The following is a 57,671-nucleotide window of genomic DNA, read 5'->3' on the forward strand; positions in this document are numbered from 1 at the left end:
GTCGGCCATCTTGCGTTCGCCGATGCCCGGCACGGAATCGTCGCCGTGCGCCAGACCCAGCAGCACGGGCGAATCGCCGCGCAGCCGGCCTTGCGCATCGAAGACGAAGACGCGTGCCTTCTTCTTGTCGATCACGGCGAAAGCCTGGCCCTGGTTGTCGGCCGCGGCAACGGCCGCCTTCGCGAACCGCAGCGCATCGGGTTCGGTGGCCGCGGCTGCGGTGCAGGCCGCGGCAAGGGTGCAGGCAGCGAGCACGGCGAGCCCGCGGCCCGCGATGCCCGTCGTGGGTGAAGGCAAGCTCATGCGCTCAGTTGCGGTCGGCGCGTGCCTGGCGCATCGGCTGCTCGGTGCCCGTCGTGGAGCCGCTGTTCATGTTGCCTTGCGATCCTTGCGACATGGTCGAGCCCGAAGAGGTCGTGCCCGAGGACATGGAACCCGACGAACTGTTGTTCTGCGGCGTGGTGCCGGTGGTGCCCATCGGGCCGCCCGAGGGGTTCTGCTGGCCCGCGGCGGTGGCGGGATTCGCGGGCGCGGTGGTGGGCGGATTGCCCTGTGCGAAAGCGACGCCGGCGGCGCCGAGTGCGATGGCTGCAATGAAGCTGGAAGTACGGGTCATGCTGGTCTCCTTGGGTTGAGCCGGGCGGACGCCCGACGCTCATCAAGCTAGGAGGTCGCGGACTGCAAAAGGTCGGTAGACGGCGCGGCCGGCTGTAGGAGACAGCAACTGCGGCTGTCCTCAATCCAGCGTTTGCAGATAGGCCGCGATGTCCCGCGCGTCCTGCTCGGTCACGCCCATCTCGGGCATCGCGGTGAGCGGATCGACCTCGCGCGTGTGGCGCAGCCAGCGCACCATGTTGTCGGGCGTGTTGGCGAGCTTGCCGCCGATCATCGCGCGCCTGGCCATGCCGGCCAGCGGCGGGCCGACGTTCGGAAACGAACCCGTGGTGCCGGGAATGGTGTGGCACGCGTTGCAGGCGTACTGCGCGAGGGCGCGCTGGCCGCGCCGCACGCTGTCCTGCACCTCGCCGGCCGCGCGCGGCCCGGGTCCGCACGAAGGCCCGGTCCACCCGATCGGTACGCCCTGCCCCGACGGCATCATCGGCGCGCTCGCCTGCGCGTACTGCTGCGGCGTCATGTCGGGCAGCCGTTCGAGAAACGCGACCAGCGCCCACAGGTCTTCGTCGGACAGGCGGTACTCCCACGCCGGCATGCCGCTCATCTTGATGCCGTTCTTCGTGACCCAGTAGAGCTCGCGCGCGTTCCAGCGCTGGCGCGCATCGACCAGCGGGCCGGGCAGCGGCTGCATGCTCTTGCCGATGTCGCCCTGCGCCACGCCCGGTGCGCCGTGGCACTGCACGCACTTGTCGCGAAAGCACGCGGCGCCGCGCAGCACCAGCGCTTCGTCGCCGAGCGGCGGCGGCTCGATGCCGCGCGCCCGCAGGCGCACCGATTGCCGCATCGCCGTCTCCAGCAGCGAGTACACCGGCTGCGTGTGCTGCGCGGTCGCGGAGACGTTGTAGAGGCCGCCCCACACCATCCATGCCCCACCGGCCGCCGCGGCCAGGCCGAGCGCGGCGACGGTGAGAAGGATGGTCTTGGGCGTCCCCATTTGGCGGCATTGTCCGACGCGCGGCAGGGCTGGCCGTGTCGGCGAAAGCCCCGTCCGCGCTCGCAGAATGCGCGCATGGCCGTTCCTTCCGCCACGCTCGCCACCCTCTTGCTTGCCGCGTTGGCGGGCGGCTGCGAACTCGGCGAGCGCGACCTGCCCTACGGCAATGCGCCCTCGGCCCAACGCATCGCCGGCCAGCGCCTGCTCGCGCAGTACCAGTGCGGCAGTTGCCACGCGATTCCCGATGTGCCGATCGCACAGGGCGCGGCCGGCCCGCCGCTCACCGCCTTCGGGCGGCGCAGCTACATCGCCGGCCGGGTGCCGAACCGCCCGGACACCCTGGCGAACTGGATCGTGGCGCCCGCCGCGCTGGTGCCCGGCACCGTGATGCCGGCCATGGGCGTGTCCCCCACCGATGCGCGCGACATGGCCGCCTACCTGCTCGCGCTCGAATGAGCAACGCGCCTTCGCAATCCGCACTGCAGGCCGCGGGGCCGGTCGCCGACACGCTGCTCGGCGTCACCGGCCTCCTGGTCGCGGGCGCGGCGGTGATCTTTCTCGGCGTGATGGCGCTGCTCGCGTTCGCGGCGCGCAGGCACGCCGGCACGTTGAACGCGCGCCTCTGGGTGATCGGCGGCGGCGTCGTCTTTCCGGTGGTGGTGCTGGCCGCGCTGTTCGCGTACAGCGAGTGGCACCGGCCGACATGGCGCGCCGTGCCGCCGAAAGACGCGCTCATCGTCGGCATCACCGCGCACATGTGGTGGTGGGAGGTGCGCTACCGCGATCCGGCCACGGGCGCGGAGATCGCGACCGCCAACGAGATCCGCATTCCCGTCGGGCGGCCCGTGTATTTCGGCCTGGGCAGCGCGGACGTGATCCACAGCTTCTGGGTGCCCGCGCTGGGCGGCAAGATGGACATGCTGCCCGGCCGCGTGCAGCACCTGCTGCTGCAGGCCGACCGGCCCGGCACGTACCGCGGGCAGTGCGCCGAATACTGCGGCGAGCAGCATGCGCGCATGGCGCTGCACGTGGTGGCCGAGGCGCCGTCCGCGTTCGATGCGTGGCTCGCGGCACAGGCCAAGCCTGCCGGGCCACCTTCGTCACCCGGCATCGAACGCGGCCGCGCGGCCTTCCTTGCGAACCGCTGCAACGCCTGCCACACGGTGCGCGGCGTGAGCGAAGAGAGCCGCCTCGGCCCCGACCTCACGCACGTCGGCAGCCGGCTTTATCTCGGCGCGGGCACGGTGCCCAACGACGCGGAGAACCTCGCCGCGTGGGTCGCCCACACGCAGCAGCTCAAGCCCGGCGCGCGCATGCCCTCGTCGGGCGAACGCATCGACGCGGCGACGCTGCAATCCATCGCCGAATGGCTCGGCCAACTGAAATGACCCAACCCACCGACCGCCCCGAAGGCGAACGCGAAGCGCTCGAGCGCGCGTGGCGCGCGCCGCGCGGCTGGCGCCTCTTCTCCGCGGTCAACAACACGCACATCGGCGTCTTCTACATCGCGACGGCGATGGTCTTCTTCGTGCTCGCGGGCATCCTCGCGCTGGTGATGCGTGCGCAGCTGGCCGTGCCGGGCAACGACCTCATCGGCGCGCAGACGTACAACCAGCTCTTCACGATGCACGGCACCGTGATGATGTTTCTCTTCGCGGTGCCGATCGTGGAAGCCATCGCGGTCTACCTGCTGCCGGGCATGCTGGGCGCGCGCGACCTGCCGTTTCCGCGGCTCTCGGCCTATGCGTTCTGGGCCTACGCGATCGGCGGCCTGGCGTTCTTCTGCACGATCTTCTTCGGCGAATCGCCCGACGGCGGCTGGTTCATGTACCCGCCGCTCACGAGCAAGGAATTCTCGCCCGGCCGCGGCGCGGACTGGTGGCTGCTGGGCATCGGCTTCATCGAGATCTCGGCCATCGCGGGCGCCATCGAGCTGATCATCGGCATCCTCTTCACGCGCGCGCCGGGCATGACGCTCATGCGCATGCCGGTGTTCGCATGGGCCATGCTGGTGAGCGCGCTGATGATCGTGTTCGCGTTCCCGGCGGTGATCGCGGCGACCACGCTGCTGGAACTGGAGCGCGCCTTCGACTGGCCCTTCTTCATTCCCGCGCGCGGCGGCGACCCGGTGCTGTGGCAGCACCTGTTCTGGTTCTTCGGGCATCCGGAGGTCTACATCATCTTCCTGCCCGCGGCCGGCATGGTGTCGGTGATGGTGGCCACGCTCGCGCGCACGCCACTGGTGGGCCACCGCGCGGTGGTGATGGCGCTCATCGGCGTGGGCGTGGTGAGCTTCCTGCTGTGGGCGCACCACATGTTCACCACGGGCCTGGGCAACGTCTCGATGGTGGTGGTGTCGGCGGCCAGCTTCATGGTGGCGATTCCGAGCGGCATGCAGGTGTTCGCGTGGATCGCCACTTTCTGGCGCGGCCGCGTCACGCTCGATGCGCCCACGCTCTTTCTGCTGGGCTTTCATTTCATCTTCGTGCTGGGCGGGCTCACGGGCGTGATGGTGGCGGTGCTGCCCTTCGACTGGCAGGCGCACGACAGCTATTTCATCGTGGCCCACCTGCACTACGTGTTGATCGGCGGCATGGTGTTTCCGGTGTTCGCGGGCTTCTACTACTGGGCGCCGGTGTTCAACGGGCACCGGCTCTCGGAGCGCTGGGGCCGCTGGGTGTTCGGGCTGATGTTCGGCGGCTTCAACCTCGCGTTCTTTCCGATGCACATCGCGGGCCTCATAGGCATGCCGCGCCGCATCTACACCTACCCGGGCGATCTCGGCTGGAACGGGCTCAACATGGCCTCGACCGTGGGCGCCTTCGTGCTCGCGGCGGGCGTGCTGCTGTTCTTCATCGACGCGGCGCGCACGCTGCGACGCCCCGAGCAGGACCACGGCAACCCCTGGGGCGCGGGCACGCTCGAATGGCTGCCGCCGCGCGACTACGGCGTGCGCAGCATTCCCGAGGTGGATTCGCTCTATCCGCTGTGGCGCGAGCCCGCGCTGCCCGAAGAGGTCGAGGCCGGGCGGCACTGGTTGCCGGGCACCGTCTTCGGCGGACGCGAAACACTCGTCACCAGCATGCGCGATGCGCGCCCCCTGCACCTGCTGCGCCTGCCGACCGATGGCTGGTGGCCGGTCGTCGCGGCCGTGGGCACGGCCGGATTCTTCCTGCTGCTGACCGCATCGCAGGCGGTGCTCGCCTTCGCCTTCGGGCTGCTCGCGATCGTCGCCATCCTGCGCTGGCTCTGGGAATCCGACCAGCCGCCGCCCACCGCCACGGCCGATGTCGGCCACGGCGTGCGGCTGCCCGTGGGCGCCACGGGACGGGCATCGCATTCGTGGTGGGCGGTGATCGTGCTGATCGCGGTGGACATGACGATCTTCGTGTCCTTCCTGTTCGCGCACATCCACCTGTCGATGGCCGCCGAGGTGTGCCCGCCGCCCGGCGCGGCGCTGCCGCCGCTGCGCTGGCCGCTCGCATCGATGCTGTTGCTGCTGCTGGGCTCCGCCGGCATGGCGGTGGCGGTGCGCATGCTGAAACAGGGTGGCCAGGGCACCGTGCGGCTGCTGACGGCGTTCGCCCTGCTTTGCGCGGCGTGCGCGCTCGGGTTCGAGCTCACGGGCCACTGGAAGGCGGGCCTCGATCCGCGCGACCAGGCGTGGAGCGCGACCGTGGGCATGCTGCTCGGCTACCAGGCCTTCCACGTCGCGGTGCTGATGCTCATGGGCGGCTATGTGCTCGCGCGCTCGTGGACCGGCAAGCTGCAGCCCGCGGCGCGCGCGACGCTCGACAACACCGCGCTGATGTGGCACTGCGTCACTGCGCAGGGCCTCATCGGCGCGCTCACGGTGCAGCTGGTGCCGGTGGTGCTTGGTTGATCAATGGCGAAGTGCCGATGACCAGCGCCGCCCACGGCATGTGGCGGAAGGCGTCGGTCAGGCGCACGGCACCGGCTTCGGCAGCGATGGTTTCGCCAGTCAGCAGATTGCCGAGTGTGGTGGCACCGAGCCCTGAAGGCAGGCGCACCGTCGTGCCGTTCCATGTCGCCCCGTCCGGCAGCGCGGGCGCGGCGTCCTCATCGGCACCGCCACCCGAGAGCCCAACGAACAACCGCCCCGCAAGGACCACCAGCACCTGGCCTTCATGCCGGCGCGCGAACGCCACGACATGCTTCGCCAGCGGCCCTTCGACCGTCAACGGCTCGTAGCTGCCCTCGCGGAACAGCAACGGCTGCGCGCGCCGCAGCGACAGCAACCGCCAGATGAACCAGAGCTTCGCGTCCCCATCGTGCGGCGCCCGGGCCATCGCCCCCACGCGCGCGGCAAGACCGTTTTCGTCGGCCATCGCATGCAGCGCATCGAGCCGTTGCTGCCGCAGCGCGTAGTCCACCGGCCGCCGGTTGTCCGGATCGACCAGGCTCAGCTCGATGAGCTCGCTGCCCTGGTACAGGTCGGGCACGCCCGGCGAGCCGTATTTCAGCAGCGTGAGCGTGAGGCTGTTCCATGCGCCGAACCACGCGAGCCGGTCGGCCAGCCGCTGGATGCCCGGCAGGCAGGCGCCCTCCTCCTCCGCATCCGCGGTGGGCGCCAGGAGCTCGCGCACGAAGTTCTCCAGCGCCGCTTCGTAGTCGGCATCGGGCTGGGTCCAGCGCGTGCGCAGCTTGGATTCGCGCGCGGCCTTCTGCATGTACTGCCAGATTCGGTCGGCATAGCCGGGGCGGTCGGCATAACCGGGCGCCGTTTCGGCATCGAGCCCGCCCAGCGGCAAGGTGCCCAGCAGCGTCTGGTACAGCAGGTATTCGTCGGCGCGCGACGGCGCCTCCCCGCCCGCGAGCTTCTTGCGCGCGCCGCGGCACAGGCCATGCCAGCGCGTCAGCGCCAGCATCCACTCGTTGGGCATTTCGGAGAGCACGTCGATGCGGTTGCGCACATCTTCCGAGCGCTTGTTGTCGTGCGTCGAAGTGGCCAGCATCGTGTGCGGCCAGCGCAGCGCGCGGTCGGCGCTCAGCGCGTGGAATTGCTCCACCTCGATGCCGAAGAGATCCGGTTCGCCGCCCACTTCGTTGAGCGCGCTCAGCGGAAAGTAGCGGTAGAACGCCGTGTCTTCCACGCCCTTGGCCGCCACCGGCGCACTGAACTGCTGGAAGCGCAGCGCGAAGCGGCGCACCCGCTCGCCCAGCGCCGGCGGCGCCGACACGACGGCCGCCCCGCGCAGCGCGCTGCGCACGAAATCGAAGATCGACCGGTCGGCATCGCCGCTCTGCCGCGCCGCCTCGTTCACGGCCTCGTCGATGAAGCGCGCGTCCTGCGCCGAAGGCCCTTCGACGATGTAGGTGCGGTAGACCGGCATGCACGCGGCGACCTCGGCCAGCGCGCGCCGCAGCGCATTGAGCGTGTAGTCGCGCGTGCTGCGGTCGGCCCGGGCGATGCGCAGCAGTTCGCTGGAGAGCACGTTCAGTTCCGATGAGAGCGCGTTGCGCATCACCTCACGCCGGCCCGCGCGGCAGATCGAAGCGAAGTCGTCCATCTCGCCCGTGAAGCGCTGCCACGCGTGCACCACGGCGGCCTCGGCGGTGGTGTCGATCAGCACGCCGTTGGCCACGTTCGCGAATCGGTAGCCGGTGGTGCCGTGCACATGCCAGCTGTCGGGCACTTCCTCGTGCGCGCCGGCGATCTTCTCGGCCACCACGTACAGCGGCCGCGCGGGCCGGCCGTCGGCCTCGTGCGTGGGCAGCACGAGGCCCGCGCGGCGCGCGTAGCCTTCCTGGAGCTGGCGGAAGTACGCCGCCGGGTCGTAGAGCCCGTCGGGGTGGTCGATGCGAAGGCCGTCCACCAGGCCCGAAGCCGCAAGGTCGAGCGCGAAAGATTGCGTCGCCTCGAACACCTCGTCGCGCTCCATGCGCACGGCCGCGAGGTCGTTGATGTCGAAGAAGCGGCGGTAGTTGATTTCGTCCGCCGCCACCCGCCAATGCGCGAGCCGGTAGGCCTGCGCCTCGATGAGCCGGTGCAGCGCGTCGCGGGCGTTGGGCTGGGCGAGGTTCAGTTCGGCCACCGAGGCCACGAGCGCCTGCGCGACCGAGGGGTGCTGCCGCGCCAGGCGCGCAAGCCGGGCCTTGAGCAGCTCCTTGTCGCGCACGCGTTCGGCCTGCGCCTCCGGATCGCTCGTGCCGCGCGGCGGCAGGTGCCCGAACGCGGTGGCAAGGCTCGCGAGCCGCGCCGCCGCGGTGCCATCGCCAAGCCGCGAGAGCGCGCGTCCGAGCACCGCCGGATAGCTCTCGGGCGCGAGCGGAAAGCGGTGGTCGTAGTAGCCGATGGCGAAACTGCCGGTGGCGTCTTCGAAGCGCAGCACCAGCTCGCCGTTGTCCAGCGCCTCGCCGTAGTGCACGCCGAGGATCGGCAGCAGCACCTTGCCGGTGAGCTCGACGTTCAGCGGCTGCCAGTCGATGTCGAAGTGCTGCGCGTAGCGCGAGGCGGGGCCGTTCTCCAGCACGTCCATCCACCAGGCGTTGTCGGCGCCGAACACGCCCATGTGGTTGGGCACCATGTCCAGCAGCTGGCCGAGGCCGTGGGCCTTGAGCGCCGCGACGAAGCGCGCAAAGCCCTCCTCGCCGCCGAGCTCGGGGTTGACCTCGGCATGCGCGACCACGTCGTATCCGTGCATGCTGCCCGCGCGGGCGCGCTGGATGGGCGAGCAGTACACGTGGCTCACGCCGAGCTTGGCGAGGTACGGCAGCACGCGGATCGCGTCGTCGAAGCCGAAGTCCTTGTGGAACTGCAGCCGGTAGGTGGCACGCGGCACACGGGTCTGCAGGCCGGCCGGCGCGCTCCCCTCGGCGGTTGCCACCGGGCGCGGCCGCGCCGCGCGCAAGGCCTCGCCGATGCCGCGCATGCGCTCGCTGCCGGCCAATGCCGTTGTCGCCTCGGGCAGCTTGCGGCGCCAGTTGGGGTGCTGTTCGACCGTGCCCGGCATGTTGGCCTGCGCCACCACGCCGGCCACGTCCTCGAGCTGCACCATCATCAGCGCCGAGGGCGCGGTGGCCAGGAAGGCATGCGCCGCTTCGGCGATGCGGGCGGACGGCAGGGCCAAACCTGCGGCCTCCCCCACTTCTTCGCGCGACACCAGCCCGGCCTGCTGCAAGGCCTGCATCAGCGCGATGCGCTCCTGCATCCGGTCCGCGAGCTGCTTGTCGAAGATGGCCGGGTCGGGGAACAGGTCGAGCGCCAATCGCTCGCGCAGGTCGTTGGCGGTCCACCAGCCCGCGAAGGTCGCGAGGTCGTGCGTGCTGATCGCCACCAGCGCGGCCGGCGGATAGGTCTCGGGCGGCTTGAAACCGCCGTCCCGCTGCTTCTCGAAATACAGCAGGCGGTACGACAGCACATCGGCCTTCGCGAGCGCATCGCGCACCGCGTCCTCGACCGTGCCAAGGTCTTCGCCCACCACCATGCAGCGGTGCCGGTGGCTTTCGATCGCCACGATGGCGAGCATCTCGTCCAGCGGGTAGTAGACGTAGGCGCCCTCGGTCGCATCGCGGTCCGGCGGAATCCAGAACAGGCGCATGAGGCCCATCACATGGTCGATGCGCAGCGCCCCCGCGCCGCGCATGCCGGCGCGCAGCGTCTCGGTGAAGAAGCGGTAGCCGTCCGCGCGCAGGCGGTCCGGCCGCAGCGGCGGCAGGCCCCAGCGCTGGCCGGCGGGGTTGAATTCGTCCGGAGGCGCGCCGACGCTGGCGCCCTCCGCAAAGACCTGCTGCGCGCCCCACACGTCGGAGCCCGCGCGTTCGACCGAAACGGCCAGATCCACGTAGAGGCCCACGCCCATGCCGAGTGCATCGCAGCGCGCAGCGGCGCGTGCCAGCTGGCGACTGGCCAGCCATTGCAGGAACTGGTGGTACTGCACGCGCTCGGCGTTGGCGATCGCGAAGGCCGTCACCTCGGCCGAATCGGGGTCGCGGTAGGCATCGGGCCAGGCATGCCAGTCCCATGCGCCGCCCTCGGTGGCGAGAAAGTGGGCCTGCAGCGTTTCGAACAGCGCGTGCTGGCGCAGCGCCTCGCCGCGCTCCGCGACGAAGGCCTGGAACTCGCGGCCGGTGTCGTCGGGCGCCGACTCCGGCGGCAGATGCCGTGCGCGGAAATCATCGAACAGCATCTCCAGCACTTCGAACTTGGCCGCGGCAACGCCGGTGTAGTCCACCAGCGGCGTCGCGCGCAAGGCCGCGAGCCGCGCCTGGAAGTCGGGCGAACGCACCCGCTCGACGGCCGGCGTGCACTCCGCGAAACCTTCCACCGCCTCCACGTCGATGTAGAGCACGTTGAGCTGCTGGCGCGACGACGGGCTGTAAGGGCTCGTGTGCAGCGGCGTGCTCGCGAACAGCGCGTGCAGCGGGTTGAGGCCGATGAGGTCGGCGCCCTGCGCGGCCATCTGCACGGCCAGTTCTTCCAGGTCGCTGAAGTCGCCGATGCCCCAGTTGCGCGGCGAGCGCAGGCTGTACAGCTGCACCGCGGTGCCCCAGACGCGCCCGCCGTCGCGCACCGCGGGCGGGCGGTAGCAACGCCCGGGCGTGGCGAGCACGAGCGTTTCGCCGCGCAGGCCTTCGATGCGCAGCCGGTGGTAGCCCGCCTCGAGCGCTAGCGGTATCCGCAAGGTGCGCTCGCTCAGTGCGGCACCATCGTTTTCTGCGCGGCCGGTTTCGGCCAATGCATCGACGTCGATCTCGCCTTCCCGATCGCACCCCTGCTCATCGCCGAGTTGCCAGCGCACGCGCCGCATCGACAGGGGCAGGCGCAAGGGCACCGACCATGCGGCGCTCCCGGCCTGCACCACCAGCACCGGCGGCAGCGCCTCGGCGCGTTGCGCGCGGCGTGCCACGTCGAGCGCTGGGCCCGCGTCCGCCACGCTGTCCAGGCGCACGCCGAACTCGGCCAGCAGCGCGATCAGGCTCTGCGCGGCGGCCTCCTGCCGCACGCCGAAAGCGTCGAAGTAACCGGTCGCGATGCCGTGGTGTTCACAAAGCTGTCTCAGGTCGCCAGTGACGTGTCTTGGCTCATTCACCATGCACGGCCTCCAGCGTCACATGCACCGCACCGCGCGCCAGTTGCTGCGCGTCGTCGTGCGCCTGCACGCCCTCGCTGTGGATCACCTCGCCGGGCGGCAGCTCGATGCCCTGCGCCGGCTGTGCGCCGAAATGGGCCAGCATGTGCAGCCGCATCGGCGGCGCGCCCTCGGCCTCGGGCTCCAGGTCCCATTGCACCCGGAGCGTGTCGTTCTCGCAGCGGTAGATGCCCGCGCCTGTCATGCCGGCGAGCCGCGGAACGATGTAGCGATGGCGCAGGCCCAGCAGATGCTGCACCTCGCTGAGCCGAGAGAAATGCGCGCGCGTTCCGCGCTCGCGCCAGCGCAGCTTCGACGCGAGGAAAGTCGCCTCGGCATTCGGGTCCGGAATGCGCGCGCGGGCCGCTTCGTCCTTGAACGCCGCGAACCCGCCGAACTCCGAGCGCCGGCCTTCGGACACCGCGGCCGCCAGGTCGGGCCCGAAGTCGCAAAAATACTGGAACGGCGTGGAGGCCGCGAACTCGTCGCCCATGAACAGCATCGGCACATGCGGCGACAGCAAGAGGCACGCCATGGCCGCGCGCACCGGCACCGGGTCGCCCAGCGCGTGGATGCGCTCGCCGAACGCGCGGTTGCCCACCTGGTCGTGCGTCTGCAGGAACGACACGAAGGCCTGCGGCGGCAGTCGCGTGCTCGGCTCGCCGCGCCGCTCGCCCTGGCGGAACGCCGAGGGCTGCCCCTGGTAGATGAAGCCCTCGGCCAGCGCCAGCGCGAAGCGGCACACCGGGTCGTCGGCATAGTCGGCGTAGTAGCCGTCGCGCTCGCCGGTGGCCAGCACGTGCACCGCGTGGTGCAGGTCGTCGTTCCACTGCGCGGTGCCGGCCACGGGCAGGCCGCGGCCGTCGCGCATCAGCATCGAAGACTGGTTGGTGTCGTTCTCCAGCACCAGGTGCACGTGGCGCTCGCGCGCGGGGCCCGCGTCGATCGCCTCGCGGATCTCGCGCACGATGTGCGGCTGTGTCTCGTCGTGGATGGCGTGGATCGCGTCCATGCGCAGGCCGTCGAAGCGGAACTCCTCGATCCAGTAGAGCGCGTTGTGGATGAAGAAATCGCGCACCGTGCGCGCGCCCGGTCCGTCGAAGTTGATCGCGGAACCCCAGGGCGTCTTGTGCCCCGCGTTGAAGAACTCCGGGCAGTAGGCATGCAGGTAGTTGCCCTCCGGGCCGAAGTGGTTGTAGACCACGTCCAGCAGCACCATCAGCCCGAGCGAATGGGCGGTGTCCACCAGCGCCTTCAGCTCGTCCGGTGTGCCGTAGGAGGCATCGGGCGCGAACTGCAGCACGCCGTCGTAGCCCCAGTTGCGGCGACCCGGAAAGTCCGCAAGCGGCATGAGCTCGATGGCGGTGATGCCGAGCTCGGCGAGCGCGGCCAACCGCTCGCGCGCGGCATTGAAGCTGCCCTCCTCGGTGAAGGTGCCGATGTGCAGTTCGTAGACCACCGCCTCTTCCCACGGCCGGCCGCGCCAGGCATCGTCGGTCCATGCGAAGCGCGCCGGGTCGGTCACCACGCTCGGGCCGTGCACGTCGTCGGGGTTGAAGCGCGAGGCCGGGTCGGGCACGCGCGTGCCGTCCGCGAGCCGGTAGCTGTAGCTGTCGCCGGGCTTCGCATCGGGCACCGTCAGGCGATGCCAGCCGCCTTCGCGCGTCATCGGCAGTGACGCGGATCGGTGTTCGAGCACGATGGTTTCCGCGGAGGGCGCCCAGAGCGCGAACGCCACGCCTTCAGCCCGCGCCGTGGCGCCGAACGGCATGCGATGCGAACGGGCGCTCATGGCCGCACGTCCGGCCGGCTCATCACCACGAGCGAGCGGCACTGCAGCGGATAGGCCGCCTCGCCCCACGCCGGCGCGAGCGACGCAGCGTCCTCGGTGGTGGGCGGTGGCGAATTGCTCGCGGTGTCCACCAGCAGCCGCCAGGCGCCGTGCGGCATCGGCGGCAGCGTGAAGGCGATCTCGTCGTGGTGGGCGTTCATCAGCACCAGGAAGTCGTCGTCGTGCTGCACCTCGCCGCGCGGCCCGCGGTCGGCGATGCCGCCGCCGGGGATGTACATCGCGATGCAGCGGGCGTTGCTGTCGTTCCAGTCCTCCGGCTGCATTTCGGCGCCGTCGGGCTTGAGCCAATACACGTCGGTGACCGTCTCGCCTTCGGCCGGCTTGCCCGCAAAGAAGGTGCGGCGCCGGAACGACGGGTGCGCGCGGCGCAGCGCGATCACGCGCTCCACGAAGGTCGCGAGCGCCAGGCGCTCGGGCGTGGGCGTCCAGTCGAGCCAGCCCAGTTCGTTGTCCTGGCAGTAGACGTTGTTGTTGCCCTGCTGCGTGTGGCCGCGCTCGTCGCCCGCCAGCAGCATCGGCACGCCCTGCGAGAGCAAGAGCGTGGCCAGCAGGTTGCGCTTCTGGCGCTCGCGCAGCGTGACCACCTCGGGGTCGTCGGTCGGCCCCTCGACGCCGCAGTTCCACGACACGTTGTGGCTGTTGCCGTCGCGGTTGTCCTCGCCGTTGGCCTCGTTGTGCTTGTCGTTGTAGGAGACCAGGTCGTGCAGCGTGAAGCCGTCGTGCGCGGTGATGAAGTTGATGCTGGCGCTGGGCCGCTTGCCCGACCAGCCGTACAGGTCCTCGGAGCCGGTGACGCGCTTGGCCACCTCGCCGATGAGCCCGCCGTCGCCCTTCCAGAAACCGCGCAGGCCGTCGCGGTACTGGTCGTTCCACTCGGCCCAGCCGAGCGGGAAATTGCCCACCTGGTAGCCGCCGTGGCCCAGGTCCCAGGGCTCGGCGATGAGCTTCACGCGGTTGAGCGTGGGGTCCTGCCGGATCGCATCGAAGAAGCCGCCCAGGTTTTCCACCTTGCCCGATTCGCGCGCGAGCGCCGAGGCCAGGTCGAAGCGGAAGCCATCGACGTGCATCTCCTCGGCCCAGTAGCGCAGCGAATCCATCACCAGCTGCAGCGCGTGCGGATGCTCCAGGTTCACGGTGTTGCCGCAGCCGGTGAAGTCGTCGTAGTAACGGCGGTTGTCCGCGTTGACGATGTAGTACGAGGCGTTGTCCACCCCGCGCATCGAGAGCGTCGGCCCGAGCTGGTTGCCCTCGCAGGTGTGGTTGTAGACCACGTCCAGGATCACCTCGATGCCCGCGGAATGCAGTGTCTTGACCATGGTCTTGAACTCCTTCACCTTGCCCGAGGCGCTGTAGCGCATTTCGGGGGCGAAGTAGCCGAAGGTGTTGTAGCCCCAGTAGTTCTGCAGGCCCTTCTCGGCCAGGTGCCGGTCGTTGAGGAAACTGTGCACAGGCAGCAGCTCGACGGTGGTCACGCCCAGGCGCTTGAGGTAATCGACCACCGGCGCGCAGCCCAGCGCCGCATAGGTGCCGCGCAGCTCGGGCGGCACGTCGGGGTGCGTCATGGTGAAGCCGCGCACGTGCATCTCGTAGATCACCATGTCCTGCCACGGTACCGAGGGACGGCGGTCGTCGCCCCAGGTGAAGGCGGTCTCCAGCACGCGGCCCTTGGGCATGAGCGGCGCGCTGTCACGGCGGTCGAACGAGAGGTCTTCGCGCTTGCTGCCGACGGTGTAACCGTAGAGCGCGTCGCCCCAGCGAAGATCTCCCACCAGGTCTTTCGCGTAGGGATCGAGCAGGAGCTTGTGCGGGTTGAAGCGATGGCCCTCTTCCGGCTTGTAGGGGCCGTGCACGCGGTAGCCGTAGGCCTGCCCCGGGCGCGCCTCGGGCAGGTAGCAGTGCCACACGCCGTCGGTGCGCTCGCGCATCGGAATGCGCTGCAGCTCCTGGCGGCCGCGCTCGTCGAAGAGGCACAGCTCCACCTTGGTGGAGTGCTGGGAGAACAGCGCGAAGTTCACGCCCGCCCCGTCCCAGGTGGCGCCGCGCGGATAAGGGCGGCCGGGCCAGACGGCCGTGATCGTTGGATTGGTTTTTCGTGTCATTCGGCGCGCCGGTGTTTCAGTCGTTCTTGCAGCAATTCATTCATCCATTCATTCGTTTGTTCTTCAACGTGGCGGACGGTCGTTGTCGAACCGCGGGGGGGTGCCGACGGGCGTAACCCCGGGCGTGGGGGCCTTGCCGTCCTTGATCTGCCGGGGCCACCAGCGCTCGATCTGTGCCTTGGCCCAGTCCTTTCCTGCGAGCCCGAATGCCAGAGCCAACGCAAAAACCACGCCCGCCAGGATCACCAGGAAACTCTCGCGCACGATGTCGCCGCCCACCTTGATCTGGTCGAGCGCGATCAGGATCACGAAGGCCATCACCGCGTACTGCGCGACCTTGCCGAAGAGCACGGCGTCCTGCATCTTCACGCCGCGGAAATAGCTGGCCACCGCCTCGCCCACGAAGCGCGCGAAGTACGAGCCGAAGGCCAGCACCAGCAGCGCCACGAACACGTTCGGCACGAACCAGACGATGCGGCCCAAGAGGTCCGCGATGTAGCTCAGCCCCATGCCGTTGAAGGCAATGAGGAGCGACGCCAGGATCACCAGCCAGTAGGTCAGGATGCCGAAGAGGCTGCTCGTGTCGCCCGCCAGGCCGCCCTGGCGCAGGAAGTTGTCCAGGCCCGCGCGCTCGGTGAGCACGTTGAAGTTGATGGCGCGCAGCGCCTTGGTCACCGCGAAGCGGGCCGCCTTGGCGACGAGCCAGCCGACGATGACCACCACCACCCCGATCAGCAGGCGCGGGATGAATGCGCCGACCTGGTAGAGGATGGCGCGCAGCGGCTCCAGGTGAATGCCGAAATTTTCCATGGTGCGTTGTTCCTCGATGTCGTTTCGTCAGGTCGGGTCGGGTCAGGCGCGCGCCGGCTGGATCAGCGCGAGCACGCCGTGCAGCGGAACCTGCGCCCAGTCGGTGCGGTTGTTCAGTTCGTAGCGCAGCTCGTAGAGCGCCTTCTCCAGCTCGAACAGCGCGAGCAGTTCGGTGTCCACGGCGTCGCCGTAGCCGGCCAGGAAGGCGTCGCGCGTGGCGCGCTCCCAGGCGATGGCCGGGGCAGCGAGCCGCTCGGCCTCGTCGGGACTCTGCGCCACCCGGCGCAGCGCCGACCAGCGCGCATAGTTGAACGAGCGCAGCATGCCCGCCACGTCGCGCAGCGGCGAGCTCTTGGTGCGGCGCTCCTCGAAGGTGCGCGCGGGCTCGCCCTCGAAGTCGATGATGACGAAGTCGTTGTCCTTCACCAGCACCTGGCCCAGGTGGTAATCGCCGTGGTAGCGCGTCTTGATGCCGGCGCCTTCGACCGGATGGCGCGATGCGATGCCCGCCTGCAGTGCATCGGCCGCGGCGAGCAGCGTGCGCCCGTCGGCCTGCGCGGCCGGCGGCAGCAGCTCGATGCGTTCGCGCAGCAGCGCGAGCGTGGCCGTGGCGTCGCTGGCCGCATGCGTCTTGAAGCCCGCGAAATCGGCGGTCGCCAGCGGCTCGGGGTCGAAGGCCGCGGCGCCGGTGCGCGCGGCGAGCGCATGGTGCAGCTCGGCCGTGCGCCGCCCCAGCGTGGCCATGAGCGCGAGGAAGCCGCCGTGCACGTCGGCCACTTCGGGCCCGTCGGGCGCGCTGCCGTCGGTGGTGGCCACGTCGCGCAGGAACCGCTCCAGGTACCCCAGCGTGTAGTCCCAGCCGTCGCCCTGGTTGGCCATGTAGCTCTGCACCATCGCGAGCGTCATGGTGCGGCCGTCGTTGGTCATGTATTCGAGCGCGCCGAGCACCGGCACGCAGTTCGGATAGCGCGCCACCTCGGTGAGGAAGCGGCCCATCTCCAGCTCGGGGTTGATGCCCTCGCGCACATGGCGATAGCCCTTGAGGAACAAGGTTTCGTTCAGCGTGACCACCGTGTTGCTGCTCACGCCGCTCGGGCGGCCGACCGGCAACGCGTCGATGTCCACGGCCACCTGGGCAAACGCGGCCGTCGGCCTGAAGACCAGCTTGCCGTTGGCGGTGGGCAGTTCGGCGCCCCGGCCGATGATGCGCACCAACTCGCGGCAGAAGGCCTCGTCGTAGAAGGCATCGCCCATGAGCCCCACCTGCGCCTGCTGGCGGATGCGGGCGATGGCGGCCTGCGCCACGCCGGCCATGCGCTCTTCGTCGCGCTCTTCCCAGGCGAGCGCGAGCGGCATGAAGTAGGTCGCGCCGCCGGGCGGGCCGTCCAGGTCGAGCAGCGGCAGCAGCCAGCTCTGGCCGTTGGCCTCCCACACCGCGTGGTCGACCAGTCGCGCGCGCTGGATGGCGGTGCCCTTGGACGCGTACCAGCGCTGGATCTCGATGTGGCGCGGCAGCGTCTCCAGCTCGAACTGGTTGCGCATGCGCTCGGACATGCCGATACGCCAGGGCATCACGCGCTCGCGGAAGAAGCTGGTCCACCCGTCGAACAGCACCAGCGTGGGCCACTCCTGCAGCGCCACGCCCTGCTCGTGCCAGCTGGGCGCATCGGCCTCGGCCGTGAGCTTGAACCAGTAGAAGCCGTACGACGACAGCGTGAGCAGGTACGGCAACTCGCCGATCGGCGGAAACGGCGCGCGGCCCAGCATCTCGATCGGCACGAACCCCTTGAACTCCGAGAGGTCCAGCTCCACCGGCTGCGCGGCGCGCGAGAGGTTGAACACCGTGAGGATCACGTCGCCGTCGTGCTCGCTCAAATACGCGAGGATCTTGCGGTTGCCCGGTTTCAGGAACCGCCGCTTGCCGCGCCCGAAGGCATGGCTGGTCTTGCGCACCGCGAGCATGCGCTTGGTCCAGTTCAGGAGCGAGCTGCTGTCGCGCGTCTGCGTCTCCACGTTGAGCGCCTCGTAGCCGAACATCGGGTCCATGATCGGCTGCAGGTACAGGCGCTGCGGGTCGGCGCGGGAGAACCCGGCGTTGCGGTCGGGGCTCCACTGCATGGGCGTGCGCACGCCGTTGCGGTCGCCCACGAACACGTTGTCGCCCATGCCGATCTCGTCGCCGTAATAGATGATGGGCGAGCCCGGCATCGACAGCAGCATGCCGTTCATGAGCTTGACGCGGTCCAGGTCGTTTTCCATCAGCGGCGCCAGGCGCCGGCGGATGCCCAGGTTGATGCGCGCGCGCGTGTCGGCCGCGTACATGGTGTACATGTAGTCGCGCTCCTTGCTGGTCACCATCTCCAGCGTGAGCTCGTCGTGGTTGCGCAGAAAAATCGCCCACTGGCAGCCCTCGGGAATGTCGGGCGTCTGCGCCATGATTTCCACGATCGGGTGCCGGTCTTCCTGCGCGATGGCCATGTACATCCGCGGCATCAGCGGGAAGTGGTACGCCATGTGGCACTCGTCGCCGTCGCCGAAATATTCGCGCACGTCCTCGGGCCACATGTTGGCCTCGGCCAGCAGGAACCGGTTCTTGTACTGCGCATCGATGGCCGCGCGCAGCCGCTTGATCACCGCGTGCGTCTCGGGCAGGTTCTCGTTGCTGGTGCCGTCGCGCTCCACGAGATACGGAATGGCGTCCAGCCGGAAGCCGTCCACGCCCATGTCGAGCCAGAACTTCATCGTCTTGAGGATCGCCTCCATCACCGCCGGGTTGTCGAAATTCAGGTCCGGCTGGTGGCTGAAGAAGCGGTGCCAGAAGTACTGCTTGGCCACCGGGTCCCAGGTCCAGTTGGAGGTTTCGGTGTCGGTGAAGATGATCCGCGTGCCCTGGTAGATCTGGTCGGTGTCGCTCCACACATAGAAGTCGCGCTCGGGCGAACCGGGCGGCGCCAGGCGCGCGGCCTTGAACCACGGGTGCTCGTTCGAGGTGTGGTTGATGACCAGCTCGGTGATCACGCGCAGGCCCCGCTTGTGCGCCTCGGCCAGCATCTCGCGGAAGTCGTCCAGCGTGCCGTACTGCGGGTGCACGTCCTCGTACTCGGAGATGTCGTAGCCGTCGTCGCGCAGCGGCGACGGATAGAACGGCATGAGCCAGATGGTGTTGACGCCCAGCTCCTTCACATAGTCGAGCTTGGCGGTGACGCCCCGGAAGTCGCCCATGCCGTCGTTGTTGGAGTCGAAGAAGGCCTTGACGTTGAGCTGGTAGATCACCGCGTCGCGGTACCACAGCGGATCGTCGCTGTTGTCGATCTCGACGGTTTCCAGCGCGATGTGGGAGACGGGTGCGTTCATGTGCGAATCACCTTCTTTGTTATAGGAAGTAGTCGAAGTCGCGCTCGTCGCCATGGCGGCGGCGGACCACGAAGATGTGCGCGGGCACGCTGTGGGGGTCCAGGCGCACGTAGTGCCAGTCGCCCTGCCACACGAAGCGCTGGTCGCTCAGGAGGTCGTGCATCTGGAACGCCTGCCCGCCCTTGACGCCCACGCTCGCGGGCTCCAGCCCGACCCAGCCCCATTGCGCGTTGTGCGGGTCGAGGTTGACGACGGTGACGATCACGTTGTTGCCGTCGGGCGATGCCTTGGCATAGGCCAGCAGCTGGTCGTTGTCCACGTGCAGGAAGCGCAGGCCCCGGTCCCACTGCAGCGCCGGGTTCTCGCGGCGGATACGGTTCACCCGCGCGATGAAGGGCGCAAGGCTCGCGGGATCGTCGTGGTTCCAGTGGCGCAGCTGGTACTTCTCGGAGTCCAGGTACTCCTCGCTCGCAGGGCCGCGCGGCAGGTGCTCGCGCAGCTCGTAGGCCGGGCCGTAGATGCCGTAGTTGGCCGCGAGCGTGGCGGCCAGCACGAGGCGCGACATGTACACGGCGCTCTCGCCGGTCTGCAACTGCTCGTGCAGGATGTCGGGCGTATTGGGCCAGGCATTGGGGCGAAAGTACTCCGCGCCCGGTCCGCTGGAGAGCTCGGTGAAGTACTCCTGCAGCTCTTCCTTCGTGTTGCGCCAGGTGAAGTAGGTGTACGACTGCGAGAAGCCCGCCTTCGCGAGCCGGTGCATCACCTTCGGCCGGGTGAACGCCTCGGCCAAAAAGATGGTGTCGGGGTGCTCGCGCTTGACCTCGCCGATGACCCACTCCCAGAACGGAAAGGCCTTGGTGTGCGGGTTGTCCACGCGGAAGATGCGCACGCCCTCCCCGATCCAGTGATCGAACACGCTCTTGAGTTCGGCCCAGAGGCCGCGCCAGTCTTCGCACTCGAAGTTGAAGGGGTAGATGTCCTGGTACTTCTTGGGCGGGTTCTCGGCGTATTGCACGGTGCCGTCGGGGCGCCAGCGGAACCAGTCGGGATGCGCCTTCACGTAGGGGTGGTCGGGGGCGCACTGGAAGGCGATGTCCAGCGCGATCTCCAGGCCATGTTCTGCGGCTCGCGCGAGCAGGTGGCGGAAGTCTTCGGCGGTGCCGAGCGCCGGCAGGATCGACTTGTGCCCGCCCTCGGCCGCGCCGATGGCCCAGGGGCTCCCCACGTCGTCGGGGCCGGCCTGCAGCGCGTTGTTCGGCCCCTTGCGCTGCATGCGGCCGACGGGGTGGATCGGCGGAAAGTACAGCACGTCGAAGCCCATCGCGGCGATGGCCGGCAGGCGCGCCTCCACGTCGCTGAACGTGCCGTGCACGCCCGGTTCGCCGGTGGAGCGCGGAAAGAGCTCGTACCAGGTGCTGAAGCGCGCGCGCTCGCGGTCGGCCACCAGCGGCAGCTCGACGGGATAGCGCGCCGCATGCCGGCGGTCGGGATGGCGGCGCGCGAGCTCGGCATATTCGTCGTCGAGCGCCAGCGCCTTCAGCGAGGCCACGTCCGACCCCGGGTTGGCCGCGCTCGCATCGAGCTCGGTGGCCCAGCGCTGCAGCGCGGCGCGGTCGGCGCCCTCGGCGCGCCCCGCGGCCGCGGCGATTTCCAGCGCGCCCACCTGCGCGGCGATGCGCACGTCGTCGGGGTCGACGCGCCGCGTCAACTCATGCCGCCACGACTCGAACGGATCGACCCACGCCACCACGGTGTAGACGTAGCGCCCGAGCGACGGCGGGGAGAACGCGGCCTCCCACACGTCGTTCACGAGCGGCTTCATCGGCACTTCGCGAAAGTCCTTCTGCTCTTGCGCGCGCCAGCACAGCTGCACCCGCAGCACGTCGTGCCCGTCGGTGAAGCAATGCGCGCGCACCGTGACGCGTTCGCCGGCCACGCACTTCACGGGAAAGCGCCCGTTGTCCACGCACGGCAGCACCGCGTCGATGACCGCGCGGACGGCGCCGTCGGCCTGCTGGATGTCGGCGCCCGTGGCGCCGTCGGTGGCCGCGGCGGAGGCGGTCTTCGTCGAGAAAATGTTCTTCATCAGGGCCGGTGCTCCAGGATCAGCGTGGACAAAGGCGGCAAGGTGATGCACACCGATTGCCTGTGTCCGTGGGAACGCACGGGCGCCGCCTCGACGCCCCCGAAATTGCCCCAGCCCGAGCCGCCGAACTCCGCGGCGTCGGTGTTGATCACCTCGCGCCAGTGGCCGCCCAGCGGCACGCCGAGCAGGTAGTTGGTGCGCGGCACAGGGGTCATGTTGCTCACCACGAGAAGCGGCGGACTGCCGTCGCCGGCCTTGCGCAAGAAGGCGAAGACGCTCATGGCCTCGTCGTCGGCGGTGACCCACTCGAAGCCCGCGGAGGAGAAGTCCAGCTGGTGCAGCGCGGGCGCGCCGCGGTACACGCGATTGAGTTGCGCCACCAGCCGCTGCACGCCGCCGTGCCCCTCTTGCTCGCACACCCACCATTCGAGTTCGCCGTCGTGCGTCCACTCGCGGCGCTGGCCGAACTCGCCGCCCATGAAGAGCAGCTTCTTGCCCGGGTGCGCCCACATGAAGCCGTAGAGCGCGCGCAGGTTGGCGAACTGCTGCCACGTGTCCCCGGGCATCTTGTTGATGAGCGAGCCCTTGCCGTGCACCACTTCGTCGTGCGAGAGCGGCAGCACGAAGTTCTCGTGGAAGGCATACACCAGCGAGAAGGTCAGCTTGTGGTGGTGGTACTTGCGGTTGACCGGGTCCTCTTTCATGTAGGCCAGCGTGTCGTGCATCCAGCCCATGTTCCATTTCTCGCCGAAGCCCAGGCCGTCCATGTCGGTGGGCCGCGAGACGCGCGGCCAGGCGGTCGATTCCTCGGCCACGGTGACGGTGTCGGGGTGCTCGCGGTAGACGGCGCGGTTCAGCGTCTGCAGAAAGTCGATCGCCTCCAGGTTCTCGCGGCCGCCGTGGCGGTTGGGAATCCATTCGCCGTGCTTGCGCGCGTAGTCCAGGTAGAGCATCGAGGCGACCGCATCCACCCTGAGGCCGTCGAGGTGGTAGAGGTTCAGCCAGAAGAGCCCCGACGACACGAGAAAGCTGCGCACCTCCGCGCGGCCGTAGTTGAAGATGCTGGAGCTCCACTCGGGGTGGAAGCCCTGGCGCGGATCGGCGTGCTCGTAGAGGTGCGTGCCGTCGAAGTAGCCCAGGCCGTGCTCGTCGGTCGGAAAGTGCGAAGGCACCCAGTCCAGCAGCACGCCGATGCCCTGCTGGTGCAGGTGATCGACCAGGTACATGAAGTCCTGCGGCGAGCCGAAGCGCGAGGTGGGTGCGAAGTAGCCGGTGGTCTGGTAGCCCCAGGAACCGTAGAACGGATGCTCGGTCACCGGCATGAGCTCCACGTGCGTGAAGCCCATCTTCGTCACGTACTCGGCTAATTGGTGCGCGAGCTCGCGGTAGCCGAGGAAGTGGCCGTCCTTGCGGCGCCATGAGCCCAGGTGCACCTCGTAGACCGACTGCGGCGCATCGAGCGCGTTGCGCGGGCCCCGGTTGGCCATCCACTCCGCATCGCCCCATTCGTAGGAGAGTTCGCAGATGCGCGACGCGGTCGCGGGCGGCGGCTCGGCGGCGAACGCGACCGGGTCGGCCTTGTCCACCGTGTAGCCGTTGTGGCGCGAACGGATACGGTACTTGTAGGCCTGGCCGATGGCGGCGTTCGGCACGTGCCCGCGCCAGATGCCGGTGCCGTCGGGGCTGGGTTGCAGCGGGTCGGCGTCGCCGGACCAATAGTTCCAGTCTCCCACCACCGACACCGATTCGGCGTTCGGCGCCCAGACGGCGAAGTGCGCGCCGCCGGCTTCTCCGCCGGGGTGGCACCCCAGCACGTCGTACAGGCGGGAATGCGTTCCTTCACGGAACAGGTAAGCGTCTCGATCGTCCAGCGATGAATGGTTCAGCGGCACGGCGTTCCTTGATGGGGCCCGCGGAACGGTTGTTCAAGGAACGACGCTGGCCTCCGCATGGCTGCCACCAATTTGCGGGAACGACGTGCGCGGCAGCTACGGTGCGTGTCTCCTCGCCGTGTCGGAGAGCTGCCCGTATCGCGCCGCATGCGGGCCGGGATGAAACGGTCTCCCGGAAATAAAACGCTCAGGCGGCGATCGCGTCGTCCTCGCGCGTTGCCACCGGTGCACTGCGCTGCACCGCGAAGTCGGCCAGCGTGAGCGTGACGACCGGCTGCCGCGGATTGGCCCGGTAGCGCGCGACGACGGCGGGCTCGATCGCGTGGAAGTGGTTCCTGCAGACATCCAGCAGCCGGTGCCCGACTTCGCGCGTGCCGAAGCCGTCGTGCAGGGTGTCTTCCGATATCTGTGCCACGACGCGTGCGCCCTTCGGCCCGTCGGGATAGACGGCAAAACGCACCGACGCGGTATCGAAACAATAAATACCCTCGAAATCCATGACCTTTGTCTCCTTGTGTGAGCGCTGTCGCGGCAAGGATTGAAGGCGCGCACGGCGATCGTGTGCGGTGGAATCGAGCGCAAGTTCGCGTAGGTGTGTTCCTACAGCGCGGCTAGGCCATCGAGGGCTGTCCGTTCGAGGCCATGAGCCCGCCGTCCACCGGCAGCGCAACGCCGCTCACGAAGCTCGCGTCGTCGCTCGCCAGGAACGCCACGACCGCGGCGATCTCGCTGGGGTCCGCGCCGCGGCCGAGCGGAATGCGCTCCTTGAACTTGGCCATCAGTGCCTTGTCGTCCTTCATGTCCTCGGTCATCGGCGTGAAGGTGAGGCTCGGGCACACCGCGTTCACGCGGACGCCGTCGCGGCCATGGTCGAGCGCCAGCGCCTTGGTGAAGTTCACGATCGCGCCCTTGGACGCGTTGTAAAAGCCCATGCCCCAGTCGCCGCCCAGGCCCGAGACCGAGCCGGTGTTGACGATGCAGCCCTTGCTCTGGACGAGGTGCGGCATCGCGGCGCGGCAGCCGTGGAACACGCCGCCCACGTTGGTCGCCATGATCTTGTCCCAGCCCTCGAACGGCGCCTCGGTGACGGTGCCTTCCACCGCGATGCCCGCGTTGTTGAACAGCACGTGCAGTGCGCCGAAGCGCTCGACGGTGGCCGCCACCAGCGCCTGCACCTGCGCGTAGTCGGACACGTCGGTGCGCTTGACCAGCGTGCGCTCGGGCGGCAGGTCGCGCGCCACCTTGTCCAGCTTGGCCTGGGTGTCGCCGGCGAGCACGACATTGGCGCCCTCCTGCGAGAAGCGGCGCGCCGTGGCCTCGCCGATGCCCGAGCCGGCCCCTGTGACGATGACGACGCGGTCCTTGAAACGTTGCATGGTGAATCTCCTGGTTGCTTGAAGGCGGTGAGGTGGTGCGGTGGTGCGGCGGTGAGGTGGTGCGTGAAGGTGCAAAAGCGCGAGCTTCGGCAGGACCGCAAGCCCACGATGTCAGCCGGAGGCGATTGCGCTGTCGGATGACGACCCAAGGCGCTCAGCGGCCGTACTTGCGCACGCTGAGTTCGCCATCGCTCTCGAGCATCGCCAGGCGCACTTCCGACAGGTCGTGGACGCCCTTCTCCCTGAGCTTGGACATCAGCTCGTCCACCGTGATGAGCTGGCGGCGCAGCGTCTTGTGAACGATGCGTCCGTGCTTCACGAGCGGCGCGGGCGGCGGCTCGATCAGGCGCGCCACCACCGGCGAGTGGTAGCTGCCCCAGTCGAGCAGGTAGTTCCAGCCCACCAGCGTCGCGATGAGAACGAGCCCGTCGGTCACGGTCTTGTATTCGCCCTGCATCGCGTTGCTGGAGGCATCGGCGATCAGCACGACGAACAGCAGGTCCGCCACGCCGAGCGAACCGACGTCGCGCCGCAGCAGGAAGCGAAAGACCAGCAGCAGGAACCAATAGACCACCGTGCCCCGCAGCACCATGTGCCAGGAAGGCATCTCCAGGCGAAAGAGTTCCGAGAGCGAGTCCATGGCGTTCCTCCGTCCGTTGCCGCTTGTTGTTCGTTTGCCGTTCGGTTGTGCCTGGATGGTTCAGGCCGGGCTCTTCGACACCGGCTTCGTGATCGTCGCGTTCGCCTTGGCGCCGAGCGTCATCTCGGTGATCCACGACACCAGCAGCGCGCCGTAGGCCTGCCGCGATTCCTGCTTCGACAGCGCGTGGTCCGCGCCCGAGAGCACGCGGTAGGTGACCGAGCGCACGCGCTTGAAGGCGGCCAGGTAGTTCTCCAGCACCGGGTGCGGCACGGTCTGGTCGTCTTCCGATTCGACGATGAGCACGTCGCCCGCGAACGCCGCGCAGGCCGCGAGCGCGCGGTTGTCCTTCGGGCCGACCAGCGAGCGGCGGTAGGCCACGAGATCGGTGCGGCTGAGCTTGCCCTTGGGCGTGTCCCACTCGCGGTCGCGGTACAGCGCCGGCGCGCGCAGCGCGAGCCAGCGCACCGGCCGCAACGCGGTCACCAACGCGGCGAGGTAGCCGCCGTAGCTGCTGCCGACGATGGCCACGGACGCCGGGTCGACCGTCGGGTGGCCGACCAGCGCGTCGTAGGCGGCGAGCACGTCGCGCAGGTTGTCCTCGCGCGTGACTTCCATGCGCTGCGCGGCGTGGCGCGCGTGGCCGCGCAGGTCGAAGGTCAGGCACACGCAGCCGAGCGCGGCGATCTCCTGCGCGCGCTTCATGTACTGCTCCTGGCTGCCGTCCCACCCGTGCACCAGCAGCACGCCGGGCACCATCGCCGAGGCCGCGAACAGCGTGCCCTCGATGTGCTGGCCGTCCACGGCGATATCGATGGCGCTATGGCGAGTCGGCATGGGCATTCAACAGGGTGTATTTGGTGAGCGGCCCGACCTGCGGATCGACGCCCTGGTAGGACACGATGGCGTGCGCGGGCACCGTGGCCGGGCCGTACACCTCGAAGGTGGATGCGCGAACGCGCTCGCGGGCGGGGTCGGCGTGGAACGATTCGAGCGCCGCGATCTCGGCGCCCGTCGCGCCGCCCACCCGCCACGACTGCTCCAGCACGCCCGAGCGCCATGCGCCGCCGCGGCCGGTGCCTTGCGCCACGTCGTAGTTCGTGCGCGAGGCGAAGAAGCCCGGGTAGCAGTCGATCACCGCGCGGTGGTAGCGGCGCGCCTGGTCGATGGCGTGGCGAAGCGGCGGCGCGAGGTCGGCGGCGGCCAGCAGCGCCTCGAAGTCGCCGCGCACCAGCGTGAGGTCGGAGCCGCCGTAGACCTCTTCGCCGGCGTTGTCGCGCGCCAGGCGCTGCTGGCCGTAGTAGCTCACGACCATGCGCTCCACGATCACCTGCCCGACGCTGTAGGTGACGGGGCGCTCCAGGTTCTCTTCGAGCACCACGCCGTGGCTGGCGATGTCGGCCTCGTCCATGGCGTCGATGCAGCGGTCCAGCGCCTCGGCGCTGCGCGCGACGACCTGGCCCCGGCCGCCGGTCGCGGTCACCGGCTTGATGCGCACCACGCCCGCGCCGAGCAAGGTGCGCCCCGCCCTGCGCGCCTCGTCGCGCGAGAAGCACGAGAACCCGTCCAGCGCCGAGCCGGCGATCTGGTCCGCGAAGCGCGGGTTCCAGCCCGGCGGTTGTGTCGCCTCGGCGCCGGCCACCGGATGGGTGATGGCCTTGGTCGCGATGAACGCGTGCGGCACCACGCCGCCGAACAGGTCGTGCACGCCGGCGATGCCCATGGCCTCAGCGAGCCCGGCGTCGGTCACGGTGTTGCTGGGCACGAAGTACGGCGCCACGGTGTAGGACTGCCGTTCGTCGTAGTCGCCGGCGTAGTCGCAGCCCTTGAGCACGGCCAGCCGCCGCGCGAAGTCGCTGCGGGTGGCGTGCTCGTGCGCGCTGCAGTAGGCCTGGGGGTCGAGATTCCACGTCACCAGGCTGCGCGGTTGCGGCCGCAGCGGTGATGGTGCGGGCGACGTCGATGCCGATTCGGCAGGCCGGGGGCGGAGGGCCGTTTTCATGGCGGGCGGGGGCAATAAGTGGCTAAGTGGCCAGGTGGCTGGCGCCGGTCAACGCCGGGCGTCCTTGCTCGCGTTCTTCTTGTCCCCGTCCTTCTCCGCCGAAGGCAGCTTCACCTTGGTGACGGTGACGGACACCGGGTCGCTCGCGGGAAACGACTCCTCGACCCCGCTGTCCAGCGCTTCCTCGCTGGCGGGCTGCTCGACGGGCTTTTCCTGCTCGGACGGTTTGCCATGGTTCTCCGACGTGGGAAAGGGAAATGGCTTCTGCTCTTTCTGCTCTTTCTGTTCCTTGGTCATGGTGCGCTCCTGGCAATGTGGGCCCCTCCCCGAAAGAGGAAGGCGCCAGCCCATGGTGGGCCGGTTCGGGCCGCGCGCGGTCGGAAGGCGCTGCACCTGCGCGTGGGAACAGTCCCGCGCGGCAGCACCGGCCGGCGCAGCTACGAGGCGACGCTGGTGACGATGAATGCGACCGACACCACCGCCATCGCGCCCGTCGCCGCCCAGCCCAGCACGCGCCAGGCGAGCGGCAGCCGCAGTTCGCCCATGAGCCGCCTGCTGCCGGCCGCGAGCATCACGCCGACCATGATCGGCACCGACATCAGCGAATTGATCACCGCCGCCCACACCAGCGCCTTCATCGGGTCGATGCCGATGAGGCTGATGCCCATGGCGCACACCATCGCCGCGGCGAGGATCGCGTAGAACGCCGGCGCGGCGCCCACCGGTTTCTCCAGCCCCCGGCGCACCTTCAGGAGTTCGGCGCAGGCATACGCCGCCGAGCCCGCGAGCACCGGCAACGCGAGGAGCCCCGTGCCCAAAATGCCGAGCGCGAACAGCACGAAGGCCGCATCGCCCGCGACCGGCCGCAGCGCCTCGGCGGCCTGCGCGGTCGATTCGACATCCAGCTGGCCGTTCGCGTGCAGCGTGGCCGCCGCGGCCACGATCATGAAGAAGGCGATGGCGTTGGAAAAGCCCATGCCCAGCCAGGTATCGAAGCGCAGCCGCCGCAACTGGGCGGGCGCCTGACGCGGCGCCTTCCTGAGCGGCTTGTCCTTGTCCACGCGCTCGATTTCCTCCACCTCCTGCGCGGCCTGCCAGAAGAAAAGATAGGGGCTGATCGTCGTGCCCAGGATCGCTACGACCATCTTCACCGTCTCCGCATTCCACGTCACGTGCGGCAGCACCGCGCCCGAGAGCGCCGCCTTCCAGTCCACGTGCGCGACCATCGCCACGCCCACGTAGGCGAGCAGCGAGAGCGTGAGCCACTTCAGGATGCGCACGTAGCGCCGGTACGGCAGCCAGGCCTGCAGGCCGAGCGAGACGACGCCGAACGCGAGCGCGTAGAGCGCCTCGTCCCCGCCGATCGCCAGCCGCGTGACCTCCGCCATCGCGCCCAGGTCGGCCGCGAGGTTGACGATGTTGGCCACCAGCAGCAGCACGACCGCCATGGCCACCACCGGCCGCGGCCACAGCGTGGCGAAGGCCGAGGTGAGCCCGCGCCCGGTGGTGCGCCCGATGCGCGCGCTCGCCAGCTGGATGCCGACCATCAACGGATAGGTCACCAGCAGCGTCCACCCCAGGCCGTAGCCGAACTTCGCGCCGGCCTGGGTGTACGTGGCGATGCCGCTAGGGTCGTCGTCGGCCGCGCCGGTGATGAGGCCGGGGCCGAGCTTGTGCCAGAAGCCCTGCTTGTCTTCTTCGCCTTCGGGCGCCGCCGCCTGCGCTTCGGCGGGCGGGCCCAGGCCCAGGCCATCGACGCCTTTCACCACCGGCGGGTTTTCCACGGTGCCTGCACCCCTACCTACACCCGCGGCGGATCGGTGTCGCGCGCCGGATGGCGGTGCATGCCCACCGCGGCAATGAAGTCGGTCGCGGCGGTGTCGGCATGCGCGCCATCCGCGAGGATCAGGCCGGGGTCGTCCGAGCCGTCGGGCAGGCTCATCGGAATGCCGGCCTCGGTCAGCAGCGCCTGCGAGGCGCCGAGCGCGAGGATGGTCTTGCAGTGGCGGTACTGGTCCTTCACGAACTCCATCGAGTGGCCGTCGGCGGCCAGCGCCTCCACCGCCGCGAGGCCGTCGGGCAGCACCAGCGCATCGAAGAGGAAGCCGGGGCTGTTCTCCATGCTGGCGTCGGCCTCCAGCTTCTCGCCGCCCGCCGCCGTGTACGTGCCCAGGCGCGGGCCGACCAGCCGCGGCACCGCGCCCGCCTGCACCAGCGCCGTCACCAGCTTGCCGATGGACGCGCCCTCCGCGCCATCGGCCACGAGGATCGCGATCTTTCGCGTGCGGATGCCGCCGTCGCCGGGGCGCGCCATGAGCGAGAGCGCGGGCGACTTGTCGACCTCGGGCGTCGCGGGCGTCTCCAGCGCCTTGGGCAACGGCGCGGGCAGCTCCATGCCTAGCCCTTGCGCCACCTTGGCGGCCAGATCGGGCGACGCGTTCAGCAGGCTCGCCACCACGCGCGCGCGCACCGCCGGCACCGTCACCTTCGAGAGCTCGAAACGGAAGGCCGCCGCGATGTGCGCCTGCTCCTCGGGCGTCTGGCTCTCGAAGAAGAGCGTGGCCTGGGTGTAGTGGTCGGCGAACTTCTCGGGCTTCACGCGCACCTTGTCGCTGCTCTCCTTGGCATCCAGGCGCTTGGCGATGCTCGCGAAGCCCTGCGCCGCGCCGGCCTGGAACGGACAGCCACCGCCCAGCGAATTGGGCTCGTAGGCGGTGCGCCCGCGATGGATGGCCTGGCGGTGCATGCCGTCGCGCTGGTTGTTGTGCACCGGCGCGATGGGCGCGTTGATCGGCAGCTCATGGAAGTTGGGCCCGCCCAGGCGCGTGATCTGCGTGTCGACGTAGGAGTGGATGCGCCCGGCCAGCAGCGGGTCGTTGGTGAAGTCGATGCCCGGCACCACGTGCGCCGTGCAGAACGCGACCTGCTCGGTCTCGGCAAAGAAGTTGTCGGGGTTGCGGTTCAGCACCATGCGCCCGACGATGCGGATCGGCACCAGCTCCTCGGGAACGATCTTGGTGGCATCGAGGATGTCGAAGCTGAACTGCTCGGCCTGCTCCTCGGTGAAGATCTGCAGGCCCAGCTCCCACTCGGGGTACTCGCCCGCGTCGATGGCCTCCCACAGGTCGCGGCGGTGGTAGTCGGGGTCGGCGCCGGAGATCTTCACCGCCTCGTCCCACACCAGCGAGTGCGTGCCCAGCTTGGGCTGCCAGTGGAACTTCACCAGCACCGATTCGCCCGCCTCGTTCACCAGCCGGAAGGTGTGCACGCCGAAGCCCTGCATCATCCGGTAGCTGCGCGGAATGGCGCGGTCGCTCATCTGCCACATCAGCATGTGGGTGGATTCGGGCATGAGCGAGACGAAGTCCCAGAAGGTGTCGTGGGCCGACGCGGCCTGCGGCATCGCATGGTGCGGCTCGGGCTTCACGGCATGCACGAGGTCGGGAAACTTCATCGCGTCCTGGATGAAGAAGACCGGCATGTTGTTGCCCACCAGGTCCCAGTTGCCTTCGTCGGTGTAGAACTTGACGGCGAAGCCGCGCACGTCGCGCGCGGTGTCCTTGGAGCCGCGCTCGCCGGCCACCGTCGAGAAGCGCACGAACACGGGCGTGACCTTGCCGGCTTCCTGGAACGGCGCCGCCTTGGTGAATTCGGTCTGCGGCTCGTAGCACTCGAAGAAGCCGTGCGCGCCCGAGCCACGGGCGTGGACGATGCGCTCGGGAATGCGCTCGTGGTCGAAATGCGTGATCTTCTCGCGCAGGATGAAGTCTTCGAGCAGCACCGGGCCGCGCGCGCCGGCCTTGAGCGAGTTCTGGTTGTCCGCGATCGGCACGCCCTGGTTCGTGGTGAGCCGCTGGCCGCCCGAATCCACGCGCACGCGGTCCAGCGTGCCGATGGTGGCGTTGGTGCCTTCGGGCGCGACCGAGCCGGTCTTCCCGGACACGTTCGATTCCGAGGGCGTGCTGCCGGTGGGCAGCCGCGACGCCGGCTTGGCGCTCAGGCCGACGGGCGCCTCCGGCGTGTGTTCGAGCGGCTTGTTGGTGTTGGCGGGCATCGACGCGGCGAGCGCCTGCGTGTCGATCGCCTTCTGCGCGGGAATGTCGCCCTTGCCCGCCGCGGGCGGTGCCGGGTGGGCGGGGCCGCTGTCGGTGTTGCGTGCCGCGGAGCGGGCGGCGTCGAGCGCGGAAGGCGGCGCGCTCGCTCGGGGTTGTTTGGCCATGTGTATGTCGTCCGGTTGGGTTCGAGGGGGCTCCAACCTAGTGCTGCGAATCGGGCAGTTTTGTAGGACGTCGCAGCAAAGCGCGTGTCGGTGACTCGGGCGGTTCAACCCGCCATTCAACTCGCCGTTCCGCTCGCCTTGCCGGGTGCCATGCCGGGTGCCATGCCTGTCGCAAGGCCCAGCCGCGCCGCGAGGTTCGCCGCGTCGTAGGGCGCATGCACCTTGCTGTCGTTGTCGAAGTAACAGAACATGTCCCGCGCGCCGCGCCGCGCCGCCTTGGGCGAAGCCAGCTTCGCATCGGCCGGCTGGCGGCCGCGGCGCCAGGCCTCGATGCGCGCGGCCCAGCGGTCGAGCGCGGCATCGCCGTAGCCGCTGGCATAGAGCTCCTTGTCGCCATGCAGGCGCAGGTAGACGAAATCCGCCGTCAGGTCTTCGATGAGCGGCCAGCGCCCGGCCGTGTCGGCCACGACCAGCGCCACCTCGTGGCGGCGCAGCAAGGCGATGAAATCCGGATCGATGAAGCTGCGGTGGCGCACCTCCAGCGCATGGCGGATGCGCAGGCCGCGCACGGGCTTGAGCAAGGCCCGGCCTGCCACCCGCTCGTCGTGCCCGCTTGCCAGGGCGCGCACCGAGCGTGCGTCGCGCGGCAGCAGCGACAGGAAAGCCTCCAGCCGCTCGGCGTCGTAGCGCATGCGCGGCGGCAACTGCCACAGCACCGGGCCCATCTTGTGCCCCAGCGCGAGCACGCCCGAGGCAAAGAAATTGGCGAGCGCCTGGTGCACGTCCTTGAGCTGGAGCATGTGCGTGATGTAGCGCGAGCCCTTCACGGCGAACACGAAGTCCTCGGGCGTTTCGTCGTGCCAGCGCCGGTACGACTCGGGCCGCTGCAGCGAATAGAACGACCCGTTGATCTCGATGGTGGGCAGCATCCGCGAGGCGAATTCGAGCTCCCTGCGCTGCGCGAGGCCCGGCGGATAGAAGCGCCCGCGCCAGGGCGCGTAGCGCCAGCCGGAGATGCCGATGCGCAGCGTGCGTCCGGTCTTTGAGGTCTTTGAGGTCATTGAGGTCATTGCCCTCGCCTCTCATGCGGTGCCGTCCCACGCGCGCGCCGGGTTGCCGCGGCAAACATCGCGGCCATGTCATCCAATCCCACACAGATCACCTCGCGCATCGTCGCGCCCGTCGAGTTCCGCGCCGGCGACGGCCCGCTGCTGACGATTCCCGAAGGCGAATGCCAGGTCATCGTGGAAGGCGACAGCGCCGTGCTGACCTGGACCGAAGACGGCCAGCCGCTCACCGCCGCCATTCCGAAGATCGAGTTCGACCGGTTCATCGAATCGGGCGCGATCGTTCTGGGCGTGAGCTGAGCGGCGCGGCGCTTCATGGCGACGTCGGGCGTTCGCGCTCGGCGGCGAACACCCGTGCGAGTTCGTAGGGCGGCGTGACCTCGCACTGCGCGTAGGTGCAGGCGGCCGGCGGCTTGTCGGGCCGCCAGCGCACGAAGATGGCGCCGTGCCGAAAGCGCTCGCCCTGAAGGTGGTCGTAGCGCACCTCGCACACGCGCTCGGGACGCAGCGGCACCCACGAAAGATCCTTGCCGGAATTCCACCGCGTTCGCGCGCCCGGTGCGCGCTGGCGGGCCTGCAGCGCAGCGGTGGCCGCTTCATCGGCGCCGATCCAAGGGTGGCCGCGGCCGGCGTTGCGCATGAGCGGCGCGAGTTCGCGCGCGAGCGCCAGGCGCGTGGCCATGTCGAACGACGAGGTTGCGCCCACGTGCTGCAGCACGCCCTTCGCATCCCAGAGGCCGAGCAGCAGCGAGCCGACCGCAGGCACCTCGGAGGTGCTCGACTTGTGCCACCGCAGCCCGGCCAGCACGCAATCGGCCGTGCGCACGTGCTTCACCTTGAACATGGCGCGCTCGCCCGGCAGGTAGGCGCCGTCGGCCCGCTTGGCGATCACGCCATCGAGGCCCGCGCCTTCGAAATCGTCCAGCCATTGCAGCGCGACCGCGCGGCTTTCGGTCATCGGCGTGAGGTGGATCGGCGGGCCGACGTCGGCCATGAACGCCTCCAGCAGCATCCGCCGCTCGCTCTGGCCGCGGCGCTGCAGGTCGCGCCCATCGAGCGCCAGCAGGTCGAAGGCCACGAACGACGCGGGCGTCTCGCGCGCCAACCGCTCGATGCGGGACGCGGCCGGGTGCACGCGCTGCAGCAGCGCATCGAAATCGAGCCCCGCGGCGCCCGCGATGACGATTTCGCCGTCCAGCACGCAGCGGCCCGGCAGGCCCGCGAGCAGCGCCGCATGCAGTTCGGGAAAGTAGCGGTCCAGCGGCTTGAGGTCGCGGCTCTGGACGCGCACGCCGGCCGCATCGCGAAACACGATGGCGCGAAAACCGTCCCACTTGGGCTCGTAGAGGAAGTCGCCTTCGGGCGGCACGGCCTCGGCGATCTTCGCGAGCATGGGCTCGACCGTAGCGGGCGTGCGCATGCTCAGGGCGCGAGCGATCGGTTGGCCTCGCCGGGCGCAGCGCCCAGCGTCATGAACTTCCCTTGCGGTTGGCGGGATCGCTCGGCGCGTTGGTGTCCGAGAGTTGCTCGGCCGGCGGCCCGAGCTTTCCGCTGTCGCCGCCCGCGGCATGGGTGGTGCCGCCGTCGCGCTTCTTGCCGCGGCCCGAGTAGATCTCGTCGTCGTCGAAATCGAGCGGCGCGGTGCCTTCCGTGCCGCCCCGCTCCAGCCTGTCGCGTGCGGGCGGGGTGGATGGGTTGTCGTCGTGGGGTCCGATCGGGTCCATGCCCGAGGGGGTGCTGGTGGCCATGGTTTTCGTCCTTCGCGAGTTGGAAAAAACCCGATGGTTTTGCGCGCGCCGTGGCCGTCGTGTCGGCGCCTCGGGACATGCCATGTAGGCGCAGCGCCACGAATCGGCGCAAGCGCGCGTCTTCATGGCGGACAGCGGAGCCTCGCCGTGCAGGACAACAGCGCGACCTGCGTGCGCCAACGCGGAAAGCCGCGCCGCTGTGGCATTGTTCCTCTCGCCGCGAAATGCGCGGCCAACATTCATTTCGCCCACACGGAAAGGAGCGCCCCTCATGATCAAGATCGGCATCGTCGACGACCACGCGGTCGTTCGCTCAGGCCTGAAGGCTTTCTTCTCCACCTTCGTGGATTTCCGGGTGGTCGGCGAGGCCGGCACCGGCCGCGAAGCGATCGACATGGTCCGCACCACCGAGATGGACGTGCTGGTGATGGACCTGTCCATGCCCGGCCAGAGCGGCATCGACGCGCTGGCCATGGTGCGCGCCAAGGCGCCGCAGCTGGGCGTGCTCATCCTGAGCGGCTATCCGGAGGAGCACTACGCGGTCAACCTGATCCGCCAGGGCGCATCGGGCTACCTCAACAAGGAATGCGCGCCCGAAGAAATCGCCAACGCCATCCGCACCGTGGCGCTCGGGCGCCGCTACATCTCGGCCTCGGTGGCCGAGCTGCTGGCGGGCCAGCTGGAGCGCAAGGACAGCGAGCCGCCGCACAAGCACCTGTCGGAGCGCGAGTTCCAGGTGTTCCTGAAACTGGCCAAGGGCGAATCGGTAGGCAGCATCGGCGAGGCGTTGTCGCTCTCGGTCAAGACCATCAGCACCTACCGCACGCGGCTCATGGAGAAGATGAACCTCTCCACGAACAGCGACCTCACCTACTACGCCATCAAGACGCAGCTGATCGATTGAGCATGCCGCGCGTTCTTTCAGCGTGAGGCACCGCAAGACCTTCAAGGCGATCTTCTGGACGTTCGTGCTGACGGTCGCGGCGACGCTGCTGGTGGTCAACCTCGGTGGCAGCGAGAAGAAGATCGACGAGCAGATTCGCCGCGAGTACGCGCTGCACGATGCGCAGTACCAGCGCGCCCTGGGCGTGCTGCTCGGGCCGCCCATCACGGGCGGCAACCGCTTCGAGGCGCTCTACAACGGCGACCGGATCTTTCCGCCGATGCTAGAGGCCATCCGCGGCGCCAAGCAGAGCATCACCTTCGAGACCTACATCTACTGGTCGGGCGACATCGGCCGCGAATTTGCCGATGCGCTGTCCGAGCGCGCGCGGGCCGGCGTGCCGGTGCACGTGCTGCTCGACTGGGTGGGCAGCGCCAAGGTGGACGACGATTTCATCAAGGAGATGGAATCGGCCGGCGTGCAGATCCGGCGCTTTCACAAGCCGAGCTGGTACGACATCGGCCGCATGAACAACCGCACCCACCGCAAGCTCCTGGTGGTGGACGGGCGCGTCGGCTTCACCGGCGGCGTGGGCATCGCGCCCGAATGGACGGGCCGCGCGCAGGACCCGCAGCACTGGCGCGATTCGCACTACAAGGTCGAGGGGCCGGCGGTGGCGCAGATGCAGGCGGTGTTCATGGACAACTGGATCAAGGTGTCGGGCGACGTGCTGCACGGCGAGCGCTACTTTCCGCCGCTCGCTGCGGTGGGCGAAGGCCGCGCCCAGGTGTTCAGCAGCTCGCCCTCGGGCGGCAGCGAGAGCATGCACCTGATGTACCTGCTGTCGATCGCGGCGGCCACGAAGACCATCGACCTCTCGAGCGCCTACTTCGTGCCCGACGATCTGACCGTGGGCGCGCTGGTCGCGGCCATGCAGCGCGGCGTGCGGCTTCGCATCATCACGCCCGGCCCGATCATCGATTCGCAGACCGTGCGCGCCGCATCGCGTGCCGCCTGGGGCCCGCTGCTGGAGGCCGGCGCCGAGATCAGCGAATACCAGCCGACGATGTTCCATTGCAAGGTCTTCATGGTCGATGGACTGCTGGTGTCGGTCGGCTCCACCAACTTCGACAACCGCTCGTTTCGCCTCAACGACGAAGCCAACCTCAACATCTACGACGAGGCCTTCGCCGCCGAGGAGACCGTGCAGTTCGAGGCGGACCTGAAGCAGTCGAAACGCGTCACGCTCGAAGCCTGGAAGAGCCGCCCTCTGCACGAGAAGGCGATGGAGCACCTGGCATCGGTGCTCTCGGTTCAGCTCTGAAACGAAAAACGCGGCCCGAAGGCCGCGTTTTCCTTGGGTTCACGCGTCAGCGCGTCAGCTGCGCGCCTTGGCGGCGCGTGCGGCATTGCGCAGGTCGCGGATCTGGTCGTGATTGCGTTGCGCGCCTTGCGCCTGCGTCTGCAGGATCTGGCGCACGCCGGTGGGCAGCGATTGCTTGAGCGCCTTGCGGTAGCGCGCCACGGCGGCGTCTTCGCCGCGCTCGCATTCCTCCAGGATCGACAGCTCGCTGTTCGCACCCAGCGCGCCCTTCACATGGACCCAGCCGCGGTGCATCGCGCCGGTGGTCGTGCCGCCTTCCGCGGGCTTGCCGCCGTAGGTGATGACGAGTTCCACCAGCTGGCTCGCCGCCGCCTGGCACTGCGCGGCGCGCGACGCGAAAACTTCCTTCAGGCGCCCGGTCTCGACTTCCTCCGCGCAGGTGCGAAAGCCGTATTCGCCGTCGCGGGTGTTTTCGAGCAGGTCGTTGAGCACGTCGACCACGTCGTCGTTCGAGAGCGGATCGCCTTCGGGGATCGCCATTTCTTCCTCGCGGAAATACAGACGGTCGGCGCGCTCCCACGCGGCATGCGAAGCCGGGCGGGCGCGCTCCCAGTCGAGCGACGAAGCACCGCGGCGTGCCTCCCATTCGCGTGCGAGCGAGGGCTCGACCGAGGCGAATTCATCGACTGTGGCATTGCGGCTGGACCAGCCCAGTTCGTACGCCGGGCCGTAGTCGTCGTAGGTGCGGCCCGTCTCGTAATACGGCTCGCGGTCGTAGGCGTTTTCCCAGTAGGTGCGCTCGGCGGTCGGGTTCACGCGCTCGGCCACGGCCTTGCCGCCGAGCCCGCCGACCACTGCACCGACGACGAGGCCGGCCGCCGCGCCCACCGGACCGCCGGCCGCGCCGACGGCGGCGCCCGCCACGGCGCCACCCGTGGCACCGACGCCGGTGCCGACGGGATGAGCGCCGGGCGCGCCCGAGATGGGATCGCGGTTGAGATCGTCAGGATGCAGGGTTGTGCGGTCTTTTGCCATGGATGGCTCCTTGAATGAGGGTTGAAATAAAGTCGATGCGCGATCGAACAGACTTCATCCTGCGGGCCCGAGCACGCGCGACCGTGGGGCTTGGGCCCGGCTGCTTGTAGGCGCAGTCGGGCCTCACGGGGGTCACGGGGCTCGCGGGGCTCACCCGCCCGGTGACGTCCAGCGCGCCAGGTAAGGCGCGGTCCGACTCGCCCGGGCCTTCGCCACCTCTTGCGGCGTGCCGCTCGCCACCACCTGCCCGCCCTCATCGCCCGCGCCCGGCCCCATGTCGATCACCCAGTCGCAGGCGGAGACCAGCCGCATCTCGTGCTCGACGACGATGACGGTGTTGCCGGCATCGACCAGCCCGCCCAGCTGCGTCATGAGCTTGTCCACGTCGGACGGGTGCAGGCCCGTGGTCGGCTCGTCCAGCACGTACAGCGCATCGCCGCGCTGCGAGCGCTGCAGTTCCGTCGCCAGCTTGATGCGCTGCGCCTCCCCGCCTGAGAGCTCCGTGGCCGGTTGCCCCAGCCGCAGGTAGCCCAGGCCGATGGCCGCGAGCAGCCGCAGCGGCCGTTCGATGGCGGCGTCGTCCGCGAAGAAGGCGTGCGCCTCTTCCACCGTCATGGCCAGCACGTCGGCGATGGTGCGGTCGCGCAGCGTCACCTTCAGCGTCTGTTCGTTGAAGCGCGATCCGTGGCAGGTGGGGCATGGCGCATACACGCTGGGCATGAAGAGCAGCTCGACGCTCACGAAGCCCTCGCCCTCGCAGGTCGGGCAGCGGCCCTTGGCCACGTTGAACGAGAACCGGCCGGCATCGAAGCGGCGCGCGCGGGCGGCCTTGGTGTCGGCGAAGCGCTTGCGCACATGGTCGAACAGGCCCGTGTAAGTGGCCAGGTTGGAGCGCGGGGTGCGGCCGATGGGCTTCTGGTCCACGCGCACCAGCCGGCGGATGCGTTCCATGCCGCCGGCGATGTGGCCACCGGTGCGGCCCGCGAGGCTGGGCTCGGCATCGGGCTCGTCGTCCGGCGGCGGCGCCTCGTGGCCCAGGTGCGCGGCCACGAGTTCGACCAGCGCCTGGCTCACCAGGCTGGATTTGCCCGAGCCCGAGACGCCGGTCACCGCCGTCATCACGCCGAGCGGAAACGCTACCGCGAGGCCCTGCAGGTTGTTGCGCGTGACGCCTTCCAGCGCGAGCCATGCGGCCGGTTCCCGCACGGGCCGCGACGACGCCGTGTGGGTCGCGAACAGGTACCGCGCGGTGTGCGACGCCTTCACATGGCGCAGCCCCTCGGGCGGGCCGCTGTAGAGCACGACGCCGCCCTTCTCGCCCGCATCGGGCCCCACGTCCACCAGCCAGTCGGCGCGCCGCATGAGGTCGAGGTCGTGCTCCACCACGAAGAGCGAATTGCCCGAGCGCTTGAGCGTGTCGAGCGCCACGACCAGCGCCTCGCCATCCGCGGGATGCAACCCGGCCGAGGGCTCGTCGAGCACATAGACGACGCCGAAGAGATTCGAGCGGATCTGCGTCGCCAGGCGCAGGCGCTGCAGTTCGCCGGGCGAGAGCGTCGGCGTGCTGCGGTCGAGCGAGAGGTAGCCCAGGCCCAGGTCGTTCAGCACCGTGACGCGCTCCAGCAGGTCGTGCGCGATGCGTTGCGCGGCGATGCGCTTTTCCGCCGATTGATTGGGCGTGCGGCGCACGTCGGGCGCCGCGGCATGCGCACCGCCTTTTTCGCGCAGGGCGCTCCGAGTGCCGGCGCCGCCCGACGCCGCCGGCGCCTCGCCCGCCGCCACCGGCCGCAGCACCTGCGCGAACTGCGTGAGCGGCATGCGCGCGATCTCGCCGATGTCATGCCCCGCGAAGCGCACCGACAAGGCCTCGGGCTTGAGCCGCTTGCCCTTGCAGGCCGGGCAGTCGCCGCCCACCATGAAGCGCGCGACGCGGTTCTTCATGAGCGCGCTCTGCGTGGTCGCGAAGGTGTGCAGCACGTACTTGCGCGCGCCCATGAAGGTGCCCTGGTAGCTCGGCTCCATCTTGCTGCGCACGGCCGCGCGCGTCTCGGCCGGCGTGAAGCCGGCGTACACGGGCACGGTGGGCTGCTCCTCGGTGAAGAGGATCCAGTCGCGCGTCTTCTTCGGCAAGTCGCGCCAGGGCTTGTCGACGTCGATGCCCATGGTGACGAGGATGTCGCGCAGGTTCTGGCCGTGCCAGGCGGGCGGCCACGAGGCGATGGCGCGCTCGCGGATGCTCAGGGTGTCGTCGGGCACCATCGAGCGCTCGGTCACCTCGAAGATGCGGCCCAGGCCATGGCACGTCGGGCATGCGCCTTGCGGCGTGTTGGGCGAGAAGTCTTCCGCATAGAGCATCGGCTGGCGCGGCGGATAGTCGCCGGCGCGCGAATAGAGCATGCGCAGCAGGCTCGACAGCGTGGTGACGCTGCCCACCGAGGAGCGCGTGCTCGGCGTGCCGCGCTGCTGCTGCAGGGCGACCGCGGGCGGCAACCCGTCGATGGCGTCGACCGCGGGCACGCCCACCTGGTCGATGAGCCGCCGCGCATACGGCGCGACCGATTCGAAATAGCGCCGCTGCGCCTCGGCGTAGAGCGTGCCGAAGGCCAGCGACGACTTGCCCGAGCCGGAGATGCCGCTGAACACCACGAGCGCGTCGCGCGGGATGTCGACATCGACGTTGCGCAGGTTGTGTTCGCGTGCGCCGCGGACGCGCACGAAATGATCGGTGCCGCGGGCGGATTTGCTCGCCATGTTTTTCTGCCTTTTTCTACAGACATCGGAAGCCTGCAGCGTACGACGGGTCCGCGCTGTGAGAACCGGACCACGCCGGGCGTCGGACTTCCGCGCGCCGCATCTCATACGATCCATGCCATGACGACGATGCCCGACACCGATTCGCTCGCGCTGATCGACGCCTGCACGCAGGCCTCGCTCGCGCTCCTGGAAAGCAACCTCACCCCGCACGGCATCCTGGCCGCCAGCCGCACGGAGGCCGCCGTGGCGCGGCGCTACACGCGCATCTTCGGGCGCGATGCCGCGATCTGCGTGATGGCCATGTGCGGCAGCGGCGTGCCGGCGCTGGAGCAAGGCGCGGTCGCGAGCCTCGATGCGCTCGCGGCGCAGCAGGCGGCCAACGGCCAGATTCCCAAGTACGTGGACCCCGAGGGCCAGGACGCGGACTTCTGGTACCTGGGCTGCATCGACGCCACGCTGTGGTGGCTGATCGCGGTGGACCATGTGCGCCGCCACGGCACCGTCGGTGCATCTCACTGGCAAGACGGCGTGGCCCGTGCGATCGGCTGGCTGCTCGCGCAGGAGCACCAGCACTTCCGGCTCCTGCAGCAGAACGAGGCGAGCGACTGGGCCGACATCATGCCGCGCTCGGGCTACGTGCTGTACAGCAACGCGCTCTGGTACGACGTCAAGCGCCGCTTCGCGCTCGACCATGCCGAGGAAACGCAGCACCACTTCAACCACATGTTCAATCCGTTCCAGCGCGACCTGCCCGAATACCACCGGGCGCGGCTGCTGCGGCACTACGCGCGGCGCGGGCGGCGCGACCCGGCGCTGTACCTGAGCTTCGTCAACTTCGCATTCGTCGGCAACGAGGGCGACGTGTTCGGCAACGCGCTGGCGATACAGGCCGGCCTGGCCGAACCCGAGATGGCCGGCCGCATCGTGGACACCATCGCGAACTCACGTGCCGCCGATCCGTTCCCGGTGCGGGTCGTGCTGCATCCGTTGTCGCGCCAGCACGAGCTGTGGCGGCCCTACATGGGGCGCCACCAGCAGAATGACGTGCACCAGTACCACAACGGCGGCATCTGGCCGTTCGTGGGCGGCTTCTGGGTGATGGCGCTGGCCAACGTCGGACGGCACGATCTCGCCCGAGCCGAACTCGCACGGCTCGCGCACGTCAATTCGCTCGACGACTGGCGCTTCACCGAGTGGTTCCACGGCAAGACGCTGGTGCCGATGGGCATGGCCGGGCAGAGCTGGAACGCGTCGACCTTTTTGCTCGCCCGCCGCGCGCTGGAGGGCCGCGCGGACGCGTGGTGAGGCCTCAGCCTTTCGCTGTTTCCATCTCGCGCGCCAGCACGCGCCCGGGCCGCGCGCCGGTCGGCCCGCCCTGCCACACGACCGCGCCATTGACGATCACCGCCTCGATGCCGCGCGCCGGCGCCATCGGCGATTCGTAGGTGGCGGCTTCGTCCACCGTGTCGGCATCGAAGAGGGCGAGGTCGGCGTAGGCGCCCTCTTTCAGCACGCCGCGGTCCTTGAGGCCGAAGTTCTTCGCGGTGAGGCCCGTCATCTTGTAGATCGCCGTCTCCAGAGGAAAGAGCCCGAGCAGCCGCCCGTAGTGGCCCAGCACGCGCGGAAAGCTGCCCCACAGGCGCGGATGCGGCGACGCATCGTGCGGCAGGCCGTCGGAGCCGATCATGGTCTGGTCGAACTTCAGGATGCGCTGCACATCGGCTTCGTCCAGTCGGAAGTAGATGCCGCCCGCGGGGCTCAACTGGCGGATCGCCTCGTCCTGATCCACGCCCAGCTTCCTGGCGATCACGTCGAGGTCTTGCCCCGCGTATTCGGGCATGGGCTTGGACCAACTCACGATCACGCGCGAGGAGCTCGCGGCGCGGTCGGACGAGAGGATGGTCGAGCCGGCGGTGTAGGGGTAGCAGTCCAGGCAAATGGGCTGCGTGGCCATGTTCTTCTCGATGAAGGAGAGCGCCTCCTGCGAGCGGCCATGGTTCTCGGGGCCGACCACCTTCATGTGCGAGATGACGACCTGCACGCCCACCTCGCGGCCGACGCGGAAGGTTTCCTCGAGCGAGTCGATCACGCGGTCGGCCTCGTTGCGCATGTGGGTGCAGTAGACGCCGTTGAAGTCCTTCAGCGGACGGCAGGTCTCGATGACTTCCTCGGTCGGCGCGGCGACCGCGGGCTCGTAGTAGAGGCCCGTGGAAACTCCGATGGCGCCGGCCTCCAGCGCCTCCTGCACCAGCGCGCGCATGCGCACGATCTGTTCGTCGGTGGCCGGCAGCGCGAGGTCGTCCAGCGTCGCGACGCGCAAGGTGGTGTGCCCCACGAGCAGCGCGCAGTTGGTGGCCGCGGGCTTGGCGCGCAGCTCGGCGATGTACGAGGCGAAGGTGGGAAAGGAGAACCAGCCGCCCTCCTCGTCCAGCAGGTTCAGGGGCGGCGTGACCGGCTGCGTGATGCCGCCCGGCATCGGCGCGAGCGAAATGCCGCAGTTGCCCGCGATCACCGTGGTGATGCCCTGGCTCACCTTGGGCGCCATGTCGGGATTCGACAGCATGAGGCGGTCGTCGTGCGTGTGCGCATCGATGAAGCCGGGCGCGGCGATGCGCCCCGCCCGGTCGATTTCCACTTCGCCGTGCGCGGCGGAGAGATCGCCGATGCGGGCGATGCGGTCGCCGCGGATGCCGATGTCGCCCGCATAGCGGGGCGCGCCGGTGCCGTCGACGATGCTGGCGTTGCGGATGAGAAGGTCGAATTTTTCTTGCATCGGGTACCTTGAATGCCTCGGATTGAAGAGAGAGTTAAAGCAGCGCGCCGCGCGCGGCGATCGGCCACAGGGCCTCCACCCGCCCGCCGCGCACGCAGACCAGTTCGTCGTAGAGATTGACGGTCGGATCGCAATGGCCGGGCACCAGCATCAACGGGTCGCCCAGGGACAGCGCCGCGGCATCGGGCGTGGCCAGCACGCCGTGCTCGTCGGCGGCCTTCAGGTAGCGCAGCTCGGGGCGCTGCCAGACGGTGGGCATGCCTGAATCGACGCTGGAGGCCTTCAGGCCAGCGTCCACCACGGCGCGCTCGGGCGTAGTGCGGCTCAACACGGTGGTGCGCACGAACAGCGCGTGCTCGAACGCGATGTCGCCCTCGCCGCGCCGGTTGTCGCCGTAGTCGCGGTCCATGAAGACGTAGGAGCCGGCCTGGATCTCGTTGAACACGCCCGAATCGCGCTCGTGGGGGAAGCTGCCGGTGCCCGCGCCGGTGACGCGCTCGACCGCGATGCCGCAGGCCTCGATGGCGGCGCGGGTGGTGCGCGCGGCTTCCACGGCGCCGGCGATGGCGGCGGCGCGCTCCTCGGGGGCGCGCAGGTGCTGGGCCGGCCCGTGGTAGCAGTGCAGGCCCATGAAGCGCAACTGCGGCGCGCCGTCCGCGACCTGCAGCGCGAGCCGCACGGCCTCTTCGCCGGGCGCGACGCCGCAGCGGTTGGCGCCGACGTTGACTTCGACGTACACGTCCAACGTGACGCCCTCGGCTTGAGCGATGGCACTCAGCGCTTCGACCTGCTGCGGGTGATCCACCAGCACGCCCATGCGCGCCTTGCGGGCCAGCGCGGCCAGGTGCCGCAGCTTGGTCTCGCCCATCACCTGGTTGGTGACCAGCACGTCGGCGATGCCGGCTTCCACGAACACCGCGGCTTCGCTGACCTTCTGGCAGCAGATGCCGGCCGCGCCCAGCGCGATCTGGCGCAGGGCGATCTCGGGCGTCTTGTGGCACTTGGCATGGGCGCGCAGGCGCACGCCGCTGCCGCGCAACGCCTCGGCCATGCGCGCGAGGTTGCGCTCGAACGCATCGAGGTCGAGCACGAGCGCGGGGGTATCGATGGCGCCGACGGGGTCGCCGGGCCTTGCGGCTTTCCAGGGGGTCATGGGGAGCGTGCTCTCAATCGGTTCAATCGGTTCAATCGATCTTGGCGCCCGAGTCCTTGATGATCCTTGCCCACTTGACCGTCTCGCGCCGCGAGAGCTCCAGGAACTGGTCTGCCGTCGCGAAATCGGTCTCCGCGCCCAGCAGCCGGAAGCGCTCGCGCAGGCCGGGGTTAGCCAGCGCGGTGCGGATCTCGGCATTGAGCTTGGCCACCACCTCCTTGGGCATGCGCGCCGGGCCGATGATGCCGCCCCAGGCCTCCACCTCGAAGCCGGGCACGCCGGCCTCGGCGATGGTCGGAACGTCCGGGTACGTGGACGAACGCTGGCGCGACGAGATGCCCAGCGCCCTCACCTTGCCCGACTGCGCGAGCGGGCCCGAGACGGGCGTGTTGACCATCATCAACTGCACGCCGCCGCCGATGAGGTCGGTCACCGCGGCCGTCGCGGCCTTGTAGGGCACGTGCAGCATGTTGGTGCCCGTCATTGACTTGAAGAGCTCCACGCCCAGGTGCGCGGTGGTGCCGTTGCCGTCGGACGCGAAGGCGAGCTTGCCGGGGTTCTTCTTCGCGTAGGCGATGAGCTCGGTGACGCTCTTCACCGGCAGTTCGTTGTTGACGATCATGAGGTTCGACAGGCGCAGCGTGTTGGCGACCAGCGTCAGGTCTTTCTCGACGTCGTAGGGCACGTTGGGCAAGAGCGACCGGTTGGTGGCCAGCGAGACGATGTTGCCGTAGGCCAGCGTGTAGCCATCGGGCGCGGCATGCACCAGGTCCATGGTGCCGATCGTGTAGGAGCCGCCGGGCTTGTTGTCGATCACGATGGGCACGCCCATCTGCTGCGAGAGCTGCGCGCCGAGCGCGCGCATCAGCGAATCGGGCGCGCCGCCGGGCGCCGAAGGCACGATCAGGCGGATCGCCTTGTCGGGATAGGCCGCGGCGGCCGGCAGCGAGACCACCGCCATCGCGGCGACGAAGAGAGCACACAGCAAGGCACGTGGACGCATGGCAGAGAACTCCGGCAGTAAGGAATCGGTGCGCCGATGATCGGTTCGCGGGTCGCGTTGGACAACCCACGTTTTCTGGGTTTAGCATGCGCTTTCCTCATGCACGGTGGCGGTGCTCTCAGGGTTACCACCAGAGGGCGCATGCACCAGACTTGTTCTTTTCTCATGAACCAGCACGTTCGCGCCCCTTCGACGATGTCCTTGATGTGCCTGGAGGCAAGCGCGCGGCTGCGCTCCTTCACGGCGGCCGCGCAGGAGCTGCGCCTCACGCAGGGCGCGGTGAGCCGCCAGGTGCAGACGCTGGAAGACCGGCTCGGCGTGAAGCTCTTCACGCGGCGGCGCGAGGCGCTGGCGTTGACGGACGCGGGCCGCTATTACCTGGGCGAAGTGGCACCGCTGCTGCAGCGGCTGGAGCGCGCCACGGCCAACGTGATGGCGCTCAAGGGGCGCGGCGGCGAACTGTCGCTGTCGTGCGGCGCCTCGGTCGGCAGCTACTGGCTGATTCCGCGGCTACCGGAGTTCACGCGCGACCACGGCGAGATCACGCTGAACCTGGGCACGCGCGTGGGGCCGGTGGATTTCAGCGCGACGCCGGCCGATGCATCGCTCGAATTCGGCGACGGCAAGCGGCCGGGCCTGCACAGCGAATTCGTGCTGCCGCTGGACCTCTCGCCCTACGCCGCGCCCGCGTGGATCGCCGCGCATGGCAAGACGGTCGATGCGAGCACGCCGCGCTCGGCGCTGATCCACCACCAGACGCTGCCCGGCGCGTGGGACGAGTGGTTCGCGCGCGAAGGCATCGCGGCCGAAGCGGGCCGCGAGGGACCGCGCTACGACATCATGTCGATGGCACTCAACGCCTCGCTCGCGGGCATGGGCGTGGCGCTGCTGCCGCCGTACATGAGCGACGAGTCGGTGGCCTCGGGGCGGCTCAGGCGGCTGTCGCGGCGCAAGTGGCGCTATGCCAAGGGCTACTACCTCGTGTACCCGGAGGAGTCGGCGCAGATGCAGTCGCTGCAGGTGTTCAGGCAATGGCTGCTGGCGCAGGCGAACGACGCCTGACCGCCGCGCCCTAGAGCATCTGCACCGTCACCTGCGACATGCCCCGCAGGTGGCGCGGGCCCAGGCGCGCATCGTTGGCGGAGATCAGGCACAGCGTGCCCAGGTGCGGCTCGAGCGGCCCCGCGTTCTTCTCGTACAGCACCAGCACCTTCTCGCCGATCGTGCTGTTGTAGAGCTCGTTCCAGCTGAAGACGGCTTCGTAGCCGTCGTCTCCGCGCACGCGGACGATGCAGCGCTTGAGTTCGGGGCGCGGCCGCTCCGACAGGCCGCACTGGTCGAGCACATCGATGAGCCGGGCTCCGGCGTAGCTGTCCACCTGCGCGACCGCGCGGCCCGAGAAGCACAGGACCTGCGTGGGGCCCAGCGCGTGTCGGCCCAGCTGCACGAGGTCGTCGATGGTGAAGACGCGGGGCCTGGGAACGGCGCCCAGGATCTTCAGCGGCTCGGTGTCTGCAACGATGGGAATGCTTGCAATGGCTTGGGCGTTCATGGTCGCTCCCGGTCTTGAACAAATGCGACGGCGATCGCGACATCCATCTGCCGCGGCGGTTTCTCGAAGGGCGCGCCGGCGAGCGCGGCGCGCATCGCGCTCTCGTCGAGCACAGGGTATCCGCTGCTCTTCTGCACCGCGAGCGAGCCGGACAGGATGCTGCCGCTCTCGGTGAGGGTGAAGCGGATCGTCGGCGCGCCGACATAGCCCGCCTCGCGCGCCTCGGCCGGATAGACCAGCTTGCCCTGGATCGCCTTTTTCAGGCTCGCTAGGTATTTGCGCAAGGCATCGGCATCGGTATTGCGTGCGCGCACGGTTTGCTGCGTGCGTTCTTCCTCGGCGCCGGTGGCTGGGGGTGGCGCGACAGCCGCCTGCGCGGGTGGATCGGGTGGGCTCGGGACGGACGCCTCGGCCGGTGGCGCCACCTGCACCGGGCTGGGCGCGGCCTGACGTGCCACGACGGGCCGCTCGCGCGCCTCTTTCCTTGCAGCAGGCCTTGGCGGCGGCGCCGCGGGCTGCGCTCGCGGTGGCTCGGCCACGGCGGTTTTTTCCGGCGGCGAAGGCTGCCCGGCGAGCTGCTGTTCGCTCTGTCGGTTGCTCACCAGCCCCAGCAGATCGACCCGCAGCTGCTCGTGCCGCGGAGGTTTCGCCGCGACCCGGTCGCCCATCAGCCACGGCAGCACGATCACCGCATGCAGCAGCACCGAAATGCCGAGGCCGACCGCGAACACAAGACGCAATCGCCGCTCAGGCAAGGCGCCGATGGCCGTCACTTCGTGCCCACCTCGGTCTGCACGGCCACCCGGGCGAAGCCCAGTTGCTTCAACACATCGGCCACGTCGATGAAGCGCTGCAACTGCACCGTCCGGTCGGCGCGCAGCAGGAAGGCGGTCTGCCTGTCCACGGCGGCGAGCCTTGTCTTCAGCGCGTCGGCGTTCACGGTCTCGCCGCTGAAGTGAATGGCGCCCGCCGCATCGATGACGATGGTCTGCGTTTGCGAGGTGTCGGACGGGCTTGCGCTGGCCTGCGGCAGGTTCACCGGAATGCGCCCGCTCGCGATGAAGCTCGAGGTCGTCAGCACGATGGTGAGCAGCACCAGCATGATGTCCACGAACGGGAGCATGTTCATGCTGTCAATCGGCTTTTCGGTCACGCGCGATCTCCCATTCGAGGATCAACACCTGCACCTTGCGCAGCAGCGTGTTGTAGAGCACCACCGAAACCAGCGCCACCGCCAGCCCCACCGCAGTGGCCTTGAGCGCGAGCGCCAGGCCCACCATGATCTTGCCGGTGTCGATGGAGGCGTCCTGCCCCATGTTGTAGAAGGTCAGCATGATGCCGAACACCGTGCCCAGGAGGCCCAGGTACGGCGCGTTGCTCGCCACCGAGGCGATGACGAAGAGCTTGCGCGTGAGGGCGAGCTCCAGCGACTTGATGTCGCGGATGGCGTGCGTGTCGATGCGGCCGTAGAGCCAGGCGCGCTCGATGCCGATGGCCACGACCACCACGCTCAGCACCACCAGGAGGCCGATGACGCCGTAGTCGATGGCGCCGGCGAGCCAGTTCGTGTTCATTGGTTTTTTTCCTTCTCGATCTTCTTCAGAAAACGACGCCGGCCTGCACCAGCACGCGGGTGCGGCCGTCGCGCGCGACTTCGTCCGGCCGCGACCCGACAGCGCGCGCGACCTGCACCCGCCCGAACAGCGCGCCGTAGCGCGCCTGGTAGCCCACGCCCACGTCCGACAGGCGCGCGCCATTGCGCGCGGCGGTGTAGGCGGCGTTCTGCAGCCACGCGCGGCCGAGGTCTGCGAACACGCCCACCGAATGCGTGAGCCCTTCGGGCGCGGGCAATGCATAGCGCAACTCCGCGTTGAGCAGGTAGCCGTTGTCGCCGCTCACCCACTCGCGGTACGCCTTCACGCCGTTGGGGCCCGAGATGCTCATCTGCTCGCTGCCGTCGAGGTTCTTGTTGCGTAGCGCCTTTTGCATGCTCAGCGCGGCGCTGGCGGTCCAGCCCTTGGCGACTTCCATGTTCGCGGCGAGCCGCATGTTGAGATGGGCGAAGGTGCCCGCGGTGTCGGCGCCGGCCTTGTTGGCGGCCTGCTGCACGGGGTCGGCGATGTCCAGATGACCGTAGCTGAGCCCGGCACTGACGCTCGTGTAGCCCGGCCGGCCCAGCAGGTCGCCCCAGCGTTCGTGCTGCACGCCGAAGGTGGCGACCTTGGCGGTCTTGTTGTCGACGTTCTCGGCCACGCCGATCTCGTCGCGCAAGCGCCGGTTCGCGAGATTCAGGCTCAGCGACAGGTTCTGCTCACGGGTGCGCAGCAACGGATAGCTGAAGGTGGCCTCCGCGGTGCGCGCCCTGCCCTTGGCCTCCAGGTCGCTGTAGTCGCCGCCCAGGTGGTAGGTCGTGCGCCCGGCGGCCAGCTCCAGGCGCAGGCCGCTGGCGGTCAATGGAAAGCTGTAGGCCAGCCTGCCGTTGTCCAGGCCGCCGCCTTCGGTGCCCATGAGGTTGAGGCTCAGCTTGTCGGCGATGCCGAAGGGCGAGTTGATGTCCAGCCCCGCGCTCAACCGGTTCTTGCCGGTGTAGCGCGAGCCCTGGTTGTCGCCCAGCACATAGCCGGTGAAGTGCTTGCTCTCGCCCACGTCGACATCGAAGTCCGATGTGCCCGGTGCGTCGCCCGGTGAGATGGTCAGGCGCGGCAATGCGGCGCCGGGCATGTCGCCGACGAGCAGCATCGCGCGCTCCAGGTCCGCGCGGGAGACGGCCTGCCCTGCTTGCAGCGGCGCGAATACATCGCCCAGCGTGCCGTCGCGCACCAGCGAGCGGTTCTTGAGCGTGAGCTTGCCGTAGATGCCCACGAGGACACGGATCACCAGCGTGCCCGCGCTCGCGTCCTGCCGCGGCACATAGGCCCGCGCCACGAGGTAGCCGCGGCTGCGGTACAGCGCCGTGATCTTGCCGGCGGCCTGCTCGATCTCGGCCATCGACAGCGCGCGGCCGCGGTACGGCGCGAGCGCGGCCTGCAGCTCCTCGGACGGAATGGCGTCGGCGCCTTCGACCCTGAATTCGCGGACCGCGAGCGTTTCGCCGGCGGGCAGGTTCATCGGCCGCTCGGGCTCTTCGACGATCACCGGCGCGGGCGGCTGGCTCGGGGCCGGCGGACGCGGGGGCTGCGCCTCTCTGAGCGCATCACCGATGCCGTAGCTGGGCACCGGCTGGACCTGGGCATGGCTCGCGGCGGCGAATGTGCAGAGCACGGAGAAAGCGGCAAGCGCTGGATGCACTCGGCGTGAAGACGAGGCGGGACGGACTGGGTTCATGTCGCAACGGGAACGAAGAGAGAGGGCCAGAGGAAGAGGAGTGAGAGGCGGAATCGGCGAAGGCGCCCCGCAAGGGGGCGAGCGACCTCACCGCGGCGTCGATGGCTGCGCGGCGGGCGCCTTGCTGTCTTCGTCCTCCAGCTCGAAGACCTTGCCGTCGATCTCGATGCGCTGGATGTTGGCGGAGAAGTTGCGCTTGTCGGCGAAGACGATGTTCTCTGCCAGCAAGGCGGCCCGTTGCGTGAGGCCCGCGGTCATCTGGGCGGCGGGGCGTTCGGGTTGGCGCTGGGCGTCCGCGGTGGCGGCTGCTGCGAGGCGGGTGCCGGCATCGGCGCGAGCCTGCAACGCTGCGGCCTGGGCGGCGGCTTGCGCTGCGGCGATGGCGGCGGCCTGCGCATCGGCTGAAGCCTGCGCCGCGGCCTGGGCCGACGCCTGTGCGGCCGCGGTTGCCGCCGCCTCTGCCGCAGCCTGGGCAGCCGCCGCGCGGGCGGCCGCTTCCGCTGCGGCCCGGGCCGCGGCTTCGGCTGCCGCTTCGGCCGCTGCGTCGCGGTAAGTGCTGTTGGTGATGCTGCCCGTGCCCGTGTGGCTGCCGACCAGCTCCGCGGTGCCGCTGCCGCCGGTGACCGTTCCGGTCGCATGCGAGTTGTCGATGTCGCCGCCCTGCATGCGGCCCACCAGACCGCCGGTGAAGTCGAAGTCCGTGCCGCCCGTCACGTTGCCGCTGGCGCGCGAGTTGGAGATCGTGCCGCCGTCCATCTGGCCGACGAGGCCGCCGGCCGCGTAGGAGCCGGTCACGTTACCGCTGGCGTAGGAGTCGGTGATGGTGCCCTGGTTGCCGCCCACCAGACCGCCCGCGGTTTCGCCCGAGGCATTGCCGGAGGCATGAGAGCCGGAGATGGTGCCGCTGTTCGAGCCGACCAGGCCGCCCACGCCGCTGCCGACTCCGCCCCTCACGTCACCGGTCGCGTAGGAGTCGGTGATGCTTGCGCCGTTGCCGCCGCTGTTCCCGACCAGGCCGCCGGCAATTCCGCTGGAAGTCGTCACCGCGCCGGTCGCATGCGAGCCCGAGATGCTGCCCCCGCTGTTGAAGCCCACCAGCCCACCATAGCTCTCGGCGCCAGCCAGGACGACCGGCCCGCCGGTCACGTTGCCGGTGGCGTAGGAGTCGACGATGCGGCCGCTCATGTTGCTGCCCACCAGACCACCCACGTTGCCCTGTCCGCCCGTGACGTTGCCCGTGGCGTAGCTGTTGGTCACAACGGCGTCGGGGCCGTTGTTGAGGCCGGTCAAGCCGCCGACGGAACTCGAGTTGTCCGATACCGACACGTTGCCCGTGGCATGGGAGTCGGCGATGGTGCCGTTGATGTTGCCGCCGACCAGCCCGCCGATGTTTCCGTTCTGCATGCCGGAGTTGGGGTCGCTGAAAACCGACACGTCGCCGCTGGCACTGGAGCGAAGAATCTTGTAGGTGCCGCCCTGGTTCCGGCCTACCAGCCCGCCGATGTAGCTGAAGGAACCGAAGGCGCCCGTGTAGCGGGAGGACCCCGTCACCGTGGCGCTGGAATAGGAGTCCGAGATGATGCCGTTGCCGCTGATGGGCTCGAACGTGACCGGGTCGAAGGTGCTTCCGTTGTAGCCCACCATCCCGCCCACGTTGACGACGCCCTGCACCGTCCCCGTCACGAAGGCTTGGCTGATGCTGCCGCCGAAGTTCTCCCCGACCAGCCCGCCGACCCGGCCGTAGCCGCTGACGTCGACGCCGACCAGGCCGATGTCGCGGATCGCGCTACCGACCTGAGCCGTGCCGATCAGGCCGACGGGTGTCTGCATGAAGTCGTTGTGCACGGGCTCCAGGATCGTCAGGTTGCTGATCGTGTGACCCAGCCCCGCGAGAGTGCCCGATAGTTTGGACACCACCGTGTTGCTGTACGTCTTGCCCGATGCATCGAGATTGCCCGCGAGCGCATAGCGCCCCGCCGCGACACCGCCCGTGTCGTCGATCGCCTCCAGATCGCTCATGCTGTGGATCAGCGTGTAGGCCTGCCCGTTCATCGCCAGGCTCGCATTGGCGCCGCTCAGCGTGACCGATGCGCCCTGCGTCGTGTCGATGCGGTAGTCCCCTCCGAAGTTCAGGTTCAACCCCGCGCGCATGCCGGTGGCCGTGATCGGCGCGTTGATGCGCACATCGTTGGCCGCGGTCAACGTGAGCGCAGTGTCGGCCGACCAGTTCACGGCCTGGTTGACGTCGATGTGGCCGCCGGCGCCACTTGCACCCGTCGATGCGATCGCCACGTTGGTGTTGCCCAGCTGCGCGCCGAGCTGGGCGCCGCTGATGTTCGCGCCCGCGCCGACGGTGAAGCCGTCGGAGGCCAGCGTCCACATGCCGGTGTTGCCGTTCGCGGACCTGGTGGTGATGGTGGCGTCGTCCGCCACCCTGACGCTGCGGCCCGCGGTCGCGATGGTTCCGCCGTCGCCGCTCACGGGTGCCGAGGCATCCAGCGTTCCGCCCACGTTGGCCGTGCCGCCGTCCGCGCGCAGCGTGATGCTGCCCTTCAGATCGTCCACCGTGCGCGCCTGCACGATGCCGGTGTTGTTCACCTGGCTGCCCAGCAGCAGGTTGGCCGCGTTCGCGGTGAGGATCACCGTGCCGCCGTCGGCCTGGATCGCGCCCTTGTTCTCGACCAGCGCGGCCCACGTGCCTTCGTCGATGCTGACGTTCACCAGCGAATCGCCATTGAAGTTCAGGCTGATCCTGTTGCCGCTGCCCAGCGCCACCGTGCCCTTGGTCGCGACGATCACGCCCTGGTTCGACACCGATGGGCCGAGCAGCGCGACATACCCGCCGCTCGCCGAGGTCAGCGTGCCCATGTTGATGACCGATCCGCTACCGCCATTGCCGCTGAACGCATAGCGTCCGGCGTTGAAGTCCGCATCGCTGATGTCCAGCGTGCTGGCCACGAGGCCGGCGGTGTTCACGCTGCTGCCGCGGTTGAAAAGCACGCCGTTCGAGTTGATGAGAAAGACCTTGCCGTTGGCGTTCAACACGCCGTCGATCACGCTGCGCTCGTTGCCGACGACGCGGTTGAGCGTGATCGCCGAGGCATTGGGCTGGATGAAGTTGACGGTCTCTCCGGCGCCGATGCCGAAGCCCTGCCAGTTGATGGTCGCGCGCTGCGTGCTCTGGTCGACGCGGGTCACGCTGCCCGCCTGGCCGATGGCGGCAGCGCCGCTGGTGACCACGCCGCCCTGCGGCGCGGCCATTCCCATCGATGAATGAAGCAACACATAAATGGCTGCGCATACTTTTGAATTCAATCGCGGGCAGCGGCTTCTGGATTTATTCGTGACCTGCTTCATTCGTTCACCTGTCTCGTTATATTTCTGAGAGTATAGCGACCGTGATTTTTTACGTGCTGTCCGGATGCGTTTTTGAATAGCAATACCCTGCAATTCAATGCCGATGCATTACCCGCATGCTATGCAATCTATATACAAACCGATATAGCGCGAAAGACTCACACCCGTCATTCATCCAATTCATCGAGGAGATACCGTGAGAAAGTTTTCGATCAAGAAAATCGCGCTGGGCGTTTCTGCATCCGCGCTGATGCTGGGCTCGTCCGCGACGTGGGCGCAGTCCATCAACGTGGCCGTGGCCGCGAATTTCCAGGGGGCAATGGTCCAGCTGGTCAATGCCTTCGGCGCTTCCGGCCTGCCGTTCTCGGGCAGCAGCTTCACCGTGACCTACGGCGCGACGGGCGATTTCCAGACCGCCATCGGCACCGCGCTCTCGGCACCCGGCGGCACCACGCCGTATGACCTGTTCTTTGCGGCGGACGACACCACGCCGGCCGCCCTGCGCGCGGCTTATTCCGGCGTGGTACAGGTGCCGTTCCGCTATGCCGAAGGTAAATTGATCCTGTGGTCCAAATACGGCCCGAACGTGAGCACGAGCGGCTCGAGCGGCTTCACCAATCCGGCGAGCTATGCCTATGCGAACGGCCAGGTGGCGATCGCGAACCCGACCACCGCGCCGTACGGCACGGCGGCGCAGCAGGTGCTCGGCCGCGTCAACAGCATCACTTATCCGGGCGGTGCCTACGACGCCAAGTTCGCGCAATACACGACCATCGGGACCACTTACACGGCGGTGAATGCGAGCACCGGTGCGACCAGCTATCCCAACGTCGGGTTCGTCGCCAAGTCGCAGGTGTGCAACGGCTCGGGCGCCGTGCGCTCGCTCACGGGCACGTACTTCGAATACACGCCCGCCACGGTGAACGGCAACCCGCCGCATGACCGCCTGCTGCAGGACGCCGCGGCGATCCGCGGCCGGCCCGGCTCGACCAATGCGGCGGTCGATGCCTTCATCGCCTACGTGGGCAGCACGGCCGGCCGCACGATCATCCAGAACAACTGCTACATCCTCTAAAGACCAGAGGCGAAAGCAGCGTCATGAGCCACACCTGTCGAGCCATCCGGTCAAACGAATTGGCAAAGACAGTGTGTGTGCTTCACGGCGACAGCGCCGGCTGGCCGGCCGCGCCGGATGTGCAGATCAGTCGGTGCCGACCATCACGCTCGAGGCCTTGATCACCGCGTAGGCCGCACCGCCTTCGGTGAGGTTGAGCGATTGTGCGGAGCTGCTGGTGATGGTGGAGACGACCTGCACGCCGGGTGCGATTTCCAGCGTGACCTCGGTCGTCACCGGACCGCGGACGATGGAGACGACCTTGCCGGACAGGACATTGCGGGCGCTGATTTTCATGGGGGCTCCTTGGGATTGAAGGCGCGAGTCTATCGAGCGCGCTCATCCGTGGCGGGGGCAGATCGGGCTGCTGGAGGCACCGGCCTCGCCCGCGTCTTCGACCGGCGGACCCGAGAACGCCGCGGCGAACGACGCGATGCCGGCGCTGCGCAGCGGCAGATAGCGCACCTGCTGGCGCGTGCACAGGCGCTTGAGGTTGTCGACCGATTCGTGGTCGATGCAGTCGACCGGAAAAACCACCACCTCCGCCCACGAGACCGCGGCCGCCAGGAGGCCGCTGCGATCTTCGAGTGCGCCGCCATGCCGGCGGAGTTCGCCGCCGTGCCGCTGCACCAGGTCGCGGATCGCCGGCGCGGAACTGGGCCGGCCGCCGACGTAGAGAATGCGCCGGCCCTGCAGTTGCTGGTCGAGGCAGGCGTTGGACGCGCCCTCGCCCGCATGCATCTTCAGCTGCGTCTCGGCCGCGCCGAGCTCGCGGCCGAGCGCCACCGCGTGTGCGCGCAGGTGCTCGAGCTCCTCGGTGAGCCGCGCCACTTCGGTGGCCGCAAAGGCCGAGGCCTGTTCGGCGCGCTCGCGCCGTTCGGTTTGCACCGCGATCAGGACCGCGGCTTTCTCGGATTCTTCGAGGCGAGCCTTCGTCGGGACCGTGGCGGTCGGCGCCGCGTTCGCCCTCGAAGCCTCGATCAGTTCCAGTTTCAAGTGCGCGATGCGCCTGTCGCGCTCCTCGATCAGCTCCTGCGAGCGCAACTGATGCCGGTCCAGCCGGTCGCGCAACTCGACGTTGTCATGCTCCAGCGCGGCGAGACGGCGGATGTCGGCGCGGTTGGCGGCGCCCACCAGGTGCGACAGCATGTGGATGTCGCCGAAGGCCCGGTTGCGCAGCTCGGGCGTGCCCTTGCGGTGCATGAGCACGGCCCAGTAAGAGCCCGGAATCTCGCCCTGGTGCAGCGCTTCTTCCCAGTACGCAGTGAGCGCCTGAGCGTCGTGCAGGCTCGACAGGCGCTGGATGGTGGCGGCATGCCGATGGTCCAGCGCCTTTTGCAACGCTTTGGAGACGATGGCGTTCTGCGTGGCCAGCCGCACCGCTTCGTGATGGATGTGCAGGTCGCTCGCGCCCTGCACGTCCGCAAAGCGCGCGATGAGCTTGCGCAGCTCGGCGGTGGTCAGGCAGGTGCCGATCACCGAGCAATAGAAGTTCGTGTCCAGGTCCGAGAGACGGACGCGGCCGCTCGGCGCCTCGTCGCCGCCTTCCGGTGGTTCGCAACAGCCCGCGACGTGCTGCAGCGCGGGGCCGTCGGGTGTCGCGGGGGCCGTATTGGCCGAGGCCAGGCGTCTGAAAGGCGGGTTTAGCATCTTCGCAATATACGACGCGACATAGCGTATGCCAAGTCAACCTCAATCGAAGGCGAATGCTCCTCTATAAAAAACCGAGATCAGCAATACGCTATATTTTTCAGGATATTTCGCGCCCGATGAGTTCCACTGGCCGGACGTGGAAGGCCGCGCGCGGCCCGACATCGCCGCCGGCGAATCGGACCGGCTGGGGCACTGAAACCGGTCAACCGGCGAGCGTCTCCACCCGCAGCGTCGTCACCGCGCCGGCCACCGCCGCGCTTGCTTGCAGCGCGTGCACGGCCAGGTCGATTTCGCCCTGCGGCGCCGGGCCCGTGAGCACCAGGACCTGCGGCCCCGTCTTCTCCTGCGCGGCCAACACGACTTGCTGCACCGGAATGCGCCGTGCCGCAAAGAATGCCGCGACCGCTTCGATCTGGTTCGCCGCATGCACCGGAACCCGCAGGTAGTGCGAGGTGTGCACCGCAGCGCGCGGCAGCGCCTTCAGTTGGCTCATCGCGTGCGCGTGAAAACCCAGATGCGGCACGCGCTGCGCCGCATGCGTGCCATCGAGCCGCGCCATGTCCACGAGGTCGGCGATCACGGCCGAGGCGGTCTGCTCCGAGCCGGCGCCCGCACCGTAGTACATCGTCACGCCCGACGCGTCGCCCTTGACCATGATGCCGTTCATCGATCCGTTCACATGCGCCATCAGGTGCGCGGCCGGCACGAGCGCGGGCTGCACGCGCAGCTCGACGCCCTCCTCCCGCCGCCGCGCGATGCCCAGCAGCTTGATGCGGTAGCCCAGTTGCTCGGCGCAGGCGACGTCCACGCCTTGCAGCGCGGTGATGCCCTCCACCTGCACATCGGCAAAACGCACCGGCGTGCCGAAGGCATTGGCGGCGAGCAGCGTGAGCTTGTGCGCGGCGTCGATGCCCTCGATGTCGAAGGCCGGGTCGGCCTCGGCGTAGCCCAGGGCTTGCGCCTGCGCAAGCGCTCCAGCGAAGTCCAGGCCTTCGTCGCGCATCTTGCTCAGGATGAAATTGGTGGTGCCGTTGATGATGCCCGCGACCCATTCGATGCGGTTGGCGGTGAGCCCTTCGCGCAGCGCCTTGATGATGGGGATGCTGACCGCCACCGCGCCTTCGTACGCCACCGCCACGCCGTGCTGCCGGGCGGCCGCGAAGATCTCGGCGCCGTGCTCGGCCAGCAGCGCCTTGTTGGCCGTGACCACATGCTTGCCGTGCGCGATGGCTGCGAGCACCCAGTCGCGCGCGGGGCCCGTGCCGCCGGCCACTTCGACCAGCACGTCGATGTCGGGGTGCGTGGCGACGTGCATCGGGTCATCGGTCAGGGGGATGCCATCGCCCACGATGCCGGCCGCCCGCGGCAGGTTGCGCGCGGCCACCATCGCCACCTCGATCCCTCGCCCTGCCCGGCCGGCGATCTCGGCCTGGTTGCGGGCCAGCACGCGGAAGGTACCCGAGCCCACGGTGCCGATGCCGATCATGCCCACGCGCAGCGGGCGCATGGCCGCGGGAACACCGGCAAGGGGCTGGAGGGACAGGACTGGATCGCGGTACATGGGACTTCTCCGAACGAAGGAACAAACAAAAAACCCAGCTGCCAGAGCTGGGTTTCATTCGTTCGGGGAGAAGAGCGATTCACCAGGTGGCTGCCGGAACGGCCACCTGCGCGTGCTCAGGTGGCCGCGGAGGTAATGGAGGTAATCATTCGTGCACCCATTGCCTGCGGGAATGCAGGCGGCATCATCCGGCCCATGCGGGCAGCGGCGGATGCGGTGTGGAGTGGGAGGCACGACATGGAGCGCGGAGTGTACAGGAGCCCTGCGGGCACTGGCGACAGGCGCCGTCGATCGGGGCACACTAAGCCATGGACAAGCACTTCCTGACCCCGCTCTTCG

45 protein-coding genes (2 of these 45 cut by a window edge) are annotated in these 57,671 nt (G+C 69.1%); 10 read left to right on the forward strand and 35 right to left on the reverse strand.

Going from position 1 to position 57,671, the window contains the following annotated elements:
• The 3 genes from ACZYRS_RS17935 to ACZYRS_RS17945 all read right to left on the reverse strand — a co-directional run.
• Nucleotides 1-303: the beginning of a L,D-transpeptidase gene (locus ACZYRS_RS17935; protein WP_463420328.1), read on the reverse strand. Its footprint begins 330 nt before the window's first position; 303 of the gene's 633 nt are visible here — the first part of the coding sequence; its start codon is at nt 301-303; its stop codon lies beyond the left edge, outside the window.
• Nucleotides 304-307: 4 nt separating this feature from the next.
• Nucleotides 308-616, reverse strand: a complete 309-nt coding sequence (locus ACZYRS_RS17940) for a proteophosphoglycan ppg4 (protein WP_463420329.1) — start codon at nt 614-616, stop codon at nt 308-310.
• A 120-nt stretch (nt 617-736) separates the two neighbouring features.
• The gene (locus ACZYRS_RS17945) at nt 737-1,609 is read right to left on the reverse strand and encodes a c-type cytochrome (RefSeq protein ID WP_463420330.1); all 873 of its coding nucleotides are present in this window, start codon (nt 1,607-1,609) and stop codon (nt 737-739) included.
• A gap of 75 nt (nt 1,610-1,684) precedes the next feature.
• On the opposite strand from ACZYRS_RS17945, the gene ACZYRS_RS17950 reads away from it, so the two are divergent.
• The 3 genes from ACZYRS_RS17950 to ctaD are packed head-to-tail and all read left to right on the forward strand — an operon-like array spanning nt 1,685 to nt 5,492.
• Nucleotides 1,685-2,065, forward strand: coding sequence for a c-type cytochrome (locus ACZYRS_RS17950; protein ID WP_463420331.1), 381 nt, complete (start codon nt 1,685-1,687; stop codon nt 2,063-2,065).
• Nucleotides 2,062-2,997, forward strand: a complete 936-nt coding sequence (coxB, locus tag ACZYRS_RS17955; RefSeq protein ID WP_463420332.1) for a cytochrome c oxidase subunit II — start codon at nt 2,062-2,064, stop codon at nt 2,995-2,997. Before ACZYRS_RS17950 ends, coxB begins: the two co-directional genes overlap by 4 nt.
• Complete coding sequence (gene ctaD, locus ACZYRS_RS17960; protein ID WP_463420333.1) at nt 2,994-5,492, forward strand: cytochrome c oxidase subunit I; 2,499 nt, start codon at nt 2,994-2,996, stop codon at nt 5,490-5,492. Before coxB ends, ctaD begins: the two co-directional genes overlap by 4 nt.
• Here ctaD and ACZYRS_RS17965 read toward each other — a convergent pair.
• From ACZYRS_RS17965 to ACZYRS_RS18040, 16 genes are all read right to left on the reverse strand, one after another.
• Nucleotides 5,458-10,665, reverse strand: coding sequence for a malto-oligosyltrehalose synthase (locus tag ACZYRS_RS17965; protein ID WP_463420334.1), 5,208 nt, complete (start codon nt 10,663-10,665; stop codon nt 5,458-5,460). The two genes, ctaD and ACZYRS_RS17965, sit on opposite strands and share 35 nt — an antisense overlap.
• Nucleotides 10,655-12,493: a malto-oligosyltrehalose trehalohydrolase gene (gene treZ, locus ACZYRS_RS17970; RefSeq protein WP_463420335.1), complete on the reverse strand. Its 1,839-nt coding sequence runs from the start codon at nt 12,491-12,493 to the stop codon at nt 10,655-10,657. Before treZ ends, ACZYRS_RS17965 begins: the two co-directional genes overlap by 11 nt.
• Nucleotides 12,490-14,652, reverse strand: coding sequence for a glycogen debranching protein GlgX (glgX, locus tag ACZYRS_RS17975; protein ID WP_463420336.1), 2,163 nt, complete (start codon nt 14,650-14,652; stop codon nt 12,490-12,492). The genes treZ and glgX overlap by 4 nt, the downstream gene beginning before the upstream one ends.
• Nucleotides 14,653-14,715: 63 nt before the next feature.
• Complete coding sequence (locus ACZYRS_RS17980) at nt 14,716-15,462, reverse strand: mechanosensitive ion channel family protein (protein ID WP_463420337.1); 747 nt, start codon at nt 15,460-15,462, stop codon at nt 14,716-14,718.
• Nucleotides 15,463-15,504: 42 nt separating this feature from the next.
• Nucleotides 15,505-18,816, reverse strand: coding sequence for a maltose alpha-D-glucosyltransferase (gene treS, locus ACZYRS_RS17985; RefSeq protein WP_463420338.1), 3,312 nt, complete (start codon nt 18,814-18,816; stop codon nt 15,505-15,507).
• A gap of 19 nt (nt 18,817-18,835) precedes the next feature.
• Nucleotides 18,836-20,902: an alpha-1,4-glucan--maltose-1-phosphate maltosyltransferase gene (locus ACZYRS_RS17990; protein WP_463420339.1), complete on the reverse strand. Its 2,067-nt coding sequence runs from the start codon at nt 20,900-20,902 to the stop codon at nt 18,836-18,838.
• Nucleotides 20,902-22,794 (reverse strand): 1,4-alpha-glucan branching protein GlgB, encoded by a 1,893-nt coding sequence (glgB, locus tag ACZYRS_RS17995; protein ID WP_463420340.1) that lies wholly within the window; start codon nt 22,792-22,794, stop codon nt 20,902-20,904. The genes ACZYRS_RS17990 and glgB overlap by 1 nt, the downstream gene beginning before the upstream one ends.
• A 187-nt stretch (nt 22,795-22,981) precedes the next feature.
• A complete protein-coding gene (locus ACZYRS_RS18000) occupies nt 22,982-23,293 on the reverse strand; it encodes a hypothetical protein (protein ID WP_463420341.1) in 312 nt (103 codons plus the stop codon).
• A 112-nt stretch (nt 23,294-23,405) separates the two neighbouring features.
• Entirely contained in the window at nt 23,406-24,170 is a 765-nt protein-coding gene (gene budC / locus ACZYRS_RS18005; RefSeq protein WP_463420342.1) for a meso-2,3-butanediol dehydrogenase, read from the reverse strand.
• Nucleotides 24,171-24,324: 154 nt separating this feature from the next.
• Nucleotides 24,325-24,810: a DUF421 domain-containing protein gene (locus ACZYRS_RS18010; protein ID WP_463420343.1), complete on the reverse strand. Its 486-nt coding sequence runs from the start codon at nt 24,808-24,810 to the stop codon at nt 24,325-24,327.
• A 60-nt stretch (nt 24,811-24,870) separates the two neighbouring features.
• Entirely contained in the window at nt 24,871-25,647 is a 777-nt protein-coding gene (locus ACZYRS_RS18015; RefSeq protein ID WP_198783876.1) for an alpha/beta hydrolase family protein, read from the reverse strand.
• The gene (locus ACZYRS_RS18020; protein WP_463420344.1) at nt 25,631-26,812 is read right to left on the reverse strand and encodes a DUF3182 family protein; all 1,182 of its coding nucleotides are present in this window, start codon (nt 26,810-26,812) and stop codon (nt 25,631-25,633) included. Before ACZYRS_RS18020 ends, ACZYRS_RS18015 begins: the two co-directional genes overlap by 17 nt.
• A gap of 48 nt (nt 26,813-26,860) precedes the next feature.
• Entirely contained in the window at nt 26,861-27,109 is a 249-nt protein-coding gene (locus tag ACZYRS_RS18025) for a hypothetical protein (RefSeq protein ID WP_463420345.1), read from the reverse strand.
• A gap of 140 nt (nt 27,110-27,249) precedes the next feature.
• Nucleotides 27,250-28,596, reverse strand: coding sequence for an NRAMP family divalent metal transporter (locus ACZYRS_RS18030; protein WP_463420346.1), 1,347 nt, complete (start codon nt 28,594-28,596; stop codon nt 27,250-27,252).
• A gap of 17 nt (nt 28,597-28,613) precedes the next feature.
• On the reverse strand, nt 28,614-31,031 hold the full coding sequence (locus tag ACZYRS_RS18035) for a catalase (RefSeq protein ID WP_463420347.1): 2,418 nt from the start codon (nt 31,029-31,031) through the stop codon (nt 28,614-28,616).
• A gap of 116 nt (nt 31,032-31,147) precedes the next feature.
• Entirely contained in the window at nt 31,148-32,092 is a 945-nt protein-coding gene (locus ACZYRS_RS18040; RefSeq protein WP_463420348.1) for a DUF72 domain-containing protein, read from the reverse strand.
• A gap of 75 nt (nt 32,093-32,167) precedes the next feature.
• Between ACZYRS_RS18040 and ACZYRS_RS18045 the strand changes: the two genes are divergently transcribed.
• Nucleotides 32,168-32,398, forward strand: a complete 231-nt coding sequence (locus ACZYRS_RS18045) for a hypothetical protein (protein WP_198783881.1) — start codon at nt 32,168-32,170, stop codon at nt 32,396-32,398.
• 13 nt (nt 32,399-32,411) lie between these two features.
• Here the strand turns inward: ACZYRS_RS18045 and ACZYRS_RS18050 are convergent, their stop codons facing one another.
• Nucleotides 32,412-33,518 carry an ATP-dependent DNA ligase gene (locus ACZYRS_RS18050; protein WP_463420349.1) on the reverse strand — a complete coding sequence of 369 codons (1,107 nt, stop codon included), beginning with the start codon at nt 33,516-33,518 and terminating at the stop codon, nt 32,412-32,414.
• 49 nt (nt 33,519-33,567) lie between these two features.
• Complete coding sequence (locus ACZYRS_RS18055) at nt 33,568-33,846, reverse strand: hypothetical protein (protein ID WP_198783882.1); 279 nt, start codon at nt 33,844-33,846, stop codon at nt 33,568-33,570.
• 271 nt (nt 33,847-34,117) lie between these two features.
• Here ACZYRS_RS18055 and ACZYRS_RS18060 point away from each other — a divergent pair, with 271 nt between their 5' ends.
• Together ACZYRS_RS18060 and ACZYRS_RS18065 are read left to right on the forward strand one after the other, a co-directional pair.
• Nucleotides 34,118-34,750 carry a response regulator gene (locus ACZYRS_RS18060; protein ID WP_042581246.1) on the forward strand — a complete coding sequence of 211 codons (633 nt, stop codon included), beginning with the start codon at nt 34,118-34,120 and terminating at the stop codon, nt 34,748-34,750.
• Nucleotides 34,751-34,772: 22 nt separating this feature from the next.
• The gene (locus ACZYRS_RS18065) at nt 34,773-36,053 is read left to right on the forward strand and encodes a phospholipase D-like domain-containing protein (RefSeq protein WP_463420350.1); all 1,281 of its coding nucleotides are present in this window, start codon (nt 34,773-34,775) and stop codon (nt 36,051-36,053) included.
• A 54-nt stretch (nt 36,054-36,107) separates the two neighbouring features.
• On the opposite strand, the gene ACZYRS_RS18070 is transcribed toward ACZYRS_RS18065, so the two are convergent.
• Nucleotides 36,108-37,088: a ferritin-like domain-containing protein gene (locus tag ACZYRS_RS18070; RefSeq protein WP_463420351.1), complete on the reverse strand. Its 981-nt coding sequence runs from the start codon at nt 37,086-37,088 to the stop codon at nt 36,108-36,110.
• Nucleotides 37,089-37,238: 150 nt separating this feature from the next.
• On the reverse strand, nt 37,239-39,839 hold the full coding sequence (locus ACZYRS_RS18075) for an excinuclease ABC subunit UvrA (protein ID WP_463420352.1): 2,601 nt from the start codon (nt 39,837-39,839) through the stop codon (nt 37,239-37,241).
• Nucleotides 39,840-39,959: 120 nt separating this feature from the next.
• On the opposite strand from ACZYRS_RS18075, the gene ACZYRS_RS18080 reads away from it, so the two are divergent.
• Complete coding sequence (locus ACZYRS_RS18080; RefSeq protein ID WP_463420353.1) at nt 39,960-41,147, forward strand: amylo-alpha-1,6-glucosidase; 1,188 nt, start codon at nt 39,960-39,962, stop codon at nt 41,145-41,147.
• A 4-nt stretch (nt 41,148-41,151) separates the two neighbouring features.
• Here ACZYRS_RS18080 and ACZYRS_RS18085 read toward each other — a convergent pair whose 3' ends face one another.
• From ACZYRS_RS18085 to ACZYRS_RS18095, 3 genes are read right to left on the reverse strand one after another with little or no spacing between them, the layout of a single operon-like run.
• Nucleotides 41,152-42,615 carry an N-acyl-D-amino-acid deacylase family protein gene (locus ACZYRS_RS18085; protein WP_463420354.1) on the reverse strand — a complete coding sequence of 488 codons (1,464 nt, stop codon included), beginning with the start codon at nt 42,613-42,615 and terminating at the stop codon, nt 41,152-41,154.
• 34 nt (nt 42,616-42,649) lie between these two features.
• Nucleotides 42,650-43,768: a DSD1 family PLP-dependent enzyme gene (locus ACZYRS_RS18090; protein WP_463420355.1), complete on the reverse strand. Its 1,119-nt coding sequence runs from the start codon at nt 43,766-43,768 to the stop codon at nt 42,650-42,652.
• A 31-nt stretch (nt 43,769-43,799) separates the two neighbouring features.
• A complete protein-coding gene (locus tag ACZYRS_RS18095; protein ID WP_198783889.1) occupies nt 43,800-44,771 on the reverse strand; it encodes a Bug family tripartite tricarboxylate transporter substrate binding protein in 972 nt (323 codons plus the stop codon).
• 165 nt (nt 44,772-44,936) lie between these two features.
• Here ACZYRS_RS18095 and ACZYRS_RS18100 point away from each other — a divergent pair, with 165 nt between their 5' ends.
• A complete protein-coding gene (locus tag ACZYRS_RS18100) occupies nt 44,937-45,833 on the forward strand; it encodes a LysR substrate-binding domain-containing protein (RefSeq protein ID WP_233101477.1) in 897 nt (298 codons plus the stop codon).
• Between the two features lie 10 nt (nt 45,834-45,843).
• On the opposite strand, the gene ACZYRS_RS18105 is transcribed toward ACZYRS_RS18100, so the two are convergent.
• The 6 genes from ACZYRS_RS18105 to ACZYRS_RS18130 form a co-directional block, all read right to left on the reverse strand.
• Nucleotides 45,844-46,323 carry a molybdopterin-binding protein gene (locus ACZYRS_RS18105; RefSeq protein ID WP_463420356.1) on the reverse strand — a complete coding sequence of 160 codons (480 nt, stop codon included), beginning with the start codon at nt 46,321-46,323 and terminating at the stop codon, nt 45,844-45,846.
• The gene (locus ACZYRS_RS18110; protein WP_463420357.1) at nt 46,320-47,096 is read right to left on the reverse strand and encodes a TonB family protein; all 777 of its coding nucleotides are present in this window, start codon (nt 47,094-47,096) and stop codon (nt 46,320-46,322) included. Before ACZYRS_RS18110 ends, ACZYRS_RS18105 begins: the two co-directional genes overlap by 4 nt.
• Nucleotides 47,093-47,452 carry an ExbD/TolR family protein gene (locus ACZYRS_RS18115; RefSeq protein ID WP_463420358.1) on the reverse strand — a complete coding sequence of 120 codons (360 nt, stop codon included), beginning with the start codon at nt 47,450-47,452 and terminating at the stop codon, nt 47,093-47,095. The genes ACZYRS_RS18110 and ACZYRS_RS18115 overlap by 4 nt, the downstream gene beginning before the upstream one ends.
• Nucleotides 47,453-47,456: 4 nt before the next feature.
• A complete protein-coding gene (gene exbB, locus ACZYRS_RS18120) occupies nt 47,457-47,897 on the reverse strand; it encodes a TonB-system energizer ExbB (protein ID WP_198783893.1) in 441 nt (146 codons plus the stop codon).
• 25 nt (nt 47,898-47,922) lie between these two features.
• Nucleotides 47,923-49,584: a ShlB/FhaC/HecB family hemolysin secretion/activation protein gene (locus ACZYRS_RS18125; RefSeq protein ID WP_463420359.1), complete on the reverse strand. Its 1,662-nt coding sequence runs from the start codon at nt 49,582-49,584 to the stop codon at nt 47,923-47,925.
• Between the two features lie 150 nt (nt 49,585-49,734).
• Nucleotides 49,735-52,908: a GLUG motif-containing protein gene (locus ACZYRS_RS18130; protein ID WP_463420360.1), complete on the reverse strand. Its 3,174-nt coding sequence runs from the start codon at nt 52,906-52,908 to the stop codon at nt 49,735-49,737.
• 292 nt (nt 52,909-53,200) lie between these two features.
• On the opposite strand from ACZYRS_RS18130, the gene ACZYRS_RS18135 reads away from it, so the two are divergent.
• Entirely contained in the window at nt 53,201-54,079 is an 879-nt protein-coding gene (locus ACZYRS_RS18135) for a substrate-binding domain-containing protein (protein ID WP_463420361.1), read from the forward strand.
• A gap of 126 nt (nt 54,080-54,205) precedes the next feature.
• Here the strand turns inward: ACZYRS_RS18135 and ACZYRS_RS18140 are convergent, their stop codons facing one another.
• The 3 genes from ACZYRS_RS18140 to ACZYRS_RS18150 all read right to left on the reverse strand — a co-directional run bounded on the left by ACZYRS_RS18140 (nt 54,206) and on the right by ACZYRS_RS18150 (nt 57,332).
• Complete coding sequence (locus tag ACZYRS_RS18140) at nt 54,206-54,415, reverse strand: TOBE domain-containing protein (protein ID WP_198783897.1); 210 nt, start codon at nt 54,413-54,415, stop codon at nt 54,206-54,208.
• A 42-nt stretch (nt 54,416-54,457) separates the two neighbouring features.
• Nucleotides 54,458-55,768 carry a DUF2325 domain-containing protein gene (locus ACZYRS_RS18145; RefSeq protein WP_463420362.1) on the reverse strand — a complete coding sequence of 437 codons (1,311 nt, stop codon included), beginning with the start codon at nt 55,766-55,768 and terminating at the stop codon, nt 54,458-54,460.
• Nucleotides 55,769-55,973: 205 nt separating this feature from the next.
• The gene (locus ACZYRS_RS18150) at nt 55,974-57,332 is read right to left on the reverse strand and encodes a homoserine dehydrogenase (RefSeq protein WP_463420363.1); all 1,359 of its coding nucleotides are present in this window, start codon (nt 57,330-57,332) and stop codon (nt 55,974-55,976) included.
• Nucleotides 57,333-57,640: 308 nt separating this feature from the next.
• Between ACZYRS_RS18150 and ACZYRS_RS18155 the strand changes: the two genes are divergently transcribed.
• A protein-coding gene (locus tag ACZYRS_RS18155) for a bifunctional acetate--CoA ligase family protein/GNAT family N-acetyltransferase (RefSeq protein WP_463420364.1) crosses the window boundary here: on the forward strand, nt 57,641-57,671 show its 5' portion. The gene runs 2,669 nt beyond the window's last position; the window shows 31 of its 2,700 coding nt (coding positions 1-31); the start codon lies at nt 57,641-57,643; its stop codon lies beyond the right edge, outside the window.

It is taken from the genome of Variovorax sp. AC194 (assembly GCF_979257995.1).

Bases quoted from the DNA above. Each gene is read 5' to 3' on its own strand.
- ACZYRS_RS18100 (WP_233101477.1), top strand. From the start codon at position 44,937: ATGAACCAGCACGTTCGCGCCCCTTCGACGATGTCCTTGATGTGCCTG.
- ACZYRS_RS18055 (WP_198783882.1), bottom strand. From the start codon at position 33,846: ATGGCCACCAGCACCCCCTCGGGCATGGACCCGATCGGACCCCACGAC.
- ACZYRS_RS18060 (WP_042581246.1), top strand. From the start codon at position 34,118: ATGATCAAGATCGGCATCGTCGACGACCACGCGGTCGTTCGCTCAGGC.
- ACZYRS_RS18095 (WP_198783889.1), bottom strand. From the start codon at position 44,771: ATGCGTCCACGTGCCTTGCTGTGTGCTCTCTTCGTCGCCGCGATGGCG.
- ACZYRS_RS18090 (WP_463420355.1), bottom strand. From the start codon at position 43,768: ATGACCCCCTGGAAAGCCGCAAGGCCCGGCGACCCCGTCGGCGCCATC.
- ACZYRS_RS17990 (WP_463420339.1), bottom strand. From the start codon at position 20,902: ATGAAGAACATTTTCTCGACGAAGACCGCCTCCGCCGCGGCCACCGAC.
- ACZYRS_RS18150 (WP_463420363.1), bottom strand. From the start codon at position 57,332: ATGTACCGCGATCCAGTCCTGTCCCTCCAGCCCCTTGCCGGTGTTCCC.
- ACZYRS_RS18010 (WP_463420343.1), bottom strand. From the start codon at position 24,810: ATGGACTCGCTCTCGGAACTCTTTCGCCTGGAGATGCCTTCCTGGCAC.
- treS (WP_463420338.1), bottom strand. From the start codon at position 18,816: ATGAACGCACCCGTCTCCCACATCGCGCTGGAAACCGTCGAGATCGAC.
- ACZYRS_RS18075 (WP_463420352.1), bottom strand. From the start codon at position 39,839: ATGGCGAGCAAATCCGCCCGCGGCACCGATCATTTCGTGCGCGTCCGC.
- ACZYRS_RS18080 (WP_463420353.1), top strand. From the start codon at position 39,960: ATGACGACGATGCCCGACACCGATTCGCTCGCGCTGATCGACGCCTGC.
- ACZYRS_RS17950 (WP_463420331.1), top strand. From the start codon at position 1,685: ATGGCCGTTCCTTCCGCCACGCTCGCCACCCTCTTGCTTGCCGCGTTG.
- ACZYRS_RS18000 (WP_463420341.1), bottom strand. From the start codon at position 23,293: ATGGATTTCGAGGGTATTTATTGTTTCGATACCGCGTCGGTGCGTTTT.
- glgX (WP_463420336.1), bottom strand. From the start codon at position 14,652: ATGACACGAAAAACCAATCCAACGATCACGGCCGTCTGGCCCGGCCGC.
- ACZYRS_RS17940 (WP_463420329.1), bottom strand. From the start codon at position 616: ATGACCCGTACTTCCAGCTTCATTGCAGCCATCGCACTCGGCGCCGCC.
- ACZYRS_RS18145 (WP_463420362.1), bottom strand. From the start codon at position 55,768: ATGCTAAACCCGCCTTTCAGACGCCTGGCCTCGGCCAATACGGCCCCC.
- ACZYRS_RS18040 (WP_463420348.1), bottom strand. From the start codon at position 32,092: ATGACCTCAAAGACCTCAAAGACCGGACGCACGCTGCGCATCGGCATC.
- ACZYRS_RS18020 (WP_463420344.1), bottom strand. From the start codon at position 26,812: ATGAAAACGGCCCTCCGCCCCCGGCCTGCCGAATCGGCATCGACGTCG.
- ctaD (WP_463420333.1), top strand. From the start codon at position 2,994: ATGACCCAACCCACCGACCGCCCCGAAGGCGAACGCGAAGCGCTCGAG.
- ACZYRS_RS18025 (WP_463420345.1), bottom strand. From the start codon at position 27,109: ATGACCAAGGAACAGAAAGAGCAGAAAGAGCAGAAGCCATTTCCCTTT.
- ACZYRS_RS17980 (WP_463420337.1), bottom strand. From the start codon at position 15,462: ATGGAAAATTTCGGCATTCACCTGGAGCCGCTGCGCGCCATCCTCTAC.
- ACZYRS_RS18050 (WP_463420349.1), bottom strand. From the start codon at position 33,518: ATGCGCACGCCCGCTACGGTCGAGCCCATGCTCGCGAAGATCGCCGAG.
- budC (WP_463420342.1), bottom strand. From the start codon at position 24,170: ATGCAACGTTTCAAGGACCGCGTCGTCATCGTCACAGGGGCCGGCTCG.
- ACZYRS_RS18105 (WP_463420356.1), bottom strand. From the start codon at position 46,323: ATGAACGCCCAAGCCATTGCAAGCATTCCCATCGTTGCAGACACCGAG.
- ACZYRS_RS18140 (WP_198783897.1), bottom strand. From the start codon at position 54,415: ATGAAAATCAGCGCCCGCAATGTCCTGTCCGGCAAGGTCGTCTCCATC.
- ACZYRS_RS18045 (WP_198783881.1), top strand. From the start codon at position 32,168: ATGTCATCCAATCCCACACAGATCACCTCGCGCATCGTCGCGCCCGTC.
- ACZYRS_RS18085 (WP_463420354.1), bottom strand. From the start codon at position 42,615: ATGCAAGAAAAATTCGACCTTCTCATCCGCAACGCCAGCATCGTCGAC.
- exbB (WP_198783893.1), bottom strand. From the start codon at position 47,897: ATGAACACGAACTGGCTCGCCGGCGCCATCGACTACGGCGTCATCGGC.
- ACZYRS_RS18130 (WP_463420360.1), bottom strand. From the start codon at position 52,908: ATGGCCGCGCCGCAGGGCGGCGTGGTCACCAGCGGCGCTGCCGCCATC.
- ACZYRS_RS18015 (WP_198783876.1), bottom strand. From the start codon at position 25,647: ATGCCGACTCGCCATAGCGCCATCGATATCGCCGTGGACGGCCAGCAC.
- ACZYRS_RS18115 (WP_463420358.1), bottom strand. From the start codon at position 47,452: ATGAACATGCTCCCGTTCGTGGACATCATGCTGGTGCTGCTCACCATC.
- ACZYRS_RS18035 (WP_463420347.1), bottom strand. From the start codon at position 31,031: ATGGCCAAACAACCCCGAGCGAGCGCGCCGCCTTCCGCGCTCGACGCC.
- ACZYRS_RS17965 (WP_463420334.1), bottom strand. From the start codon at position 10,665: ATGGTGAATGAGCCAAGACACGTCACTGGCGACCTGAGACAGCTTTGT.
- ACZYRS_RS18070 (WP_463420351.1), bottom strand. From the start codon at position 37,088: ATGGCAAAAGACCGCACAACCCTGCATCCTGACGATCTCAACCGCGAT.
- treZ (WP_463420335.1), bottom strand. From the start codon at position 12,493: ATGAGCGCCCGTTCGCATCGCATGCCGTTCGGCGCCACGGCGCGGGCT.
- ACZYRS_RS17945 (WP_463420330.1), bottom strand. From the start codon at position 1,609: ATGGGGACGCCCAAGACCATCCTTCTCACCGTCGCCGCGCTCGGCCTG.
- coxB (WP_463420332.1), top strand. From the start codon at position 2,062: ATGAGCAACGCGCCTTCGCAATCCGCACTGCAGGCCGCGGGGCCGGTC.